A 55,100-nucleotide genomic window follows, 5' to 3' on the forward strand; every position below is an offset into this window, starting at 1 on the left:
TCTAACACCGTTTTAGTTGCGCCAAGCTCCTGAGCATAGGCGATAATATGTAGTTCTTTTTCGCTGGCAAATTCAGACTTTGCAATACGTTGAACAAATCCGGTGTGAGCAACCTCTAGCTGCAAAATTTGCTCATTTAGGGTTTCAATCTTATGCCTTAAAAAAGCGATAGATTGAAGCATAAGCCAATCGGTTTCATCCTCATTTTCAGGTCGGTTGTAGAGTAGCTCCCATGCACATAGTTCGTCGATCAGCGCACTATACTTATGCTGATATAGGTTTAACCAAAACCTTTCAGTTTCGGCAAAAAATAGGGCTTCTAATTGACTCTTTAAGGCTTTAGCGCTCATGTAAATCTTGCTCTAATAAATGACTTAGCTGTAACGACTCGAAAATGATTTCGTCATGCGCATAGGGGGCAAAAGCAGTTTGCTGTAAATTACCTAAACGTACTTGGAGTCCGATTTGATGTGTATTGTTAAACCAGTCTTGAGTCCAAGTTACGCTCAACCAACCAGCGGTGTCATGACTAAAGTCAAAACCCGTTTGCCAACCTAATTGAGTTAAGTATTGCCATGTTGGGTTGGGGCGGTTCTGATCAGCAAATACATAGCTTGATGTTAATCCTGCGCTGAAAATATGGCCTTGATAAAATTGACTCCAATCAAATGAAAACAGTGCATTATCGAGCGTTTGCCAATCCTGATTAGACGTCAGAGTAACGCTTGAGCTGAAGTAGCTATCAACCCAAGGTTGATAGCGCAGCCCAGCATGCGCTTGCCAGCCATGTTTATGGTTATTACGGTAAAAGGTGTACATATCAGGACCAATTTGCTCGTCTGCAATAAACTCTTCCTTGCTGATACTGGTGTAAGTGTAAAAAGGCTGCCACCACCAAATGCTTCTAAAACCAGTATTATAGCGGTGAATTTGGCCAAGCTTTGCCGAAATACTTGAGCTTAAATGGGTTTCACTGATGGCCGTTGCATCTTGCCAGCGATTACGTATTCTCGCTTCTGCAAACCAACTCGACTGTTGTGAAAGCCAATCATATTGTCCGTTAATGGAGAAGGTGTCTTGATGATGATTGTCCATCGTGTAGAAAGTATCGATACGATACCAGTTATTCTCATCTTTCATTCTTAATGACAAGCCTAAATCGAGTGTGGTTCTGCTAGGACTAGGCTCTGTTGTTTGTACAATGTCATCGCTATCAATATTCAAAAAGCCTTCGACGCCAGTGCGACTTTCATCGGTTTCAATACGAGCGTGCTGAAATACTGGCTCAGCACTTGTTGGAGCCAACGGTTGTTTGGCTTTTAAAAACAGTGGTACTTCAGGCACTAGGTTAACGCGATGCAACGTTGGGCTTAACGTCCAGATAGACATGCGTGCTAACGTTTGCTGTTGTTGAGCGGTAAGTGAAACTTGTCCCGCTGGGTGAAAATAGGTGGCCTCACTTCTATTACCGTCTGCAAGAGTTTCAATTTTAATCAGGCTATCTCGAGTTAATTTTGCCGTGATAGGAGTGCTTTTGTCAGAGCGATAAAAAATTTGTCTAGTATCCAATGGAATATCATGCCATTGACCTTGATCGAAGTATTGCGGGCGTACGCTCACACTTTGTCCAGATAGAGGGTTGAGCCAGCGCAATTGCAGTAACCCTTGGCGTGTTTCGATTTGTTTAATGCCGTAATAGAGCGGTTGTGTAGGTTGCAATGAGATGACATCACCTTGATTTGGCCCTACTAGCTCTACATTAGCAGGCGGTGCTACAACGTGCTTAGCGGAAGAGTAAGCAAACTTTAGTCGTACTTGGACGTGTTGGTACTCAGAAAAATCAATAGTCAGTATTTCATTTGCTCTGAGCGACAGACCAGACAGCTGATTTTCTGTGAGGTGTGCAGTTATCTGATCACCAAAGCTTCGTGCTGTAAGCGTATCGACCTCGACCTTTTGTGTACCCACATAGCTTGTATATTGCTCGGCGGCTTGCCATTGACCATAGCGCATTAGGCGAGCATATAAATCGGTTAAGATGGCATCACCCGATAGGCTTGGGTGAAGACGTTGAAGGACTCTATTGTAGTCTTCATTTGTTAGTGCTTGTTGACTCAGTTGATATAAAGTATTTACGGCAATTTCTCTAGCGCTGAGCTCATTAGCTAGAAGTAAATCAGCGCTACTAACCAGGTGTGCAGACCGCTCTGCATTTGCGAGAATGTTCGAAGCTTCTGGTTGCACCTTGATATCCACAAACAAATCGTTTTCGCTGAAAAGGGTGAGGCTTTCATTCGCTGCTAACTGGATATATTGCTGTGATGCAATAGATAACCGAGTGGCTTGTGGCTGCAATTGTAAGTTTGCGGCGATATCGCTAAATATAGGTAATAGCTTAGTTTCGCCGTTGTGTTCGTACAGCAGCCATTGAGTATTTTTATATTGTTGCCCTTGGTAAGCCGCTCGTGCGCTCAGTTTTACTGTCAATGGCTTTTTTGCGACAAGTTTGATGGGGTTACCAAGGCTTAGTGAGTGTAGCTCGGTTTGATCATCCATCGACTCCACGGTCTGTACACCATAGTGATCAAGGCTGTATTGAGGCTGGGTAAATTCATTTGCTTGAATCATAGCCACTTGCTCGGCTTGTTCAGGTGTTAGCATCATTTGCTGACTTGTCCAAAGCGCCTCTTGCACAATTCCTGAGTCAAGCAGGTATGTCAACAGAATGTCATCGCATTGATATTGTGTAATATCCGCTCCGTAGGCGGCGCACAAAAGGCTAGCTTGAACATATTCACTCAGTACTAAGTATCTCGAGAGCAGCTCATTGGCAGCGTATTCTCTTAAAGATTGAGCGCTACTTTTAAGTAGTGATTTTAGTAGTACCTCGGCGTTTCCACTGCGCTCTAGTTGCGTCAAAATAGCAATATTAAGTTGCCAAGCCATTAGCATAACTTGCTCGCTATGGCCGTTCAAATAAGGCTTCAGTTTTGCAAGTGCAATGAGTGGCTTAGTCTTTGCTACGATTTGCAATTCTGCAAGTACTTTGATGGCAATAAACTGGCTATGGCTGTCTGTCTTGACACTTAACTCTGGTGCGCTCAGCCCGCTGAGAGATAAATTATAAGTATCTGCTCTATTTTGTTTGCTTCTTGTCAGCAGTTCTTGGATAAGTGACCCTTTGGATAATGCTTCCTGCGTCATAGGTAAGAAGTCGGGAAATGGTTGTAAGCGATTCACTGCTGCAGCGATATCAAGCGCTTGCTTAGCACCTTTTATCGTTATATTTGTCGATGCTGGGTTTACCTTTAGGGTAAGCCTTTGAAAGTGACCGCTAGGTGTAACCAGCAGCGAGTGTTGATCATGCTCGCTGGTGATGGTTAAGCGCTCTTTCGTTCTTGCTCGAATATATAGAGTAATCTCGTTATCAATCCTTGATATGTTCTCAAGGTTATAATTAAGTGGCTGAGATGACGTTATGTAATTCACTCGCTGGGCGCTTGAGGTGAGCAGTACATGACCTGAGACTGTGCGACTGCCAAGTGTCACTCCGCTTAGGGCAACATGATGAGTGAGCGATTGAGAAGAGCTTGGCGTTAAAAAATAAACCGTAGAGGCAATATCATTAAGCATTTGCTTACGCTTAAAAGCTATTGCTGTGTCTTCAACGTTAAAAGCGAGTGATGAAGTATCACCATCTATGTAGAGGGTGCTGAGCTGTTCGTTTAGCTGTTTGCTCCAGTATGGGTTAAACAACCGCTCTTGCTGCTTTATTCCTGCATTGTCATCGTATATACCACGATGCATTTGTAGTAAGTTGACATAGGTAGGCACGGTAGCTGTGATGGTGAGGTAGCTACCTTTTGGGACGGCAATGTAATCTTGATTAGACAAGCCTACTTTAGGCTCAAGGTACTCGTCCGCTTGGATATCTGATATCGCAATGGTGCTGATAACCTCACCATTGACTTTAATCGTGACGGTGCCATTTTGCGCAATCGCATGCAGATCTTTTCGAACCTCTAGTTTGAGCTTTTTGGCGTGTTCAAAGAACACGCTTGTCACTTGAGTAGGCTGTAGATGGAACCAGCGCTCTGTATCTTGCGCTAATTGTAGTGTTTGGTCGTCAAGCCCCGGCAGTCTAAGGGCTCTTCGATAAGGATCTCTGTGGCTGTGCATGCTGCCCTGCCAAAGTGCGAGAGTTTGATCACTATCACCTTGGTATGCAACCTGAATTAATCGATTTTGTTCCGTTGCGCTCAATTGGCAGCGGGATTGAGCACATAACCAGTCGGACGTTGGAATAGCACGCTGTAGCTCTGGCGTTTCACCTGCAAAAAACTCAAATGTCTCAAGGGAATTTGGTGTTGTGACTAACCAAGCACGGCTTGGCAAAAACAACCACGCTTTTTGCTGCGGTGCGAAATACTTGTTGGCACTAGCTTGAGTAAGTTGCATACGTGGCAAATCAACCCATTGGGCAGCCGTTTGTATCCCTACCTCATTGGCTCGGGATATCGTTGCAAACAGCAATAGTGTCATTATAAAAGTGATTGCACGCATTGAGTAAACTGCTCTAGTTGTTGATTGTTATTAATTAATTGCTTTCTTATTTGATAGCTTAGTTCAATATGGATAAAACTATATTCTGGGAGCGTAAGTTGATGTAGGACATTTTTCGTCCCGCCTAATTCTCGCACCTCTTGCGGATAAATCAGCGTCCGATAACCTTGTTTAACAAGACAAGATTTCAACTTCCATAGTGTGTCATTATTACTTTTGCCTTGGCTTAATATTATCTCACTTAGTTTACCTGCGTCGGACTTTCGCTTTTTCTGACTAAACCCATGTATTTGGAACACTTTTGCTTTTGGATGTAAAGATGTAAAACCTACAACCGCTGAAGCGTGAATATTGTGTGTTTGCTTGGCGTAATCATAGGTTTTTGCTGTGTCATTGCTCTTGTATCTGTGCTTTGTGTTGCTCACGAGTACTTGGCAACTGTGTTGGAAAATATGCTCACCAATGGTCAGTGTATGCTTATCATGAAAACGATGTGGAACAGATACCACGCAAGGTCGATGCTTTGGCGCATAAATGACTTCGCCATGCGCATCACTTTGAGGCTTTGGCGTCAATGTAAATTGCTCTGCTTGATGCGTTAATTGCCAGCCGTCGAGCGTCACAGGTTGGTTAAACCAGTGCGCCATTGTGCTGCTGCTGGGAACCGCAGCATTAACATTTAATGGCAGGCTGAATATAATGTAAAGCGCGTAGCTACTAAGGCGTCTCATTTTGCCACCAGTTTAATGTTGCATCAGGCTGTTCATGTTCCTCCAGTACACTTATCCAAACATCATGTGAAAAGCGAAGCGTTATGGTGTTAGGTGATGTTAAGTCTTGAAACAGTGGCAAAGTAATACTTGGGTACTCGTACAGCTCAGTGTGACTAGGGTTAAAAAACATCCTCATTTGTGCTGTGTTTGGATGTAGGACAAAGTGTTTAGCTAAAATGGTGTACTCATCGCTTGGGGTGAGTACCTTAGTGCTATCCAGAGTGGTTGCAACGGTGATTTTATCTTGATAGTCGGTACTAAATACTTTGACGACCAAAGCGTTAGGTTGCAGGTTATTATCACTAACAGCAACAGTGATTGGTGTCGCTTTAGCCACTTTGTACAGGCGGATCTTCCTCACGGTTCTGGGTAACCCTTGATTGATAAAAAGTGCTTGGGTGTTAGCTAACGCCTCTACTTGCAAGCTGTTCAGGGGAACTTCAAATAGCATTGGTTTACGCTTTTGCTTCACAATCACACTGCTTGGGTAGTTTGTTGCTTCACCGAGCTTAAAGAGTTCAGATTTAGCTATCTGACGATACTCAAATTCCATTTTCGGTACTGAATTGTCAAAGTAAACTTGCTCAATGGGTACCAGTGCGATATCTGAGACAGGTAAAAGTTGATTCAAGTCTTTGGAGCGATATTGAGGTAGAAACTCAGGTACTTCGGGTGGCGCTTCAAATAGACGCACGGACACTATCTGTTTTTGTGTATGGAAAAGGTAGTGGTTGTCGGCCTTTTGACTAAACCATGCATCGATACCTTGATAGGTTGGGTTTTCAGGGTTGCATATAGATTCGCAGCGGTGGCTCAGGTAATTAAATGTTGGGCTGCGGGCTTGCAATTTCACCATCGCGTCTTCGGCTTCAATTTTGATTTGGTTAACGCTATTTGGAATTGCCAAGTAGCGCTTTTGGGCTGTTGGTAAGGTTTGACGCTCCGTGGTTTCAGTTATCAGTCTATCGTACAGAGCTTGTTCTGCTGTTGCGGTAAAAGCATAGTGCTTGATTAGTTTATTATTGCTATAGAGACCTACCGAAATAGTGCTGCCAATGGGCGCGCGCCATTCTAGAGCGATATCGCTTTCAGGTGACACTTGATAGTAAACCGGCGTTTGTGCGTTTAACATGTAATAATAGCTATGCAGCGGGACTATTGGATCAACACCATTGCCAAATACTCGAATGCTGGTTGGAGAATTTGAGCTAATGGTTACAAGGCCGGCTGGTAAGTTGCTCAGTTTTGATTGCGTATTGGATAGCATCTCAGGCGTTAGTTGCTTTGGCGCGTCGAGCTGGCGTAAATCGTGCCAAACAAAAATAAGATCTGCATTTTCGGGGTGGCTTAGTGAATATTCCGTGTGTTCATAGACACGAAAACTGGCGCTAAGCTGCTCAGAAATAAACAAACTGTCTAAATCTAGCTGGGTCGAGAAATCATGGTTAAGCACATTGTAGGGGAGTGACTCGTATAACAAGTCAGCACGAAAGTCGATGTTTGGCACGCCCTGTGGTGCTAGTTTTTGCCAATCCAGCATGACCGAATTGTATTTTTCTTCGTTGGTTAAGGCGTTTTCACCTATAGTGTGATAATTCGTCATGCGTTCGCGCCACTCTGTTGGCCTTTTAAGCCACGCTTTGGCGGGGTCGGTAATACTGTTACTGGTTTGGGCATGGACACGTACCACAACGCCTTTAAGCTGAGCATTTTCTGGTATCAACTTTAAAGTGATAGTTGTAGCCTGTTGTAATTCTTCACGATTTAAATAGAAGGATTGCCCCGACGCCACGGCCAACGCTTCACGGTTTTCAATAATCTGTTTTACCTGTTGCTGAAAGTCGTTTGAGGCAGCTTTAGCCGCATGGTGATAAGTACCTTTATAAATAACCGTTCCCTTTGTATCAAGCAATTGATATTCAATAGCGTAGTTAACAGGCTGATCATCCAACGGCTGAGATTCGAATATCCCATTGGACAACACCCGAACAGACATAGTCCGAGAGGGAGAAAATGAAAATTTCAGTATACCGTCGGTTTTTAGCCAATGAACATTGGAGCGAATATTAAATAGAGTCGAAGTATTTGAGGGTTCCGCCGATTTTACCCACACAAAGAAAGTAACGGCAACCCAAACGAAAAGTAGTAGAAAAACCGCAACAATAGTAAATCGTAATATCTGCTTAATCCAAAACATAACGCCCCTCATGAACCGCTTTCGCATAAGTGGCTAAATCAATAACGCGATTTCTTCTTGGTAAGTATAACGCTAGCAGTCTGTTGTCACGCGTAAACATTAATCCCAGTTCACCATTTCTCTGTGTGCTGAAAACGCTTATGTCACATTTTCTTTCGAATTGGCAGAGTGCATGGAGCACCGGTAAATGTTGGGTGGTGGCATAACGCCTTGTGGCCACGTTAAGTGCGTCAATAAATTGCGGAGTGGCCTCGTGCCAATCATTTGGAGAAAGGGTAAGTAAGTCGATTACTTTGAGCTTAGGTGTGTGTGCAATAGCCAAAAGGCGCTGCAATAAGGCATCATTGGCAATAGCAAAGTGCGATTTAAAATCTGATGCCAACCACAGTGCCGCTAACTCACTTTTTGGCGCGAACAGCTGATATCCAGACTGTGGGGTGGTCCCGAGCTCTAAGCCTCTTGTCGCTTCTTGTCCTAATACGGTTTGAGTATTAACACCCAGATCTGCCAGCACCCTTTGTAGTTTAGCAATAGTGTCATTATGAATAGGGTTAGGCGTAGTGAATTGGTAAGCAAGCGCTGAAGGTCTGACACTTGCGGGCGCGCTATGACTGCGGATCTGTAAATTAAGTAAAGGGTTATCATAAAAGTAGCGCTGTGCACTTTGATACACCACATTAAACAATGAGCGCACGTTATCGGCTGCCATTACGTTTGCGTCGATGCTGGTGTATGGATGAGCACCAGCGATTGCCAGCAACTTTGCATGGGTTGCCGTAAACAGTTGGCCTGAAAATTCCAAAGTGTTGCTCTCAAAAAGCGGTCTTGGTACGGCTATTGTGAGAGATGGCTTAGCCAACAAGGCAATAAAATAAATCCCTTGACCCAAATCATAGGCAGACTTGGTATCTAAAGGAGAAATCGCAACGAATTGCCCTTGGTTATTTTCAACTAAAGTTAATTGATACTGTAATAGGTTTGCTACGCGATTTATTTGACTCAGCCTTACCTTAAGCGTTTCTGGCGCCGTGACTATCTCAAGGTTTTGAGTGATGGCAAATAGCGGCCTTAATACCTCATACTCCCACAATGCAGCACTGGAATCACTCAGTGCACTAAATGCGCCGCTGCCTTTGGCACTAATGTGACTTGAAAAAGCTTCAATCAGAGCCAGTATGCTCTCATCGCTTGTGCTTATCTTACCTATGTCTTTATTGATACGTTGTAGGCCATATGCGCTGAGTAACGAGGAATAGCTATCCGAGCTTAAGTACGCCTCTATCATCTGGCCATGGAACTGGATGTAAGGTAAATGTGCATTTTCTGCGAGACCAAAGTGTGCATCGCTGATGTTGAGCAAGGTAGCAAGTTCAGATTGTTGCACTGAGTTGGGCACACTGTTAAATATCCACATTTGCGCTTTTTCTTTCAAACTGTGTTGGTGCAACACCTGACTTACTTGACGATTAACCTCTCTGAGCTGGACGACCTCTGGGATATCCATTGCCATGAAAAAGTCACGATAGAACTCACTTTGTTTGCCATTCTTATCGCCACTTTGGTTAGGCCGTGCATTACCAAATGCGATAGCTTGACTTTGCCAGTAGGAAAACAAAATGCCACCAGCCTCACTGGCTAGTCGTTCAGCGGTGGGATAAGGCACACTGATTATATGTGCTTTTTGCGTTGCTAAGTTAATAATAAACAAGCCTCGTTTACTATCTTGTTGATTATCTTTAATCACTAAAAACTGTGTCGAGCGCTGTAAAGAAAAACCAGCTTGACGCAGTAAAGTGGCAGCCTCAGCATAGTTTGAATCAGTGTCTTGTTTAATCAGTCTGATAGCTTGTTTAAAGTAACTGCGTTGCTGTTCGGTTACATATTGGCTGACATTCACGTTGGTTGTACTTTGAGTATATAATTGGCTTTTGTAGTCACTTATCACTTGGCTGAGTGTTAAATCACTGGTTGTTTCGTCTATCGCTATTGTATTACTTTTCTCGAATAGGCTCGGAATAACCATAATCGCAAAGCCGATACAAATGGCGATAAAGCCACCGACAATTGAAGTTTGAAAGGTTGCTCGGATCACAAGACCAAGCGCATTTTTTTGATAAATTTTAAGGGCTAGTAAGGTCGATAGCATGTAGCCAAAAGCAAAGGTATCAGTCACTTTTAAGGCAGGGAAGTAACCGACGACGACGTAATTCAAAATAAGCTTGTAGACAAAGCCAATGTTAAAAAACAGTAACATGAGGCGCGCGCCTTCGATATTGGCGTGTTTTAAACGAGTAAAGTTTAAAACTAAATATCCAAAGACTAAAATAATCGCGGTTTCTACGAATGAGGTGAGCAGCTTTGTGGGCTGCATCAGTTGCAGTGCCAGCAGCGCTGGCAGCATAATACCATTAAATTCCCAGCCGTATTTTAAATTAGCTCTTGATGCAATAAAAGCGGTGATCACTAAGATAATGTAAGCTTTAGGGGCTGCAATGATGGAGGCTGCAACCGCTTCATACATGACGGCAAGATTAGCAATGCTAAAATTGGTGAATGTCATCAACCCGAAACGAATGATGACATAGGTCACAATTAACTGAATAGCAGTGACTTTTACGCCGTATTTAAAGCCGCCATTCCACATTACATTGGCTGTCAAGGCGATGATAATAAGCCCGAGACTATAAAGCTGTGCTGCGTAATCAAACGTGATGTCCCATTGTGTGAGGTGCGCAGCGACTACTGGCCAAAACAACACATCCATGGTAACTCGAACAATAATACTTAACAAAACGATGGCAAAAAAGCGGTCACGACCGAACATTTCAGCATAACCCAGTCGCTCAACAAGTGTTTTGGCAAAGAACCGCATCAAGCCGTAAACGACAATAGCCTCAACAATGATCACCCAGGCGGATGTTGGACTTACAATGAACAATGGAACTAGATAACCTGGGACCACCAAACCGGTTAGCGGGAAGCCAAACCTAAGATTGAAGAATGCAACAACCGCGATGCCTATCCAAACACAAGTAATAACGGACTGCCCAAGTCCGCCTGCGCTCGGAAATAGCATCAATGTCCAGTCCATCTATTTGACATCCCACTCTTCAGGCAAAATCTGCTCATTAACTGCAAGCTGCTCTGACAAGTGTGTTAAAAAGGCTTCTTTATCATCTAGTTGAGATAATTGCTCTCCAAGGTCGATGAACTCAAACAACACCCCGCTGGTTTCAAAAGGTGTGCTGGTATTAAGGCTCGTTGATTGTTTAAGTAAGGCGCGAATGCTTAGTAAATAAGTGCGATTGTCCAAATAGACGGGCAACACGATTTTACCACGTTTGAGTGTTAAATAGCGTAGCTTTCCTTTGGCTTGTTCACTATCCATCTCGGTACAGCGGCAAAGCAAGTCTAAAGCAGACATGTCAAAAATAGACAGACTATGCTCCCTAGCAAAGCGCTCAAGCGATTCATTTACCTGCACAATTTGGCCAAACAAGTTATATAAGATGCTGGCACTATGGAGCTGATTAAAAACATGCTCCAGTGAGGTGAGTTTTTGATCCATTTCATTAATTGCATTTTTGACTTTATGGCTTAATGGCTCTTTCAGAGAAAAGGTTAGTGCTCGAGTTAGTGTGCTCTTGAGGTTTTTCTGCTCAGCAGAAAACACTTTATAGTGAAATAACAACTCACCAATTTGGTGCGCAAAGAGATTCACATTTTTGATAAACGCTTGCTCGTCAAAGTTATCTTGTGGAGTGACAGTTAGCGCCCAAAAGCCTCGAACATCTCCCGCATACATTAAAGGCGCGATATACTGCTGCTCATCTTCCGCTAGATGTTGGAAGAAAGGGCGGGTAATTTTGATGGCGCCAAACGCTTTGATTGCATCTGAATAAGGTACTCGCTCGTAGTCTCGTCGCATCTCTAAGATATCACTGAGCTGACAGTGTATTGCACGTATTTCAGTTACTCTGTGGTCACCCTCTAAGCGGGTGAGAAAGATACTTCTTTTCAAGTTGAGCTGTTGATTAACCAGTTGGATTATCGCATCCCAAGGCTCGTTTTGCTCTAGGAAGTGACGCGGAAGATATCGACCTAACATACGTTGCTGGATTAGTGCTATCAGTGATTTTAGATTTTCTTCTTCTGACCATTTCAATGAGATAAATACCCAAAGTAGCGTCAGCCATATCAAAGACAACAACTCCCCAAGCGGCAATAACACTGAATACCAATGATGCGCAGCGAGGCCACAAACTACAAGTAAAATACTGGCCAAGGAAGCGATGACCAAGTTTGTCTTAGTTGCATTCCTTTGGTACCACACCAAGAACAATATTGATGCAAGTAACATAAGTGCAGTTATCATCGCTTTATGCAAAGGTTGGATAAAGCTGTCTGATGCAAAGCTGTTGGCGATAAATGCTTGTAGGTAAACTGGCGGAAGTTCTTGCGCACCGAAATAAGCGCCGCTATCCAAGGATGAAAATTTTGAATGCTGGGCAACTAAGATCACTTTTTCACTGAGTTGTGCTGTGAATAGATCCTCATCCAGTACTCTCTGTGCACTGAATTTTGGTAATGAATAATAAGGTAGTGAATAGTCTATTATTTTGTTGAGGTATTCACCATGCTGAGGAAAGATCTTATCCCATAGTATTTCACACGAGCTCGCCGGTGGTGTGAGACTGATTGCGCTGCCATACCAGTTTTCTGTGTCCAACAGACAGACTGATGACGTATTAAAAGGATAATATACAGGAACACGGCTTTGTTGCGGTGAAAGCGCTGTATTAGAAAAGAACACAACGGCTTTTGGCTTATAGCTAGAAAGTGCTTTTACCAATTGTTGATGTTGCTGTTGTAAGTTCTCTGCTTCAACCACAACGACCTCAGTTGCTTGAGTGGCATTGAGCTTAGAAAACCATTGCAAGCCAATTAGGTTAACCTGCTTATACAAACCAGATACTGAAACGAGCAATAAAATAGCGAATAAGCTCATAAATAGCCAAAACTCACGTTGGCGCTTTATAAAGTTTAATTGACTAAAAACCGACATGCTTTATTTATTCTCTTATTGTTGGCTAAAAGTGAGAGTCAGCTCAGTCGTCTTCGCTACTTTTATTTTAATAAATTCTAGGCCATGAATTTGTGCGCTTTGCCACTGACCATTTTGAAGCTCTAGTGGGCGCTGCCACGAGATCATCGCAATATCATCTAAGAATAAGGCACTTTCACCGCTACTTGGTGGTGCCATGGATAGGCCAAACTGCACTCCACGAGCAGGCAGTCCTTCATCGCCAAGCACAATGGAATCGTCAGGTAAGGTAATATCTTGTCTAAACGTTTGCCAGTCATAGCTGCCAGCTGTTTTTAACAGTGGCGTTGACTCGGAAAAGATAAGGCTATCTTCTGAAGTTAAGATGCGGATATCGGCCTTGAATTCACCTGCATTGTCTCCTTTAGCATAACCAAAAAGTGACAGCTCATGGTAAGCCTTTGCCGTGCTCGGCGCTGGTGTTATTGGCATGGTGCGAATAGTATGCTTGAATGGCACACGCGTTGGCGTTTCATTAAATTGTGTTCGCTGTAAGCAGAGCCCTTGTGAACCTCGATATTTGCCGACTAAACAGGGCGCGATATCGTCAGCCTCAATCAACCAACGAGAGACTTCTCCTTTTTCGTCATCGCTGTCCCAGTCCTCAAAATCGCCAAAGAACAATAAGTCGCGACCAAGCACAAGCTCTGCTTGAGCATTACTAGAAGTGAGTTTGCTAAGAAACTCAGCACTGTTTGAATATTGGCGTAAATCAACAATGTGCTCACCGGCTTCCAAGGTAATGACTTTTTGCTCGATTTCTTTTGCTTGAATAGGTTTATCAAAGGTGACTTCTGCAAATCCAGAGCGCAATGAGATACCAATTTCGGGTGAAGAAAATTCAGCGATGCGTTTTAGTAGGGCATTGGCAAGATCGCCACTTACAAACTTAGGAACATAGTCTTCTAGATAAACGGGATAGGCTTTTAATGCACTGATTTTAGGAGTGCCTGCGGTTTCTAATTCGACAACAGTGATCAGTCCTAAAAAGGTCTCAAGACGATTTTGCTCAAACACAAAGTTGCCCAGCCCAAGTATGGTTGGTACGCCATTGTATAGTCCAAACCCTTGTGCAACGTGAGGATGATGCGCGATCATTAAGCTAGCGCCATTGTTGGAGAGTAAATCAAAGCGGTTTGAAATATACGCTGTTGGCGCGTAAGCATACTCATCACCACCATGTAGTTGAGCTACAACAAAGCGGCCGTTGTTACTGGCCTGAACCACCGTTTCTCTAATGCCGCTGGTGTCAGTCAGATCGGCAGCGCCCCCTTTAGCGTCTGATGCCACGTATGTAACAGTATGTTGGTCGCCAGTTATAGAAGTCGCCGAGACAAAATCTATGGTTGCTTCACCAAGGCTTAAACTATAAGGCTTGAATGCCTCGGTCGCATTTATGCCAGCGCCACTGTGTTTAAACCCTGCTTGTTCAACATACTTCAAGGTATCGTTAAGTCCTGGAGCTCGATAGTCATAGACATGGTTATTGCCAAGAGCTACGTAGTCAATACCCAAATCGTTGAGGGCAATTAATGATTCCGGCAAACTAAAAAATGCGAACTCTTTACTTGGGTGGACCGTGGTTGGGTTTTTTAAGATTGGAGATTCCAAGTTAACCGAAGCAAAATCAACATTTTTAAATAAAGGATGCATAAACTTTACTAGCGCTTGGGCATCAGGACCTGCGCTTTGAGGTTGGATCAGTCCGTCAGGTGTGCTTGGCAATGAATTTCCCATCGTAATTAAATTTGGGTTGAAATAACGACGCCCAAACATGGTATCACCAGCAAAAAGTATGGTTTTTAGGGTGCTCGATTTGGCTTTTAGTTCAAGCGAGAGTTGGTGTTCGTTATTATTTTGATTCGCTAACGTAAATACCAAAGGCAAGTAATCTGGGTGAGATACTTCTGCAACATAAGTACCATAAGCTAAAGTCGATAAGTCAAACATGCCATCGCTATTTGAGGTAAACGATTGACCATTTATAGTGAGATTAGCGCCGGCGATGGGCGCTGTGTTTGCATTTTTCAACAATACACTTAAATTGGGTGTCTCTTTATCTCTATCTTGCTGGCTTTTATCTTCATCTTTATCAGTTTGAGAAGGCCCTGTTTCATTTGGATCTTCTACAGAACAGGCTGTGAGTGCAATTAGTAGTACCAAGCTTAGTATTTTTTTCATAGTGGCCAACCTGCTTTCAAAAAAGATACATTATTTAATTCTTTAGTATTATATCTATAAGTGTTTATGCGTTGCAATCTTTTGAAATAGAATATGATTTTCTAAATCAAAAACTTAATAAGCGCTGAAAGGTGTTTTAATAAGCAACTTTTTTCTGTTCACTATTAGTATAGGGTAAGAATTTACGAAAGTAGACAAAATCCTGTTCAATATTCTTTACGTTTTTCTAGTCGGCCAGCTATTCTTAGAGTATGATCTCATCAATTGTTAAAACCCGCTTTGAGGAACAAATGCGTCTAGAGATACATTGCGCTGACCGTATTGGTATTGCCCAAGAAATTCTCAATATCTTGGTGAGTTACCGTGTCGACTTAAAAGGTATAGAAGTTGATTCAGTAAATTGTCGAATGTACGTGAGCTTTCCACCCATCGAATTTGAACAGTTCCAGAAAATTATGCCTGAGATCCGTTTAATTGATGGCGTTGAAGATGTTCGTACTACCGCGTTTTTACCATCAGAACGTGAGCATAATGAGTTGAATACTTTGCTCAGCGCTTTGCCTGATGGCGTAATTTCTATTGATGCTAAAGGTTGGGTTCGTCACTGCAATGACGCAGCTTGTCGTGACCTAAACATGGTTGAGAAGGAAGTGATCGGTGCTAATATTAACAACCTTTTGAAAGGATTTAATTTTACCCGCTGGTTAGAAGGTAAAGAGGTATTAGGCCAAACGACTCGAGTAGAAGTGGGTGGGGAAGATTTTATTGCTGATATTTTGCCAATTTCGGTACCTCAGGGGATCGAAGGTGACGTATTAGCAGGGGCGGTAATTAACATCAAGTCGCAGTCGCGATTAGGCCAACAAGTCAGTGCATTTCGTCGTTATGGTCAAGAAAGCTTTGCAACCATTCACAATCACAGCACAGCGATGCGCAGAGTCGTACGTGAAGCCAGAAAAATGGCACAGCTAGAAGCGCCAATTCTGATCACAGGTGAAACTGGTACGGGTAAGGAGCTGCTGGCTAGAGCATGCCATTATGCTTCCAATCGTTCGCTAAAACCCTTTATCGCACTTTCTTGCGCCTCATTACCTGATGACGTTGCTGAATCCGAGCTTTTTGGTTACGCAGGATATGAAGAAAATGCAGCGCCAAAACGCGGTGTATTAGAACAGGCTGATGGTGGCACGGTATTTCTCGACGAAGTGGGTGAAATGTCGACACAGTTACAGACTAAGTTACTGCGTTTCTTACAAGATGGTACTTTCCGTAAAGTCGGTGACGAAAATGAAGTTAAGGTCAATGTTCGCATCATAGCTGCAACGCAAAAAGATTTGCCTGCAATGGTGCAAGAAGGTGCATTCAGAGAAGACCTTTACTATCGTATTAACGTACTAACACTTGAAATTGCGCCGCTCAGAGATAGGAAAGCAGATATCGGGCCTCTGGCTGAGCATTTTGTACAAAAATATGCCCAGCAAAATGGCCATCCAGCGCCAACTCTTGCTAGAGAATGTATTGAGTTTTTAGAGAATTATCCGTGGCCTGGTAATGTGAGGCAGCTAGAAAACGCTATTTATCGTGCAGTTTCGTTGCTTGACGATAAAGAACTTCGTACCGAGCATCTAAACCTACCGACCTTTACGCATGACTTAGGTTATTTGGAGTCTGACTTTGAAGGGACGTTAGACCAAGCCGTGAAGCGGTTTGAAGCAACTTTGTTGCGCAAACTTTACCCTGCTTATCCAAGTTCACGACAGCTGGCGAAACGTTTGGGATTGAGTCACACAGCCGTTGCCAACAAGCTGCGTGAGTATGGGATAAACAGAAAAACAGTCAAGGTATGATCTGAAGGCCATGCGGTGTGTGTGGCCCTTATGATTTGGTTCCCATGTCTTTTGTCACGCCATCGACCTTAATATTCTTAATGCCATCTTCTTCAAAAGAGAGTGTGATACTAACGTTATCTCGCGCAAAGAAATAATCTATCCCATTTACTGTCAAGACGTAATTACCCTTCACAGAGTCACTAAACTCTTTTTTCACAAGAGAGATGTGATGATCTGCAATTTGCCACTTAAACTCAGAAATAAAACCTTGATTGAACTCTTGGATCCAAACGCGGGTATCGTCTTTACTTAGCGTGATGGCGACAGAGTATGACTCTGGTAATTCAGACATGTCATAGAGATTCGCACCTATGCGAAATTGTTCAGTCTGTTTGTTCCAAGCAAAACCAAACTCAAACGCTTTTTCTACACCAGTTGGGTAAGTTAATGTGCCTTCTCCTTTAAAGTCAAAGTCTGCGTAGCACACGCTGGAAAAGGCAAGTAACAAGGTAAAATAAGTAAAAAGGGAAAATTTTTTCATCGACTTCACTTTAGCTATTATTAATTATAGACTTGGCCATGCCCAAGCCTAATTCGTTGTTTCTAAACTTATTTTGCAGGCTTCTCTCGCCATGATAGTAAGGCGCTCATTCTTCGAAGCTCAGGATATTAATCTAGTTTACCAAGAGCATTACCGCAACTAAGGGTCAAAGCAATGTATCGGTTATAGAAGTAAGCGTAGCAAAATAATCACTTTAGAATATGAATTGCTATGCTAGAATCGAAAAATTATTAACTGGTAAGACCATTGTTATGAATTTATATTTCCGTTTACTGCTGTTGTTTTGGAGAATAAGACAGAATAAACAAATAGCAGATTCCATTTTATCGCCGATAGATATTGAGTATCGTGCCCTACCAAGTGACTGTGATATTAATATGCACTTGACCAATTCTCGATATCTTGCGTTCATGGACTTGGCACGTACTTGGATGACAGAGCGAGTTGGATTATTTGCAGCTGTGATGAAACGCCGCTGGTTTCCAATTGTGAACGCAACGGCGATTACTTATATTCGTGATATCAAACCACTGCAAAAGTTTACCATTACCACTAAGGTGGTGGGGTGGGATCATAAATATTTTTACATTGAGCAGCGATTTCATTCGAAGCGTGGACTACATGCGATTGCGTATGTTCGTGGAGTATTCAAGCGCAAAGGTGGGGTAGTTACAGTTGAGGAAATGTTGGAAGTGGCAGGGTTTAACGGTGAAGCACCTATTTTATCTCCTGAGATTATGCATTGGAAAGCCATGTTAGAGGCAAAGAAAAACAGTAATATATAAATTATAAAGGCCACATCAGTGGCCTTGGGGATTGAGAAAGTAACAGTAAATCTGTGATTTAAACTACTTAGGTGTTAGAACTTATACTTCACACCGAACATAGCCACAACAGGGTCTATCTCAACGTCTGAAGTCAATGCTTTTACGCCGTTTGCGTACACTGTTGCGTCGGTATTGATGTCCATTTTGGAGATCATACCGTGTAGACCCCATTTTTCATTTAAGTCGTAGTTAAAACCAATTTGTAATGCGATACCAAAAGAGCTATCTAAATCAACTTCCACATCGTTAGTCTTTAGCGTTGCCTTAAGTGCTGCACTTGGCTCTTCATCGAAGAATACTGTGTAGTTTAGGCCTGCACCGATAAATGGACGGAACTTGGCACTCGAATCAAAGAAGTGGTACTGCGCAAGTAGCGTTGGTGGCAAGTGTTTGATGTCTGCAATTTCAGCTCCAGCCAAGCCACCAGCACCGTCTACGGTATGGGAAAATGGTGTTGCCGCAACTAGTTCAAACACGATGTTATCGCTGTAGTGGTAATCAAGAGTGATACCAAGCTGAGTATTTGAATCAGCGACTAAGCCTAGCGAGTTATCTTGATCAATGGCAGAAGCCGTGTTGTCAGGGTTTACATTAATAGCACCAACATTAACACTGAAATTTGCGTGTGCGAAGGGAGCAGCAACTAGCAGAGTAGATAAAAGTGCAGCGCTTAAAGTTTTCATTTTCTTCTCCTAACCCTATGTGAGGACATTTTTAAACTGTGAAACAGTGTGTGTTTTCAATGAAGCCATCTTAAAAGGGTTCAAAAAATGAAAAACTGTTCTAGATCAATTTTTAAATTGTAAGCTTTCAGAAATTTTTGAAAGTTTGATTTAGATTAAGTTTTCTCGATGTCATTAATTTGCATTAAAACTGCAATGCTGTGGTCAAAGTTTCATCTTTAAATAATTGCTAGATTTCATCTACAAATCATTCTTAGTTATGTCACTAGCAACACAATATCAAGATCTTAGCTCATCTTACGTCACAGAGATATTAACGCACTTGATCCAAGCGCCCTCAGTTACGCCGTGTGATGCAGGTACTATCACTTTTATGTCAGAGCAACTCGCCGCGCTGGGCTTTACTATTGAGCAGTTTGAGGTGCAAGGAGTAAAGAATTTAATTGCGAGTTATCATTTCTCTGAAGGACCCACCTTTGCTTTTTCTGGTCATGTGGACGTTGTGCCTGCAAATAATAAAGGCTGGATTGTGCCGCCATTTAGTGCGCAGATTGTTGATGGCGTGATATATGGACGTGGAGCTGCAGATATGAAAGGTGGTGTTGCGGCAATGCTTGCTGCAACCAAAGAATTACTTCAGCACCGCGAAAAATTACAAGGAAGCTTTTACTGGTTGCTCACGTCTGACGAAGAAGGTGAAGCGGAGTTTGGTTCCAAATTGATCGCAGAGCGGTTAGTGGAAAATGACATTGAGCTAGATGCTTGTTTGGTTGGGGAGCCGACTTCACACCAAGTGGTGGGAGATACGGTAAAAAATGGTCGTCGCGGGGCCATTTCAGGACGTATTCACGTTAAAGGAAAGGCTGGGCATGTGGCGTATCCAGAACACACCGTTAATGCGGCTCACGTCGCCGGCCAGTTAGTTAGTCAACTCGCGCTTTTACCTTGGTGGAAAGATGAAGTGGGATCGCAAACCACGCTGCAAGTCACCGGGATCACAGTTCCAAATATCGTGGATAATTTAGTACCAGCAGAGTGTGAAATCACTTTTAATATTCGTTACAGCCATGCTTACAAAAGCCAAGAAGTAGTGCAGTACATTCAGGAGTCTCTGGCTAAATCCGGTACTGAGTTGGAGATCTGTTGGGAGCGGCCTTGTGAATCATTTTACACCGGCGCGAAGCAAGAAAACTGCTTTTTAACTCTGGTAGAGCAAGCAATCCAAGAAACAACGGGGCAATATCCGAGTTTAAGTACTGCAGGCGGCACCTCTGATGGACGCTTCTTCGCGACCGGAAAAACGCAAGTGATCGAATGCGGGGTAAAGAATGATTCAATTCATCAAGTGAATGAACATCTATCCCTCAGCGACCTACATGTGATAGAAAAAATATACTTGTCTGTTTTAAAAAGATTTTTTATAAAAGTTGAAAATTTTTAAAAGAATTTCCTTGAAAATAAATTTGCTGGCCATAAATAGCTTTATGAGGACGCCGATAGGGCCTCATAAATTAAATAACCATTTGTTTTTAAAGTGCTTATTTGTTCTTTTTGAAGAGTGAGCACCTATGTATAGCTTTAAGAGGATACAAAATTATGCGTACAGTAGATTTATCACCATTATATCGTTCATTTATCGGTTTTGATCATTTAGCTTCTATGATGGATGCTGCCGCAAGAACAGATAAACAACCTAGCTATCCACCATACAACATTGAAGCGCTAGGTAAAGACAAGTACCAAATTACCATGGCTGTTGCAGGATTTACCGAGCAAGAGCTAACGCTGGAGTCAGAAAACAATACGTTGACTGTGAAAGGTCAAAAGCAAGCGGCTGACGAAGCTAAAGAGCGTAAATTTATTCACCAAGGTATTGCCGAGCGCGGTTTCGAGCGCAAATTCCAACTTGGTGATCACGTCAAAGTATTAAGTGCAGACCTAACGCACGGCTTACTGGTTATTGATCTCGAGCGTGAGATACCGGAAGCACTGAAGCCAAGAAAAATAGAAATTGGCTCGGGCAACTTACTTGAGAGCAAGTAATATTAAGCTAATCTATTGATTTCCAACCAGCCGTCGCAAGGCGGCTTTTTTTGTCTAATTTCTGATTTTACTCTGTATGGTTTGTATTTCATCCACTTGCTCAAAGAAGGCTAAGTTGGGTTATTGGCTGTGAATTTAGTGCTGTTTAGGTTATCTGTGTAGTGTTTTTAGCGGGTTACTTGTATGGTAGAAGAAAAATATTGCGTTGAGATGAAGAATGGAACTAAAAGATAAGCTGATATTGTTGTTGAAATCAGGTGGGTTATCGTTACTCATTGCGGGGGGATTTTATACCCTGTTGTTTCGGATGTCTGCACAATTTCATCACCAGGTGCCATTTTCTCCCTTTTCGCAAGATGCTGGTGTAAACGCCATGCTAATTCATAGTTTTTTGGTTTTTCTATTCAGCGCCATTTTTAGCTATTTCTTTTTGAAAATGCATGCTGCCCGTCATGATATGCATGTCGATGGCTTAGTTCTGAGCATCAAATATACACACTTAGCGCTTTGGGGAGGTGTTGTCAGCATTGCGATCTATATCTTATTACACATGAATCAACATGTTGTAGTGTTAAAACAAGCCAAAGACAGTCACACTTCAGCTCAGCAACTCGAAGCGTTGGTTTCTTATCTCCCTGAAAGTGGCGATGTGATAGATATAGCTGTTGCACAAAACCCCGCGACGGCACCAAACACGCTAACTTATTTGAGTCTAAAACGAGACTTTGCTACCCACCTTGCACTTGCGATGAATCCAAGTACTCCCAAAAAAGTGCTGGAAGAAATTATTAGCTATTATCACGGAGGTCAACAAGATGTAGTCCTCAATGCGGTGATGAAAAACCCTAATGTGGCTAGCGGCAAGGTTCAGCTGCAGGTACGTTAATTGTTTTCGCTTTTGGCAGGGGGTTAGGCGAGTGGAGCTACTGCCTAACTTTATTTGTTATCACGTTCACTTAGTTCAATACGTAATTCACTTTGCATGTCTTTAAGTGCATTGATTTTATCTCTTGCCTCTTGTAACTGTTGTTGTGGTAATCCCTCTTTAATCCCACGCGCTAGCAGTGTTTCTATTTGCTCTACTTTGACATCGACGGCCGCAATATACTGTTGTTTTAACTTGGCGTCTTTTTGATCCAAATACGCTTGGTAGGCATTAGTATCCGACAAGTCGCCCTGAAAATTATCCTTCTGCTTTTCGACTCGGCTTATTGGCGGCACATATTCAGGATCCGTGATCGACTTAACAGCTTTGCGTGAGGTCTTGGCATTTGAGTTGAGTGGAGCATAAGTATTGATTGGTGCGCTTAATGCTTCAGCTCTTTTCTCCGGCTCGGGCTCAGCCTCTGCCTGTGATAGGGCGTTATATGTGGCGTTTTGCCAACTGATGTTGGCAAAACGCAGTGTGAATGCAGCGATCACTGCCCCAAGGAATATAACGATCAATGCTTGCCAATACTTCATATTACCGCTCCGCTGTTTGCTGCTTTCCAAGCCATATAATTTTGCTCGAATTTGTGCTGAGCAAACTCTTGGGTTAGTGCTCGCAGTGCTTGGTAGCGTACTGTTTCACTTTTCACATCGTAGTAATCATATATCGGTGATTGGCTATACAATACCAGCCATTCGCCACTTGGCGTGCGAATACTAGGCGTTATCTTGCCCTGTTGGTTACTAAACGCCAGCTGTGTTTCCCATTTTGGCGTGCTTTGGCGCGTCAGCGGAATGAGTTTGGCTTGCCATATTAAATTGGGAGTATATTTAGCGACGGCTTGTTGCCATGAGTGTGCATTTGCATATTCGTTAAATTGCTGTGCGGCTTTTTGTTCGGGGAACTTTGCTGCGCTTGCACTGACTTGTTTGATGTATTTAAATCTCTTCTTATGACGCTCATAATACTTCGCGATAGCACTTTCTGGAATTTCACTTCTTAGGGCATCAACATACTGGCTCGTTGCACCGTGCATCTCTTCCTTAACACCAAGAAATGCCAGCATGCTCGGCCTCAATAGTTCTGCGGTTACCACTTGTCGTAACTGTTCTATTGTCAGACCTTGCTTTGCCACGTAAGGTTTTGCGGCGGTAAATAGCGCCTGTTGATTGAGATGTTGATTGACAATAGCTTGCAGTAACGCGAGCTCTCCTTGGTGAAGTTTAAAGCGATTTTGCATTGATTGGCTGTGTAATACTTGAGCAAGTGTCAGTGGCGCTGATTTTGTTAGCTGCTGCTGTTGCCATTTGAGTAATTGCTCTGCAGTATATTGCCCGTCAGCGGGGTACTGACCCAGTAAGGAGAGCATTTGATTTTTATCAAATACCAAGGGGTAGTGTTTTTTTTCAAGCTGAGAAAGTGCTGGGAACCAGTGCAAGAGTGAGCTTGCGAGAAACTTATCGACGTGATATTCGGTGCTGAAACCAACGTTAGATTGGCGTTCCAAAATACTTGGGTTAAGTTGCCTCGCTTGGAATAATAAAAATTGGTTTTCAAGCAATTGCGCCGCAGTTTGCTTTTTAGATAGCTTTCGACCTTGCTCAAGATAGAGTTGGTGAACCAAAGGCGTCAGGGCTTTAGGTATACTTGGTGAGGCAAAGCTTGGTAAGCAATAGCTGCTTACCAAGAGAAGTAAAAAAAATCGCATTATCTCACGTCCATCGCGTGATTGAGTAAGTGAACAACCATAGCTATCGCATGTGGGATCACTTGTTTTCCTGTATTCACACGGTCGTAATGATCCTCAGAATTCAATACGATGCCACCTTGCGAATAGGAGAAAGCGCCGCCTTGGGTTAGTAATGGGCGGATGTCTGTTGAGTTAGTATCAACCGCACTAAAACTATTCATTGCTTGCTTGACCAAAGTAAAATCATTTAATGATTCTTGATCATAATAGTCTTTTACCCAAGACTCCCAGCCAGCATGATTCAGAGCTGATGTTGTCCAAGTATGGTGTGGTTGCAGTAAATCCGTGGTGTGAAATACAAAGCCGAGTACCTGTGGGTTTCCGCTTTGCACATAACTTTGGTACCAATACTGACCTAAGTTATCAATCGGTTGAAAAGGCATTTCTTCAAAATCATCGTACATACTGTATGTTGAATGACTATCAATGCGATAGTGCTTTTCTGTGACCCCATAACTATCGTATTTAGTGTCATCAGCACTGAACCAACCCGTTTCTCCGCCATGACCATCGTCTAAATAGTCACCTTTTAACCAAGTAGCCGCCATTGTATCAACAGAGCCCCACACGGTTAGCTTTTGATAATTATAACCACCGAAGTCATTACCGTGAGTATCAGCTCCTTGAGTATGGTTTTGGAAGTGCCAGTAGCTAGTATATTTCACTATGCTTTCAGCTGCCCCCCAAAGAGGTGCCTGTACACAATCACCCGTAATAGCGCCACAAAAAAACGTATCTTCAAAGTCATCGACATCATAAGCTGCCTGACCTAGTACATTGGCGAGCTGCGATACAGACATGCCGTTAGCTTGAGCATAGGCTTGTAGTTTCGCATACTGTGTCGTTGTTGGATTTTGTGCCATGTAGTCCACCGCATCGATTACGATACGCTTATGTGTTTCTTGACTAAATGCGTGGCTTTGACCTGCTGCAACTAGTAGCGCTATAGGGAGTACATATTTTTTCATGAGTTGCCTCTATTCATTTTAATTTATGTGAACGCAAATTTTTCTGCTAAAAGCAAATTGCGCTATTTAAAATAATTTATGTGAACTTTTAATTAAAATAAAGTTAATTTATGCTTATGGTTAAAAAATAGAGAAGAAGCTTGTTGGTCATAAATGGGTCAGGTATGATCTCGGGTAGAATTTAGGCACATCTGCGCTAGATAAATGGAACCATGAATAAACTACTTATAATAATCAGTTTATTATTACCGTTTTACGGAATATGCGAAGAACGGGATGATGAGCTCGACGGCGAGTTTGCTTGGCAGCTGAGTGTTGGTGCTTTCTATGTTGATATGACTATGCCGGCTTTGGTTGGTACGGATTCTTCATTTAAACACGGTACCTTCCTTGTTGATGCAAAAATAGAATATAAAAACTTTTACCTCAATACTCATTCAGGGGATTTCTTTGGCGGATCGGATATTGGTTACCAAATTATCAATAATGGTGAGTGGGGAATAGATGCCATTTATGGCAGCTATATGTTGCCTTTTTCGGAGCGCGGTTACTATGAGAGTGACGATGTTGTGCCTGAGCTGCGAGGGATCAGAGAGCGTAAACAAGACAATTCACTAGGTTTTTCCTATTATCGCCATGTTGGAAAGTTTCTTGCTGTTGCTGAAGTTGTTTATGATGTCTTTGGAGATACCAATGGTTGGGTGTTTCACCTTGAAGCAACACGTAACTTTGAATTAAGAAACTGGGATTTGTGGCTAAATTTCGGCGCTAATTATTATTCTAGTAATTTTCATAGCTACTTTTACGGTGTTTCTGAGGCTGAAGTTAATGAGTATCTTTCTCCCTATAAACCCGGTGCCTCAGCCTCTGCATTTGCACAAATGCAGCTTAATTATCCCATTGCAGAAGATTGGGTGTTCAGCGCTGGTGCATCTTGGTTGGTTGGATCGCAAGATACGCTAGATAGCCCCTTAGTTCGCTCTCGTCACGCTAGAGTGTTTTTTACTGGGGTGAAGTATGTTTTCTAAATTAATCACATGGATAGTGTTGTTTCTAGGTTTGCTATTTAGTGAATTGCTACATGCCGAAGAAACTGTCTCAGTGGGAATACTCCATGCCGTACCAAGCAAGTGTGTTGCCCTGAACCAGGGGAGGACCTGCTATGCGGACGTCAAAGTAACCGTAAATGCACCAACTGAAGGTGACTACTGTATTCGAGAAAGTTTGTCGAAAAAAATCCTACAATGCTGGGCTAAAACAGACACTTTTAAATATGAGTTAGACTTTAGTTCTGATGAGAGTTTAAGTTATGAACTTATTTCAAAGCAGTCTCGAGATGTACTTGCCGTCACTACCATTGAGGTTAACTGGGTTCATAAAGTAAAAATTAAAAAAAGGCGTTGGCGTCTCTTTTGATATTAGGTTGCGAGCAAGCGCAGCCTAAAGCTGCTCAATGTTATCTAGACACCACTGTGCTCTTGTAAGTATTTCTTGCTGTGTTTTCTCATCTTGTTTTTGCCAATTTCGATAGATCATGCCAATACGATGGTTATTGGCAAATTTGTCTTCATGGCGGTGCATAAAATGCCAATAAAGGCTGTTAAGCGGGCAAGCATCGTCCGCCGATTTTTGTTTGACGTCGTAGTGGCAATGCTGACAATAATCACTCATTTTTTGCATGTAGTTACCACTTGCAGCATAAGGTTTGGTTGCTACTATGCCGTGATCAGCAAATTGTGTCATACCTCTTGTGTTCGGCATTTCCACCCATTCAATGGCGTCGATGTATATACCTAAATACCACTCATCCACTTGATCTGGGTGAATTCCGGTTAACAGGCAAAAGTTTCCTGTGACCATTAATCTTTGAATATGATGGGCGTAGGCATAATCTAGGCTTTGAGTGATGGCTTCACTTAGGCAACGCATCTTCGTTTTTCCGTGCCAAAAGTAACTTGGCAAGTTGCGCTGAGCGAGCAAGTAATTTTTATGGCGGTAGTCAGGCATATTGAGCCAGTAAACGGCTCGAATATATTCTCGCCAGCCCAATATTTGCCGAACAAACCCCTCAATCTGGGCGATATCAATTTGTGAGTTGTTTTCGTAAGCTGCGATCGCGCTATCAATAACATGTTTAGGGTGGAGCATCTTTGTGTTGAGCGCAAAAGAGAGCCGTGAGTGATACAGCGACCATTTATCGTCGCTTTTGCAGGTCATTGAATCTTGAAATTGACCGAATGAAGGCAGCAGGTGCTCACAAAAATAGCATAAAAGTTCTTGGGCTTGAGCGCGTGTAGTCGGCCAAAGCAGTTCATTTTTAGTGTTACCAATAGTCTTCACTTTATGGTGTTCAATCCGCTTTAAAATGTCACTAACATCGTTGGCAAAACAAAGTGGTTGTGGAATAGCGTCGATATCTTTTGGTTTGAGCTTGTTACGGTTTTGGCTGTCGAAGTTCCATTGTTTGCCAACGGGTTCTCCATCTTCCGTCAATATATTAAAACGTCGCCTCAGCTTGCGATAGAAAAACTCCATTGTGGTGTGTTTTCCTGGGGTTAAATAGTCATCCAGCTCTTCATATGGAACTAGAAAATGCTCAGTGTCAAAGCAGCGAACTTGTAAATGGTCTAATCTCAACTCCGTCATTTGCTTGAGTAAGCGATACTCGTCAGGTCGCTGATAGTCGAAGTTTGATACTTGATACTTATCACATAAATCAGTAATTAAAGCGGGAAGATCTGAATAGTCCTGAGTCTCATCAAGTGTAAGGTGAAGCACATTGAATCCTGCTGTATCCAGAGCAATAGCGAAATTTTTCATGGCTTTGAAGAATGCGCATACCTTTTGTATGTGATGTTTGGTGTAGTTAGCTTCTTGCTTGAGCTCTGCTATCAAATATAGATACTCGGCTTTATCGTCAGAAAACCAACTGTGTTTGGCGTTGAGTTGATCGCCAAGAATCAATCTGATGGCTTTGTACTGATGCTTTTGCTGTGTCATTCATTATTCTCCAAAGGCCAGCCAACGTAATCATAGCTATCTAGTTGTGAGGAGGCGTCTCCTTGCCATAGTTTTATATATTTGCTGTCTGGGTCAAATAGCTCTTGCTGTTTTTTGATATTAAAATGGCGACCGCCTCGAGGGTCAGCCCCAACGCCCGCGATATACTGCCAATTTCCCCAGTTTGCCGCGACGTCATAATCGATAAGATGTTGCTCAAAAAAAGCAGCACCACAGCGCCAATCTAGTTGTAGCTCGTTTACAAAGTAGCTCGCAGCTATTTGTCTCGCTCTGTTGGAAATCCAGCCAGTTTTAGTTAATTCGTGCATAATAGCATTGACTAGTGCGCTGGGCGTTTGACCTTGGCACCACTTTAAAAAGCGCTCTGGATAGAAACTGGTTTTTGGTGTTTTGGCTTTGACGCCTGAAAAGTAAAATAGCTTCTGTTGATGTTTGAATGCATACCAATGAAAGTACTCACGCCACAGAAGCTCAAACCAAATCCAGTAGGTTGACTCATTTGCGCCTCTTTGCTGCTCAAATTGAGTAAGTGCTTGCTTGATCTGTTTAGGGCTGATAGCGCCAAAGGCGAGTATCGGGCTAAAGCGAGTGGAAAAATGCTCACCGAACAAGGCGTTTCTGGTTTCTTTGTATGTAAGCGCTGCATCCGTTTGAAAATATTGTTGTAGCTGCTGTTGTGCTTGTGCTTCACCCGCTGGCACTTTGACACTGTATGGAACATTTGCTTTGAATTCGGTTAAATCAGCAACCTGGTTTGGCCTTGGTGGAAGTATAGCGGTTGCAATAGGTGGATTAGGTTCAATTTCCTCAACTGCTTTTCTAAATGGCGTAAAACTAGGTGGCAGCTCACTGATTTTGAGTGGTAATATCTCTGGTTCAAATAGCGTACTAGAATAAGCGCTAATATATTGAATATGCGGAAACTTGTCTTGTAACTTTAACCAAAGTTTTTGTTCATCGAATCCTGGATGAGCTGCGCGGCCAATATGAGTTATCTGCTGTGTATGAATAATCTCGGTCAGTGCTTTGAGGTGAGTTGTGTCACGTAGTATATACAGCTTCTGTTGTTGTGACGTTAGTGATTGATGCAAGGCGTTGAGCGTCTGATTGCGATAACATTCGACAGCAAAAGAAGTTGAACACTGTGCTTTGCGAGCCGTCCATAGGTTTACACTGGGTAGATAAATGCAGATAAGTGTGTCGACTAGAGACGCCAGCTTTGTAAGTGCGGGATTATCACTAAGGCGACAGTCGTTTTCAAATAAATAGAGTCCTACTTTCACGTTTATTCTTAACAGTCATGAACGAATAAGACTCTATACGTAACAATCAGCTAAATTGCTCAGTTAGTTTGGCAAGATTCGATAAGTGTCCGCAAGTGAGCACCAACGTCTTGTGTTTTGGTTTGGCCTTGTTCAAGTAAGTTGCTCGCTTGCTGTTTTAGCTCAGCCAAATCGTACTGCTCGAGCAGGGTTCTTAAATATCTAACGGTATCAGCACCTTGCTGAAGTAAATCAGGAAATTGTTCGATGGAAATTTCCTGCTGACTGAGGCGAGAAATAGAGTTGAGTAGGTCGCTTAGATTTGCACTGTCTTGCAATGCCCCTTCAACGGTAATAAGTGCCCCCATCGGGTCGGCGTCAAGATTGTTTGCTACACAAGCTGCAACACTACCTGCCTTTGCTGATGCTTGTACTGACTCAATTCCTTTATCACGGATCTGTTCAACCACTTGCTGTAGCTCTTGATGTTCAGACAAGTATTGCGCCTCGATTTGGGCTTTAGAATCTTCCAGCATATCGCATGCGGTGAGTGAGACAACAATAGTAGACGCAAAGGCAATCGCTCTTAGCATTTTATCACTTCCTATATAAAAATTTTATGAAAGTCTAATAAGCTAAGAGCCAGAAGTCACGCAGAGTTTGGACTTGCAAGCTCAGCAAGACTTTGGCTTTTAGTGTTTGCAGTTGTCTAATTATGACTAGAAGCTCAGTTAGTTCACTTGCTGTTGTGCTTTTTTAAATTCCTGCAGGCCAATAACATTTGTCTTTTTGAATAACTCAAAACGAAGCATATTCTCTATAAGTAGCAACGCTTTATTCCAAGCATTCTTTGCGGCACTGGTAAAGTGCCTGCCCAGGTGGCTCTTCAATGTTGCGGTAAATGTGAATAGTAAGACACTGATATCTCTTTCTGTCGTACCCATAAATAAAAGTGTTTCTCGTTGCTTTTGCAGATAAAGCAATAAGTTGGATTGTTGCGGAATCCGCATTACGCAATTTTGTACAAAATCGAATATCTGATGTTCCCAGATTATAATTTGTCCAACGCTTGTTGGTATTTGCATACGTAAATCGTAATGTTGGATCTGGTTATACCAAGAGGTGCAAAAGCCGTGGAAATTCGGGCGAATACTCGCTAGCGTTTGAGTTAAAAGTTGATATTGATAGGGAGTTATGCTCATAGACGCCTCTTCAAACTGGTGAAGAGCGGATCCTTTGCTCAAGAAAACAAATTGCCTAAGCTTGAGTATAGCTGTTTTTTTTAAATGCGAGACTTTTTAATATTTTTTTGTGAGAGTTTTCTTACATTGCAATAATTAATTGAATTTCAATATGCTGAAGCCAGCTATAGTAGGCCGATATTGAGCAACGGCCCACGTTCATTTAAAAATATTAGTGCGTAATTGGAGAAAGTAACCGTGGATCTGTCACAAGTTTGCGAATGCCATGCGCATGGTCCTCTTCAAAAGCATTGTCATTACACCAACGTGCGAGACTATTTATATCAACCTTGGCACAGCTTGGGCGTACGCTCCAGCTTACCTGTAAAGGTGAACACTGTTGGTTGTTATAGCTAGGTCCTGTGGTTGAACCTAGAAACTCAACCGGCGTGCCTGTATTACTTGGTAGAGCACCTGCTTGATGGTAGCCGCCAACTTGCCCTTGATAATCAAGCGCAGTGAAGTCTTGCGCATTTTTATCATTAACCACCAAAAATACCTGAGTTTCAACGCGTAGATCGGGGTTGGCACAGCTGTCGTTCAAGCAAGCGCCAAGTGTCGGCCCAGGTTTTACATCACAAGAGCTATGAACCCAGTGTACTTCAATTGTATCGCCGGGCTTTACGTTGTTACATACTTTATCTTCTACAGGAGCAAGCTCCGCAGGTGTGAGGCTTGCAGTTGCATTACATTGGAATCCACCATACTTCGGGTCATTGGAAACGACAGAGAAGTCTTTGGCTTTATGTTCCGCATTTTTATGAAAGTGAATGTTACATAGGTTGAGTTTTTCTTTTGGTGGAGCCATAGCAAAAACCCGTTTGTTGTGACCCTGCAAACTATCAATATCTCTCGGTGTTTGTGGTCCTGCCGATTCACATTGAGTCGCAAATGCTTCAAAGCTAAATAAAGATAATGCTGGTAATAAGCTTGATTTTATAGCTGCTTTCATTTGGTTTTCCTTTCTTTCATCATTTTGTTCCTACTTCAGCTTCAATTAATAGCTTGTTCGACTTGAAGGAGCAAACCTATCATTTATTACGTTAAAAATTGTTTTTAAGATAATTAAATAGTAAAGCTCTTGCCTTACTATCGATAAGGCTCCCTTGCTTAAATCTTAGTTTAATCAATGAGGAAGTTAATTTTATTGCATTCAATTATGGATCAGGAGTTTATTTTTTGTTACATAAAGCAGTGTCAAAATCAAACTGGACCGATGAGTTGGGTGCGATGGTGTGATAAATGAAAAGTAAAATGCCGGATTGCACCTCAACAATGAACTGAAACACCAGAAGATAGTTCTAAATCAAGGTTGCTATCTAGGCATACTGTCTTTATAATACGCAGCATATTTAGGCAATAGGCCTGAGACTTTTGTTTTTCAGTATAATTGTCTTTAAGCATGAGCGATGCATTGCTCAGTAAAATGGTATTTTTAAGATACCACTTCTTTGAAAAGTAGAAGTAAAACAATTTTATGTTTCGGTGTGGAATGGAGTTGCTTGATAGATGGTCGGGCGCTTAATTTTGTAAAGAGCCGAAGGTCGTCGGTCCAAATCTGATTGCCACTTCTTTGAAAAGTAGAAGTAAAACAATTTTATGTGTTGGCGCGGGATGGAGCAGCCTGGTAGCTCGTCGGGCTCATAACCCGAAGGTCGTCGGTTCAAATCCGGCTCCCGCAACCAAGTTAAAGATTGAGTTCTTTGATTTCGCGCATTCCTTGTAATGCGCGTTTTGCGTTTAAGCATCAGCTTTTTTGTTTAAGTTGATGATTAATTTGGCTGAGATAGCTCGCAAACCAAGCACGGCCTTTGGCCACACAGTTTGTTATTCGTGTGACGCCCCGCTTGGTTCGGGGCGTTGTTGTATCTGGCGCAAGGTGTATTCTGAGCCCAAGATCAAGCAGCTATGATTTGGGGCTTTAGGCCCTTTTTTTGTTTGTATGGAGGAGTTCTGTGTCAAAACTCGAGCAAGATTTGACTGAAATGTTGGAGCCTGCAGTTGCTGCGTGTGGCTTTGAATTACTCGGTCTTGAGTTTGTGCAAGCTGGTCGTCATTCTACACTTCGTGTATATATCGATCATGAAAACGGCATTAATGTAGATGACTGTGCGGAAGTGAGTCGTCAAGTTAGTGCAATTTTAGATGTCGAAGACCCGATTACGAACGAATATAGTTTGGAAGTATCTTCTCCTGGTGTTGACAGACCATTATTCAAACAAGCTCACTATGAAGCAGCAGTGGGAGAGGAAGTACGTTTGCGTACTAAACTTCCGCAAGAAGGTCGCCGTAATTTTAAAGGCGACTTAGTAGCAGTTAATGGCGATATGATCACGTTGAAAGTTGACAGTCAGGATTTTATCTTGATGTTGAGTAACATTGAACGTGCCAATATCATCGCAAAATTCTAACTTTGAGTGCGAAGGACAAGGGCAAGCGAGGCATTACCTATGGCAAAAGAAATATTATTGGTGGCAGAAGCTGTTTCCAATGAAAAAGCGGTCCCAAGAGAAAAGATTTTTGAAGCATTAGAGTTCGCACTAGCGACAGCAACAAAAAAGAAGCACGACGGTGAAATCGAAGTACGCGTTACTATCGACCGTAAAACGGGCGAGTACGATACTTTTCGTCGTTGGAAAGCGGTTGAGCCACAAGAAGATGGTTCACTAGAAAATCCGTATGCGGAAATTACGTTTGAAGCGGCGCAAGTTGATGAGCCGGATATTCAATTAGGTGATTACGTCGAAGAACAGATCGAATCAATTAAATTTGACCGTATCACGACACAAATGGCGAAGCAGGTAATTGTACAAAAAGTACGAGAAGCTGAGCGCGCATTAGTTGTTGATGCATATAAAGATCAAAAAGGCGAGCTAGTGACAGGTGTTGTTAAAAAGGCAACGCGTGACGCTATCGTTATCGACCTTGGTAACAATGCTGAAGCGGTAATTTACCGTGAAGACATGCTACCACGCGAAAGCTTCCGTCCAGGTGACCGTGTACGAGGTCTGCTGTATGAAGTGAAGCCTGAAGCACGTGGTGCACAGCTATTTGTTACGCGTTCTAAGCCAGAAATGTTGATGGAACTGTTCCGTATTGAAGTTCCTGAAATCGGCGAAGAAATGATTGAACTAAGAGGCGCTGCACGTGACCCTGGTTCTCGTGCTAAAATCGCTGTAAAATCAAACGACAAGCGAATCGATCCTGTAGGTGCGTGTGTTGGTATGCGTGGCGCACGTGTACAAGCAGTCTCTTCAGAGCTTGGCGGTGAACGTGTTGACATCGTACTTTACGATGATAACCCAGCACAGTTCGTAATCAACGCAATGGCACCGGCTGAAGTAGCTTCAATCGTAATGGATGAAGATACGCGTACGATGGAAATTGCAGTTGAAGCTGACAATCTAGCGCAAGCGATTGGTCGTAATGGTCAAAACGTACGCTTAGCTAGCCAACTTACTGGTTGGGAACTAAATGTAATGACAGTGGAAGAGATGGAGCGTAAGAGCGCGGAAGAATCAGATAAACTGGTTAATCTATTCACTGAAAATCTAGACATCGACGATGATTTTGCAACGTTACTGATCAACGAAGGTTTCTCTTCACTTGAAGAGGTTGCTTATGTACCAGTAGCTGAATTTTTAGAAATTGACGGTCTAGACGAAGAAACAGTTGAAGAGCTACGTAATCGTGCAAAAGATGCATTGACTACGAAAGCGCTTCGCGATGAAGAAAGTCTTGAAAATGCAGAGCCTGCAGAAGACCTACTAGCACTGGAAGGACTTGAGCGTCACACTGCTTTTGTTTTTGCTAGCAAAGGTATCGTTACACTTGAAGATCTTGCTGAGCAAGGTATTGATGACTTAGTCGAAATTTCTGAGTTATCTGAAGAGCAAGCTGGTGAGTTGATCATGGCTGCACGTAACATTTGCTGGTTCAGCGAAGAGTAATTTATTAACGGAGGTAACATCACGTATGGCAGAAGTGAGCATTAACAAACTAGCCGAGAGTATTGGTACAACTGTTGATAAATTACTACAACAGTTAAAAGATGCAGGGATCACCAAAGCCGAGGGCGACCAAGTTACTGAATCCGAAAAGGCGACGTTGCTTGATCACTTGAGCAAGCAACACGGTGGCACTGGTTCAACCGGTCCTGAGCGTATGACTCTACAGCGTAAGAGTAAAAGCACATTGAGTGTTAACTCGTCTGGTAAAGCAAAGTCTGTATCTGTAGAAGTCCGTAAGAAGCGCACTTACGTTAAAAAGAGCGCAATCGAGCAGCAGAAAGAGCAAGAACGCTTAGCTGCAGAGGAAGCTGCGCGCAAAGAAGCAGAGTTAATGGCTCAGCAACAAGCAGAGCAACAGGCCAAAGAAGAAGCTGAGCGCAATGCGCGCGAAGAAGCGGAACGCAAGGCCAACGAGGAAGCCGAGCGCAAAGCTAAAGAAGAGGCGAAGCGACAAGCGGATGCTGAACGTCAAGCCAAAGATAAGCAGAGTAAAGAAGTGGATAGCGCGCAACAAATTAAAGAACGTCAAGAAGCTGAGCGTCTGCGTCAAGAAGCAGAAGCGGCAGCCCTGAAAAAGGCAGAAGAAGAAGCAAAACGTCAAGCGGAAGAAGCTCGTCGTCTAGCTGAAGAAAACGAAGCACGTTGGAAGGCGGAAGAGGAAGAGCGTCTTCGTCGTGAAGAAAATGCCGATCATCACCTGACAACTTCAACTTACGCACGTGAAGCTGAAGATGAATCTGACGCACGTGAAGAGAAAAGCGCACGTCGTAAGAAGAAGAAAAAGTCAGCAAAAGATGAAGCAGCAGAAGCGAATGCGAGGAAGCTGAAAGGTAAAAAAGGTCGCTTAAAAGCGCCAACTTCGTTACAGCACGGTTTCCAAAAACCTGCAGCCGAAGTGAAACAAGAAGTACGTATCAGTGAAACTATCACTGTTGCAGAACTTGCTTCTCGTATGGCAGTGAAAGGTGCGGAAGTTGTTAAGACCATGATGAAGATGGGTGACATGGTTACGATTAACCAAGTTATCGATCAAGAAACTGCGCAGCTAGTCGCTGAAGAAATGGGTCATAAAGTTGTTCTAGTAAAAGAAAATGAACTGGAAGAAAAAGTGCTAAGTGACCGCAGTGAAGAGGGGTCTCTTGAACCACGTGCGCCAGTAGTGACAGTAATGGGTCACGTTGACCACGGTAAAACCTCAACACTTGACTACATTCGTAAAGCGAAAGTTGCTGACGGCGAGGCCGGTGGTATTACTCAGCATATCGGTGCATACCATGTTGAGACAGACAGTGGCATGGTCACTTTCCTAGATACTCCTGGACACGCGGCGTTTACGTCAATGCGTGCTCGTGGTGCGAAAGCAACCGATATCGTTGTACTAGTTGTTGCTGCAGATGATGGTGTAATGCCTCAGACGAAAGAAGCGGTACAGCACGCCAAAGCGGCCGAAGTACCACTTATCGTTGCCGTGAACAAGATGGATAAAGAGGGTATTGACCCTGACCGCGTTAAGAATGAGCTTGCTCAACTAGACGTAATCCCAGAAGACTGGGGTGGTGAAACGCAGTTTGTTCACATCTCAGCTAAGACTGGTCTTGGTATTGACGAGCTACTAGAAGCTATCCTAATGCAATCTGAGCTATTAGAATTACAAGCTTCTAAAGAAGGTATGGCGTCTGGTGTGGTAATCGAGTCTCGTCTTGATAAAGGTCGTGGTCCTATCGCTTCTGTACTTGTTCAATCAGGTACCCTAAACCAAGGTGATATCGTACTTTGCGGTCTTGAATATGGTCGTGTTCGCGCGATGAAAGACGAAAACGGTAAAGACATCAAATCAGCGGGTCCTTCAATTCCTGTAGAGATCTTAGGTCTTTCTGGCGTACCAGCTGCTGGTGACGAAGCGACAGTAGTTCGTGATGAGCGTAAAGCACGTGAAGTGGCACTATATCGTCAAGGTAAGTTCCGCGAAGTGAAGCTCGCTCGCCAGCAGAAAGCGAAGCTTGAGAACATGTTCTCTAACATGACTGAAGGCGACGTATCTGAAGTGAACATCGTACTGAAAGCAGACGTTCAAGGTTCTATCGAAGCAATCGCTGATTCATTGACTAAACTGTCTACAGATGAAGTGAAAGTGAAGATCGTCGGTTCTGGTGTTGGTGGTATCACTGAAACAGATGCAACCCTTGCAGCGGCTTCTAACGCTATTATGGTTGGCTTTAACGTACGTGCGGACGCTTCTGCTCGTAAAGTTATTGATACTGAGAACCTAGACTTACGTTACTACAGCGTTATCTACAACCTAATCGAAGAAGTAAAACAAGCAATGACAGGTATGCTTGCACCAGAATTTAAGCAAGAGATCATTGGTCTTGCTGAAGTTCGTGACGTGTTCAAGTCACCTAAGATCGGCGCTGTTGCAGGTTGTATGGTAACTGAAGGTGTGGTTAAACGTAGCGCGCCAATCCGCGTACTTCGTGATAACGTGGTTATCTACGAAGGTGAGCTTGAATCACTACGTCGCTTTAAAGATGACGTTGCTGAAGTTCGTAGCGGTATGGAATGTGGTATCGGCGTTAAGAACTACAACGACGTTAAAGTCGGTGACCAAATCGAAGTATTTGAAACTGTACAGGTTGAGCGTACGCTTTAATTGTAAGTTGTTAAAATACTTGAGATGGGGGCACTAGCCCCCATTTGTGATCTCATAGATTTTGAAATTTTAAGTGGTGAAAATGAGAGAATTTTCTCGTACAGATCGTGTAGCACAGCAAATTCAAAAAGAAATTGCGGTGATCCTACAGCGCGAAATTAAAGATCCTAGATTGGGTATGGTAACAGTGTCAGCTGTTGAGGTATCACGTGATCTTTCCTATGCAAAAGTATTCATTACTGTGTTGAATACCAATGATGAAGACAAAACTAAGCAAAGTGCGGCTATTCTGAATGAAGCAACCGGTTATATTCGCTCGCTTCTTGGCAAGCGTATTCGTGCGCGTATCATGCCTGAGCTTAAATTTGTTATTGATAACTCCCTAATGGAAGGTATGCGTATTTCTAACTTGGTTGACTCTGTGATCAGAGAAGACAACGCAAAGCGCGGTCCTGAGTCTGGAGATAAAGACCAAGAGGAAGAGTAATGGCGCGTCGCACCAAAGGCCGTGCGATCGACGGCATTCTGTTATTAAATAAACCGCAAGGTATTTCTTCTAACAAAGCACTGCAGCAAGCAAAGGGCATTTATTTCGCTCAAAAAGCGGGCCACACTGGTGCTTTGGATCCGCTGGCAACAGGTATGTTGCCAATTTGCTTTGGTGAAGCGACTAAGTTTACCCAGTTTTTGCTTGATACCGATAAAACCTACGTGGTGAGAGCACAGCTGGGTGAGCGCACGACGACATCAGATTCTGATGGTGAAATAGTTGAAACGCGACCAGTAAATGTAACACTTGAGCAGCTAGAACGAGAAATTGCCAGTTTCTTGGGGGAGTCTGATCAGTACCCTTCGATGTATTCGGCGCTCAAATATCAGGGCCAACCGCTATACAAGTATGCCCGAGAAGGTATCGAAGTACCGCGAAAATGCCGCAAGATTAATGTCTATCGTATTACGTTAGATGAATACGACGAGCAAACTCAACAAATTCAAATGACAGTACATGTCTCTAAAGGCACTTATATTCGTACGATAGTCGATGATTTGGGGGAAAAACTTGGCTGTGGTGCGCATGTTATTATGTTACACCGTAGTGAGGTTGGTCATTATCCTAGCGACAAAATGATTACCTTAGTCGAGCTAGAAGCGTTACTTGAGAAAGCAAAAGCGGAAGAAGTTGCGCCTTCGACTTATCTTGATGAATTATTGTTGCCGATGGATACCGCTTTGGTCGACTTGAGCGTTGTTGATATTAGCGCTGAGCAAGGTGTTGCTTTTGGTCACGGGCAAACCGTTGCCGTCGAAAATTTACCAGACGGTATTGTTAAAGTGGTTGCTGATGGCAAGTTTGTTGGGATTGGCGAGCGTAATCCACAAGGGTTATTGAAAGCTAAACGCGCGCTATCTTCCGCTCAGCCAGAATCACAATAAAATCTTCCTATGCAAGGGGAGTTTATGCTGGTATAATCCGCCAGCTTCCGCTTTGGCTGAATTAGTGATCGGCTGAAGCATTACTAAACTTATTTTGGAGTTATTATGTCACTAAGCAATCAAGAAAAAGCAGAAATCGTAGCAAAGTTCGCACGTGCAGAAGGTGATACAGGTTCACCAGAAGTACAAGTTGCACTTCTAACTGCTGACATCAACAAGCTACAAGGTCACTTCGCTAACCACAAGCAAGATTTCCACTCTCGTCGTGGTCTTCTACGTAAAGTTAGCCAACGTCGTAACCTTCTTGACTACCTAAAAGGCAAGAGCGTTGACCGTTATGCTGCACTAATCAAAGAGCTTGGCCTACGTCGCTAATATTTTTGATTTCTTGTTGGAAATTTATCCAACAGTAAAAAAGGGGCTAATTAGCCCCTTTTTTTGTGGCTGTTCTATCAGTATACTTACAGCCGTTTAAAAATACTTTTAAACGAGCGTCAATTGGATTTCCAATTGTAGTGCTTAAGTAAATTATGATGAGTTTATTTAAGACTGTGATTGGTCCCCGTTGGCGTTGAAAACAATTTAGTAAGGAAAATATTGTGCAAGCAATTATTAAAGAATTTCAACTAGGTCAACACACGGTGACTCTAGAGACAGGTGCTATAGCACGTCAAGCTGACGGCGCAGTACTTGCAAGCATTGGTGATACTTCGGTACTTGTGACTGTTGTAGGAAGAAGAGAAGCGGCTCCTGGCCAAGACTTTTTCCCACTAACGGTTAACTACCAAGAAAAAATGTACGCTGCGGGTCGTATCCCTGGTGGTTTCTTGAAGCGTGAAGGTCGTCCTTCAGACGGTGAGACATTAACAGCTCGTCTTATCGACCGTCCAATTCGTCCTCTATTCCCAGACGGCTTCGTAAACGAAGTTCAGGTTATCGCGACAGTGGTTTCTGTAAATCCAGAGATCCAACCTGATATCGTTGCTTTGATTGGTACTTCAGCTGCACTAGCTATCTCAGGTATTCCATTCAATGGCCCTCTAGGTGCAGCGCGCGTTGGTTTCATCGACGGTCAATATGTACTAAACCCAACTCTTAAAGAGCTAGAGACAAGTAAGCTTGACTTGGTTGTTGCAGGTACTGAAAACGCAGTACTAATGGTTGAATCAGAAGCTGAAGTGTTAACTGAAGAAGAAATGCTTGGCGCTGTTGTATACGGTCATGAGCAATCACAAGCTATCATCAAAGCAATCGAAGAATTCCGCGCTGAAGCTGGTAAAGCAGCATGGGATTGGACTGCACCTGAAAAAGATTTAACCCTAGCTGAAAAAGTAGCTGCAATTGCAGAGCAAAAAGTAGGTGATGCTTACCGTATTACTGACAAAGTTGCACGTAAAGAAGCACTTTCTGAAGCAAAAGCAGAAGTCATTGAAAAATTAGGCGCTGAAGTTGCCGAAGGCGAGTCACTAGATGAGCAAGTGGTAGGTAAAGAATTCAGCTCACTTGAGAAGAAAATTGTACGTAGCCGCATCATTGCTGGCGAAAAACGTATCGACGGTCGTGAACCAGATATGGTTCGTGCGCTAGACGTGATGACGGGTGTACTGCCACGTACTCACGGTTCTGCAATCTTTACTCGTGGTGAAACTCAGGCACTTGTAACAGCAACCCTTGGTACTGAGCGTGACGCGCAGATGCTAGACGACCTAACTGGTACTCACAAGCATCACTTTATGCTTCACTATAACTTCCCTCCATTCTGTGTAGGTGAAACGGGTTTTGTAGGGTCTCCTAAGCGTCGTGAAATCGGCCACGGTAACCTAGCTAAGCGTGGTATTGCGGCAGTAATGCCAACACTGGCTGAATTCCCATATTCAGTACGTGTAGTATCTGAGATCACTGAATCAAACGGTTCATCTTCAATGGCATCAGTATGTGGTACTTCACTTGCGCTAATGAACGCTGGTGTTCCAGTTAAAGCGTCAGTTGCTGGTATCGCGATGGGTCTAGTGAAAGAAGGCGAAGATTTCGTCGTACTTTCTGACATCCTTGGTGACGAAGATCACTTAGGTGATATGGACTTCAAAGTAGCGGGTACAGCAAACGGTGTAACTGCACTACAAATGGATATCAAGATTGAAGGTATCACCAAAGAAATCATGCAGATCGCGCTTCGCCAAGCGAAAGCTGCGCGTCTACACATCCTAAGTGTGATGGACCAAGCGATTTCTGCGCCTTCTGAAGAGCTATCTGAGTTCGCTCCACGTATCTACACGATGAAGATCCCTGCGAAGAAGATTGCTGAAGTTATCGGTAAAGGTGGTGCAACAATTCGTCAGCTTACTGAAGAAACAGATACAACGATTGAAATTGAAGATGACGGTACTATCAAGATCGCTGCAACGAATGGTAATAGTGCACAAGCTGCTATTTCACGTATCGAAGCGCTTACAGCAGAGCTTGAAGTTGGTACGCTTTACACTGGTAAAGTTATCCGTATCGTAGACTTCGGTGCGTTTGTAAACGTACTACCTGGTAAAGATGGCCTAGTGCACATCTCACAAATCAGTGAAGAGCGTGTAAATAACGTTTCAGATCACCTATCTGTTGGTCAAGAAGTTAAAGTTAAAGTACTTGAAGTTGACCGCCAAGGCCGTGTTCGCTTAAGTATCAAAGAAGCTTTAGAGAAAAAAGCTGAGCAGCCTAAAGAAGAGGGTGCTGAGTAATCTCTGCAAGGCTTTGCATAGAATAGAAGTGTAAAGGGGCTGAATAGCCCCTTTTTTTATGCTTTAATGCTGTTTGACTCAAAATGATGAAACAAAACTGAGTTTATCTGGTCAATAGAGAACTAGGCAAAGTTTTAGTAAATAATCAGATTGTTGGTATACCTGTGCAAAGACTCTAAACGGGCAAATGCCATTGAATGAGGAAGGAAATGAAGTTAGCGAAAATAGTTGTGCCATTAGTGCTAATGGGGTTGGTAGGATGTAAAAGCACGCAGCCAGAGGCCACTAAAAACATTGTAAATGTTCCGCTTGCAGTACCACTTCAAGCCAATTTCCGTAATGAGATTGCCATTGCTCGATTTAACGAGTTACTCTTGCAACCAGATATGGCAAATGAACAACGCGCACAACTGCTATACAATCGTGGCATGTTGTACGATAGCATTGGCTTACAAACTCTTGCTCGCATTGATTTCAATCGTGCCGTAAAAATTAAACCAGATCTCGCGGAAGTTTATAACTTTCTTGGTATTCATCAAACGTTAGAGCAAAACTATGGCCGGGCATATGAAATGTTTGATGCCGTTCTAGAGCTTGACGAGCAACATGAATATGCCTATTTAAATCGTGGCATCGCATTGTATTACGGCGAGCGAGCTGATTTAGCTGTAAAAGATTTTGAAGCCTTTTTGGCGCGCGCTCCAAAAGATGCGTACCGCGCCATGTGGCTGTATATTGCTCAGCAGCAAGTAGACGGTGTACTTGCTAAACAAACACTAGCGGCAAATAGTCAAGCTTTAGATCCTGAAGAGTGGTCCTCTCAACTAGTTGCACTGTATTTGGGCACACTATCCGAAGAAGAGTTTCTAGCACAGATCTCTGAGGGGGTGAGCACCCAAGAAGAATACGCGCAGCGTCTTTGTGAAGCCTATTTTTATCTGGCTAAGCGGTATCAGGTTCAAGGCGATTTAGCTTCTGCTATTAGCTATTTTAAGCTCGCGCTGGCAACTAATGTATATGAGTTTGTAGAACATAAATACGCGCGTCTTGAGCTTGATTTACTTGCCCAGTTGAATGACGAACAAGACGCGAGCTAAACACCTGTTTATTTTTATGCTTATAGGGCTGCTGATTTCAAGCAGCCCTAATTATGCACATCTCTCTATCGCGCAAAAATCAGCACTTGTCGTCGCTAATCCAAATAGCTATTTTGCCATTGCACCAGAGCTTGAGGTGTTACCCTCACAAGCAAGTGCACAATTAGTAAAAGCCATTGCAGGCTTACAGCAACCAAAATGGGAGTTTGAACGCTTACAGCGTAGTTTGAGTGCTCAAGAGGAAAGTAGCACTAAGCTGCTTTTACTTGATGCTTGGCCCCGTTTAAATCGTCAACAGCGCCAGCAAGTGTCCGAGCAGTTAATATCACTTGGCCAATATCATTTGCTTTATGCACTTTCAAAGCGTTACGCGTTAAACTCAGAACTCACTTCACTGCTCGCGGTGTGGCAAGGAAAGGCTGTAACGACATTTTTGAATAATCCTTACTTAGGACAGTTTTATACTCTCTCAGAGCGTCAGCATTCAAGCGTATCCTGTCAGTTTAATCTTGCACTAATTGCCAGTGATTTAGATGGTTTGCAGCATTTGCAAGCGCTTAAGAATGCCTATGAGCGACAGCCAGAACCGGGCAAAGGCACATATTGCTTATCTACGCCGATATATGCGGCGAATAAACTCAGTTGTAAGACGCAAAGAGGTTTTGCTGTATGCGACTTACAACACGAGCAGAGCTTGTCGAAATATGATCACCTCGTATTCATGGCAGCAGAAGGGCTTGCTAATGTCAGTGGCAGGCACATGACTTTGAGCGCCTCCAGCACTTACAATACGCTGATACATGAGCTTATGCATTTTAGTGGCTTTGAAGATGAGTACCCAATACCAGCTAAAAAAGCAAAGTGGCTTTGCGCGACTTCAGGGCAAAAGGCACCAAATCTTTACGTTGGTGACCAAGCGCCGAACAATTGGGCGCCGAGTCGTACCTGTGAGTTAGGTAAACTTCCCTCATATAAACCCTCAAACAGTCACTCTTTGCTGGAATATCAATCAATTAAGTTAGATGAAAATTACCGTAAAAGGTGGTTAACTGTACTGAATTCAAGACGTTTAGAAGATAAAATAGCGGTTAATTCGGCTGAATAGTTTTGAACTTATTCTGAATAGTTTGTTAAGGTTGGCTAAAATAGCATCAGCTAGAAAGTGAAACTCTAGACAACTCAAACACTAATCAAGTATAACAGGGTTCATGTACGTGTGGTTAATGTGTACCGATCGCTCCAACTGGAAGGGGGATTGTCGCATTAATCTAAACGAGCCATAACGACGCAAATAAAAGGTTTCATCTATGACTTTATTTTGGATACCCTTGCTATCCTTAATTGGCAGTTTTATCTCTGCATTTACGGGAAAGCTTTCCCGTAATCAGTCGACTGCTATAACCTTAGTAGCGCCAGCAGTGGCAATTTTACTTGCTGTTGATCTCGCCCCTGCCGTTTTTGCAGGAGAGACTATTCGGTACACATTTGAATGGGTTCCGCTTCTAGATATTAACATCGCGTTTAGACTGGATGGTCTTGCGTTGCTGTTCGTTTTCATGATCTTGGGCATTGGTATGTTGGTTATCTTCTATGCCAGATACTACCTTAGTCCCAATGATTCCATGCCTAAACTTTATGCCTACTTAATGCTCTTTATGACCGCTATGCTTGGTATCGTTATGTCTAATAACGTATTACAGCTGTGGCTATTCTGGGAGCTTACCAGTATTAGTTCATTTTTGCTTATTAGCTATTGGTGGCATAAGTCAGAAGCCCGCAAAGGGGCGAAAATGGCACTTGCTATCACAGGCGGTGGCGGCTTAGCGCTGCTCGCTGGCTTGATGTTGATAGGAGATATTGTTGGCAGTTATAACCTCGATGTGATTTTATCGAGTCGTGAGCTTATTCAATCTCATGCATTGTATGAAGTGGCGTTAATCCTTGTGCTACTGGGCGCATTTACTAAGTCTGCGCAATTCCCATTCCATTTCTGGTTACCGCACGCGATGGCTGCACCAACGCCTGTAAGTGCGTACTTGCATTCTGCGACTATGGTGAAAGCTGGGATATTCTTACTGGCACGCTTTTATCCTGCGCTAGCGGGTACAGAGCTGTGGTTTATCCTCGTAGGTTTAACTGGCTTAGCAACGCTGCTCGTTGGTGCCTATATTGCGCTATTTAAACATGATCTAAAAGGCCTTCTGGCGTTTTCAACGATCAGTCATTTAGGCCTGATTACTTTATTACTTGGTCTGGACACTGAACTTGCGACTGTTGCGGCGGTTTTCCATATTATTAACCACGCAACGTTTAAGGCCTCTTTATTTATGGCGACGGGGATCATCGACCATGAAACGGGCACTCGTGATATGCGTAAGCTCAACGGTATGTGGCGTTTTATGCCCTATACCGCAACGCTTGCGATGGTTGCCGCTTCTGCGATGGCAGGGGTGCCGCTACTTAATGGTTTCTTGTCTAAAGAAATGTTCTTTGCCGAGACGCTACACCAGCAACTTCTGGGCTCTATGTCATGGCTAATTCCAATTTTGGCGACAATCGCCGGTGCATTCTCTGTAGCGTATTCGGCGCGATTTATTCATGACGTATTCTTCAACGGAGATCCAATTGACTTGCCTAAGGAGCCACACGAAGCACCACGCTATATGCGTTTTCCAATCGAAATCTTGGTCGCTTTATGTTTGATAGTGGGCATGTTCCCTAACTTTATCGTTGATGGCATGTTAAAAACAGCATCAAGTGCGGTATTAGGGGAGGCTGCGCCAACCTTTGAGGTTGCTATTTGGCATGGCTTTAACTTACCACTGCTTATGAGTGGCCTTGCGGTATGTGGTGGTTTATTAATTTATACTCAGCGCAAATATCTATTCCAATTCCAAGCTTCATTACCGCCAATGAACGCAAAGAAAACCTTTGAACGCACTATGTACAACATAGTGTCTTGGAGTCGCGCGCGTGTAAACGCAATAGAAAATGGTTCGTTACAGCGTTATCTAATGCTGATGTTTATTGTTGTGTTGGTGAGTGCTGGTTGGCCACTGTTTGAAATGTCACAGTTAGTGGGTAATTTAGAGCCGACGCCAATTGATGTGCATAACGGTATCGGGGCTGGCTTATTAATGATTGGGGCAATTGGTACGGTTATTTGGCATCGTACTCGTATGGTTGCACTGCTGATGATTTCGGTTGTTGGTCTCATGGTGTCGGTTGCTTTCACACGCTTTTCAGCACCGGATCTGGCGCTTACTCAGTTAACGGTAGAAGTTGTAACCATTATCCTGTTAATGCTTGCGTTATTCTTCTTACCGCAAAGAACGCCGAAGGAATCAAGTTCTATTCGCGTACTACGTGATATTGGTATTGCTTCAGCAATTGGTGTGATCATCGGAAGTATTAGTTACGCCTTAATCACAAGACCACTAGACAGTATTTCTGAGTTCTTTATTGCAAATGCCAAGGTTGGCGGTGGCGGGACGAATGTTGTTAACGTTATCTTAGTAGATTTCCGTGGTTTTGATACGCTAGGTGAAATTACCGTTTTGGGTATTGCGGCGCTTGGAATTTATAAGTTGCTCATTAACTTACCACTATTTATGCCTGGTAGTGATAGTGAAGGAAGACCTTGGGCGAAAGAGAGATATCCACTACTGCTAGCAAGTATTTCGCAAAGCTTATTGCCTTTGGCGTTGTTGGTTTCGGTTTATATTTTCTTGCGTGGCCACAATCTTCCAGGTGGTGGATTTATCGCAGGTCTAATCACGGCAATAGCCTTTATTTTACAATACATTGCTCATGGTTCGAATTGGATTGCAGAGCGCTTTGATGTCAATTACCGCAAGATTATCGCAACGGGTATCGCTATTTCTCTGGCAACTGGTGTAGGTAGTTGGTTCTTCGGCAAACCATTCTTAACCTCATGGTTTGATTATTTTGATATCCCATTGGTAGGTAAAACTGAGTTGGCAAGTGCCATTGCATTCGACCTTGGTGTTTATATCACCGTGGTAGGTGCAACGCTGATGATTTTGGCGAGCCTAGGTAAAGTAACGGCAAATGCGCCCAAAGAAGAGGTGAATATTTAATGGAATTGCTTTATGCATCGTGCGTAGGCTTACTAGTAGCCTGTGGCGTATTTTTGATTCTACGAGCAAGAACATTCCCTGTTGTTCTTGGTTTAACTATGTTGTCTTATGCGGTTAACTTGTTTTTGTTCGCATCGGGTAGATTGACCTTAAACAAAGCTGCCGTGCTCGGTTATAGCAGTGAGTATGCAGATCCACTGCCGCAAGCTTTGGTATTGACGGCTATTGTTATCGGATTCGCGATGACGGCATTTGTTGTGATATTAGCTATCCGCGGTCGTTCAGATTTGGGTAACGACCATGTAAATGGTATTGTTCCTGACAAAAAGGGTAAAGCATGATCCAACATTTGACTTCTTTGCCTATTTTATTACCTATGTTGGCAGGGGTGATCCTGCTGATGCCACCGTGCGGGAAAAACCTAGCGATTAGGCGTAAAGTCTCTGTACTTATGTCGCTGATTACGTTTGCAGCTTGTGCCTCACTTTTACTACATGTTCAGCAGTCTGGCATTCAAGTTTATGCGATTGGTAACTGGCAAGCACCGTTTGGCATTGTGCTAGTTGCTGATCAACTTTCTACTTTGTTAGTCAGCTTAACCGCTTTGTTGTGTTTTGTGTGCTCGCTGTATAGCTGTGCTGGAGATGACGAAAGAGGAAGCTTCTTCCATCCGCTACTGCACTTTTTGGTGATGGGGGTAAACGGTGCCTTTTTAACTGGTGACGCGTTCAACCTATTTGTATTCTTTGAGATTTTGTTGATAGCATCTTATGCGCTGTTAATGCATGGTGGTGATAAGCATAATACCCGTGCGTCACTGCAATATGTGATCCTAAACCTAGTGGGTTCGTCGGTATTTTTGATTGCATTGGGTATCTTGTACGGTGTGCTTGGTACTCTAAACATGGCGGATATGGCGTATAAGATCACGTTCTTACAAGGAGACGATGTTTATCTTGCTAAGATTGGTGGCTTGTTATTATTGGTTGTATTTGCACTAAAAGGTGCCTTGCTACCGCTTCACCTTTGGCTACCAAACACCTATGCAACCGCGTTACCTGTTGTTGCTGCTTTATTTGCAATCATGACTAAAGTGGGTGTGTATTCGATGATGCGCGTTTATACGCTGATTTTTGGCGACCAAGCTGGTGAATTAAGTCATATGGCACAAGAGTGGCTATGGTGGCTTGCACTGGCGACTATCGTCATGGGTGGAATTGGTGTGCTTGCTAGTCAAGATTTGCGCAAGCTGTCTGCAAATTTAGTGGTGGTGTCGGTTGGTACCTTAGTGGCATTAGTCGCCGTCCAAACGGTAAATAGCAGTGCTGCAGCCATTTACTATTTAGTGCACTCGACATTAGTGTCAGCTGCATTGTTCTTACTCGCTGATTTAGTGGGGAAACAAAGGGGCAAAGTTGCTGACAGGATCACTGCGGGTCGTCCAGTGGTTCAACCTATGTTACTTGGGATCATGTTTGCAATTGCCGCAATTACTGTGATTGGTATGCCACCGTTATCTGGTTTTATTGGCAAGGTATGGATCTTAAAGTCGACTATTGAGTCGAGTCATACATACTGGTTTTGGGCGGTATATTTGTTGGTAAGCTTAGCGGTACTGGTTAGCGTTTCAAAAGCCGGAAGTACCGTGTTTTGGCATCATACCGGTAAGGTCGATACACAATCGGCAGAAAAAGCGCATCCAGCCCAAATTATCGCAATCCTGACCTTGATAATTTGTGCGCCGTTAATGGTGATTTTCGCCGGCCCATTGACTGATTACGCATTGTCGGCAGCCGACTCTTTGCACGACTTTTCTAGCATGACTAATGCAGTGTTAAAAGGAGCGAAATAGATGCGTTTAGAAGCAAAGTTTAAATGGCTACCAACGCCATTTCGCAGCTTATTATTATTTACTGTGTGGTTGTTGCTGAATAATAGCGTGTCAGCTGGGCATCTTATTCTCGCGACCATTCTAGCTATTGTGATCCCGCTTATTACCTATCGGTTTAGGACTAAGCAACCACTGATCATTAAGCCATGGCGTGCGCTTACTCATTTGTTGTTGGTGCTTTACGATATTATTACCGCCAACGTTGAGGTGGCGATAAAGATCTTAGGACCTACGAAAAAATTACGCCCCGGTTTTGTGTTGGTGCCGCTCGATATAGATCAAGCTATGCCAATTACTATTTTAGCCAGCACGGTATCGTTAACTCCTGGTACCGTAAGTGCCGAGGTATACCCTTGGCCCGAGTCGGTAAAAAGTGGCGAAAAACCAGAACGTAAATACTTACTGATCCATGTGTTAGATCTTACGGATGAGAAAGCATTGATTGAGACTATTAAATCTCGTTATGAAGCGCCATTGAAGGAGATTTTTGAATGCTAGAAACTGTAATTCTTATTGTCTTTGCGATGATAGGTGTATCACTTTTGTTAAACCTGTGGCGTTTAGTTGTCGGGCCTTCAATTCCAGATAGAATTTTAGCGCTGGATACCATGTACATAAATACCATTGCCCTTATTATTCTATACGGAATGAGTATGGGGACAGCATTGTACTTTGAAGCTGCATTATTAATAGCGATGCTTGGCTTTGTAAGTACGGTTGCGGTATGTAAGTATTTGCTACGCGGCGACATCATAGAGTAGGAGAGCGATATGTCAGAATGGATAATTTCGATTTTATTACTGTTAGGTGGTGCGTTTGTATTGATAGGCTCTATTGGCCTTGTGAAAATGCCTGACTTTTTTATGCGCCTCCACGGTCCTACAAAAGCGACAACGCTTGGAATGGCCTGCTTATTGACCTCGGCAATGGTGTATTTCAGTACCACAACTGACGGCGTAAGTGTGAAGGAAATATTGATTTCGATATTTTTGCTGCTCACTGCCCCCATTTCTGGGTATATGCTGATTAAGTCAGCAATACATCACCGTTTGCCAAGTAATGAAAAGACGACTGGCAAAGATAAGATAAAAAAATAGTGCTTCGGCGCTATTTTCTTTATCTATCGCTTTATAATTTATTTCTCAAAATTTTCCTCCTAAGCACCATAAATTTCAGTACGTTATTAATTTTTTTGCTACAGTTAAAAAAGGCTTCATAGTTGCCGATAAAAATAGGGGTCACTCGTTTTATCAAGTTGATGATGAACGTGTAGTGCAATTTGTTTGCATACTAAGTCTAAATACTGGGAATGTTATGAAACAAGCTTCGATTAAAAACAAACTCTTACTCTTTGTAACAGCATTAGTAACGAGTTTGGTTGTTATATTAGTGACAACAATGTGGTTTCACCTTGCAGCAGAAAATACCAAGCAAAGTGAAGGGGTCCAACAAGCGATTTATGATGAAATATCCCAAGGCCTTATTGCTAAAGGTAATCAATATGGGCAACGCGTGGCTGGCTTTATTAATGAAGCCTATCGTGTTCCTTACACTTTGGCTGGTGTGCTATCTCATACCACCAAGCAGGATCCTCTGAGCCGTGAACAAGTGCAAGAGATTGTTTATGGTGCGCTAAAGCAAAATCGCTTTGTATCTTCTATGTATGCACAGTTTGAACCGAATGGTTACGATGGCAATGATGCCAGCAATCAAGATGGTTCGAGTCACTCCGTGCCGGGCGCCGGTACCTTAGAGCTCTACTTTACTCAAGAAGCCGATGGTCCGATGCAACAAAAAGTTGAGTCGGCAGAAGAAAAGTATGCCGATGTAATCAATGAATTTGGCCTACGAGAAGCCGAGTGGTATTTGTGCGCAAAAGATAAAGTTGCACCTTGTATCATGGAACCCTATTTATATGAAATTTCTCCGGGCAACCAAATGTTGATGACTTCATTGACCACTCCAGTCGTGGTCAATCGTCAATTTAGAGGTTTGGTGGGCGTGGATGTAAATTTGCCTATTTTCCAGACCATGGTTGACGAGCTCTCAAACTCACTTTACTCAGGAGCCGCTAAAGTAACCTTATTAAGTGAGCTTGGTCTTGTTGTGGGTTCCAGCCACTACAAGAACCTAGCACGTCCACTTGCTGAGTCGACAAAGTCTGATAGGGCTGAGGTGTTAAAATCACTGCACACAGGCTCTGGGATTAAAGAGTTTGGTGAGGATTTAGTCGTAGCTGTACCGATTAAAATTGCGTTACCAAACACCACTTGGTCTCTTGTAATTGAGCTTCCTAAGGCAATTGCACTTAGCTCTGCAACCACCCTGCAAAGTCAGCTTGAGGAGTCGACAGATTCTGTTGGTCGTTGGATGCTTACCATTGGAGTTGTTATTGCGGTTATAGGCATTGCCATTGCGGTAGTATTAGTGAACACAATTATTGGCCCGCTTACGCATATTCAGGAACGAGTCGAGAACTTAGCGTCTAGCGAAGGTGATTTAACGCATGAGCTAGAAGTGAGTCATCATGCAGAGTTAATTGCCTTGGCACATGGTTTTAATCGCTTTACTGATAAACTGCGCAAGATGATTGATGACCTCAAAGGCCTTGCTGAATCTTCCTACGAGCAGTCACATCGAACAACTGAAGCCGCAATTAACATCAAAAACAAAGTTGCCAATCAGCATCTAGAGATAGACAGCGTAGTAACCGCAATTAACGAGCTCAGTGCGACGGCCTCCGAGGTGGCTCGGGCGTCTGAAAAAGCGGCGGCAAGTACGAATCAAGCCGCTGATCAAGTTCAGCAAAGTGAACAAAGCATCATTAAAACGACCGAAACGGTGCAATCAATGGCGGATCAAGTCATTGATGCAAAACAAGCAGTGGTGAAGGTATCAGAACGCAGTGATGATATTTCCAAAATACTGGAGGTGATCAGAGCCATAGCAGAACAAACTAACTTACTGGCCTTAAACGCGGCAATTGAAGCTGCAAGGGCAGGGGAGCAAGGACGTGGTTTTGCGGTTGTTGCAGATGAAGTTCGAGCTTTGGCGTCAAAAACACAAGCATCGACGGACGACATTAGTAAACTAATAGATAACCTACAGAGTGAAGTCGCGAACTCAGGCCGGATCATTGAGAGCTCTGTACAGCTAGGCGAAGATGCAGTGAGTTATTGCCAAGAATCAGCTAGGTTAATGAGCACGCTAGTAGCTGAGTTGACAAGCATTTCTAATGAAGTAACACAAATTGCTACGGCGGCGGAAGAGCAAAGTATGGTGACCGAAGAAATTAATACAAATACGACGGGCATTTCAGATGCTGCTGCTGAGCTTTCGAAGTTCGCAGATGAGGTTGAGCAAGCGGCCAGTTCTATGACGCAGATAGTCGAACAAAAGCATAAGCAACTTAATTTATTAAGAACGTAAGTTTGCTGGTTTGCAAAGAGACTGGAGACAGTCTCTTTGCAGCTATGGCGTTTTTCGTCAAAATTCACTATGATAACTGTATCTATATACAGTTAAGCTAATCATGAAACTCTATATCGCAGAAAAACCCTCTTTAGGTCGAGCAATCGCCGATGTCTTACCAAAACCACATAAAAAACAAGATGGTTATATAGAAGTTGCGAATGGCGATGTGGTTTCTTGGTGTATAGGTCACCTGTTGGAACAAGCTGAACCTGAAGACTACGATGCCAAATACAAAAAATGGCAGTTTCAAGATTTACCAATCATGCCTACTCAGTGGCAGTTCAAAGCTAAGCCAAAAACAAAAAAGCAGCTTAGCACTCTAAAAAAGTTACTCACAAAAGCTGATGAAATCTACCATGCTGGAGATCCTGATAGAGAAGGACAATTGCTCGTGGACGAAGTATTTCAATTCGTAAACTTGCCAGACCGAAAAAGAGCAACGATCCGACGCTTGTTGATCAGTGATTTGAACCCGCAAGCTGTGAAAAAGGCATTGGCTTCGACACGGCCTAATCAAGAGTTTGTTCCTTTAAGTGTATCTGCGCTTGCAAGAGCTAGAGCGGATTGGCTTTTTGGTATGAATTTAACCAGAGCATTTACGTTGGCAGGGCAAAAAGCGGGAGTGAATACTGTTTTGTCGGTTGGTAGAGTGCAAACTCCCGTACTTGGCTTGGTTGTTAGAAGGGATTTAGAAATAGAGAACTTTGTATCTAAACCATTTTATGAGGTGATTGCACACATCAATAAACCACATTGGGGAGTTTTTGAAGCTAAGTGGGTACCAAGTGAAGCGTGTAAGCCCTATATGGACGAAGATGGGCGTGTTCTGGTTAAGGCCTTAGCCGAAAACGTTGCGGATCGGATCAGTCAAAAGCAAGCAACAATAACTAAGGTTGAAACGAAACCAAAAAAGATAAATCCGCCGCTACCCTATAACCTCTCTTCTTTGCAGATTGACGCAAATAAGCGCTACGGTTTATCGGCTCAGCAAGTGTTGGATATTTGTCAGGCACTCTATGAGAAACATAAACTGATCACTTACCCTAGATCAGATAACCGTTATCTACCACAAGAACATTTTGTTGAAAGAGAGCAAGTCATTGCGGCTGCTAAGCACAATCAGGGAATAGAAAGTAAGTTTATTAAGTTAGCTGACATGAATTTAAAAGGAGCGTGTTGGAATGATAAAAAGGTAGAAGCGCATCACGCTATCATTCCAACCACTAAAAAGCTTCGCAGTGCTCAGCTTGGGCATAGAGAGTTGCAGGTCTATCAACTCATCTCTGTACAGTACCTCGCGCAATTCTTCCACCCCTATCGCTACAATGAAACCAAAGTCGAGTTGGAGATAAGTGGTGGCCAATTCAAAGCACAAGCGAAGCAAATAACAGATCAAGGATTCAAGGTACTGTTTAAAGGCCAAGAGGTAGAAAAAGAAAGCCTATTGCCGGAATTAGAGGTGGGAGAGCAACTTTTGTGCGAGAAAGGTGAAGTTAAAGAAAAACAAACTCAGCCGCCAAAGCATTATACTGAAGCCACCTTATTAGGTGCGATGACAGGTATTGCACGGTTTGTTTCCGATCAATCTATCAAAAAGGTATTGAAAGACACTGACGGGCTTGGCACTGAGGCGACGCGGGCCGGAATTATTGAGCTTTTGTTTAGGCGGCAGTTTCTTAGAAGAGAAGGCAAGACAATATATTCTACTGGGCTGGGAAAGGCATTTATTCAAACCCTACCTGAGTCACTTTCATTACCAGACAGAACTGCGCTCTGGGAGTCATTGCTCGGAAAGATCGCCAATAAGGAAACGTCGTATAATCAATTTATGCAACCGCTTTGTGATGAGTTAGGTGGATTTATTGACAGCGCTCAGTCTATCAATACGAATGCACTGAAAGGTGTTCCTGTACCTGCATTTAAAAAACGCGGGGCAAGAAAGGGGAAGTTTACTCGAAAGAGAAAGCCAAGCTCTGCATAATTGTTTTCTTGGCTTGGTTGTAAATCCAGATAGTGTCACTATATCAACCATATTAATTACTCAGACAGAAAATAGAATATGAGCAATAAAATCCAACTAACTCCTGAAAACATTCAGCAAGTAATAACCGATCCAAATCCAGAGAAAGTGTTATTACTAACCTTTTATAGCAATCAAAACCCTGAATGTGTTCAGCAAGACCAAATATTGGAAGGGATCGCGGCCGCTTATAGTGAGCACATAACCATAGGTGTTATCGACTGTGATGTCCAACAAGCTCTGGCATCTCAACTCGCTCAGCAAATTGGTTTACAAGCTTTGCCAACGATTGTGATTTTAAAAGGTGGTGCGCCGGTAGATATGCTGGCAGGGGCAAAAACAGAAGAAGAAATTAAAGAAGCTCTGTCTGAGCATTTACCATCACCTGAAGTTATTTTACTTGATCAAGCGAAGCAATTCCTCGCAAGCGGCGACCTAAATAATGCCTTTGGTTATGCGAAGAAGGCATACGACATCGACAGTAGTAATACTCGGGTTAAGTTGGTGTTTGCGGATATCTGTATGCAAATTCAAAAATTTGATGAAGCTCAAGCGTTATTAGATTCTGTAAATGAAGAACAGCGAGACCCGTATTACCACAATTTAGTCGCTAAATTGGCGCAAGCTGCGGCTGCACAAGATTCACCAGAGGTAAAGCGTCTAGAGCAAGCGGTCGAAGCTGAGCCTGATTCATTAGACTTACGTTGTCAGCTAGCCCAAGCTCAGTTAGATGTGGGTAAAAAAGAAGAGGCATTGGCAAGCCTACTTATGGTGCTTAAGAAAGACATGAACTACGGTGAAGCCAAAAAGGGATTTTTAGATATTATCGCTTCGCTGCCTGATGGCGATAGTGTTGCTTCAGCATATCGACGAAAGCTATATAGTCTTCTTTACTAAAAGAATAGATAGTTGAATATCAAGATACAGGTGAAAATTTCTTCAACTGTATCTTGCATCCTCCCAAATTTGATCAATACTTATGATCCCTTCGCGAAAACTGGTGACAGTTTTATGAAGAAAATATTGCATTAATGTGGTTTTTAAGCGGTTTTGTGTGTTTTCTGTTCGAACAAACCTTTTTTATAAGTTTTAATGAAAAAAGGGTTGCACTAAAATCGGATCTCCCTATAATGCGCATCCACCGACACGGGGAGCAGCGCTGAAAAGCAATGAGCCAACGAGTTGGTAGTCGAGTAAAACTTAGCTTTGAAAACTTCTCAAGAAATTCAAAATTAAGTGTTGACAAAAAATCGGGAATGCTTAGAATGCACATCCCTCGAAACAACGAAATGTTTCGAAATGTTCTTTAAAAATATGAAGCAATCATCTGTGTGGGCACTCGTACAGATTGAGTTCTAACAGCAGATTCTAGTTCGCTAGATGACGCAAACAAATTTAGAGTCTCAATTGAACTGAGTGACCAACAGAATAAACATAGTTTATTCAGCACAGTCAATTCGATACCGAAAGGTATCAAAATCAGAATTCAATGAGCATGAAACTTAGGTTTCAAAAAACTTTTAATTGAAGAGTTTGATCATGGCTCAGATTGAACGCTGGCGGCAGGCCTAACACATGCAAGTCGAGCGGTAACATTTCTAGCTTGCTAGAAGATGACGAGCGGCGGACGGGTGAGTAATGCTTGGGAACATGCCTTGAGGTGGGGGACAACCATTGGAAACGATGGCTAATACCGCATAATGTCTACGGACCAAAGGGGGCTTCGGCTCTCGCCTTTAGATTGGCCCAAGTGGGATTAGCTA

At 43.0% G+C, this 55,100-nt stretch carries 42 protein-coding genes, 1 tRNA gene and 1 rRNA gene (2 of these 44 running past the window's edge); 27 read left to right on the forward strand and 17 right to left on the reverse strand.

Annotated features, from left to right (window positions below; all coding sequences use genetic code 11):
* The 7 genes in view from CWC29_RS03515 to CWC29_RS03545 are tightly spaced (at most 15 nt apart) and all read right to left on the reverse strand, a layout consistent with a single transcriptional unit that may run on beyond the window.
* Window positions 1–350: the 5' end (the start) of a poly-gamma-glutamate synthase PgsB gene (locus CWC29_RS03515; protein ID WP_138522403.1), read on the reverse strand. 3,715 nt of this gene lie to the left of the window's left edge; 350 of the gene's 4,065 nt are visible here — the first part of the coding sequence; it begins with the start codon at window positions 348–350; the stop codon falls past the left edge of the window.
* Window positions 340–4,563: a hypothetical protein gene (locus CWC29_RS03520; RefSeq protein ID WP_138522405.1), complete on the reverse strand. Its 4,224-nt coding sequence runs from the start codon at window positions 4,561–4,563 to the stop codon at window positions 340–342. Before CWC29_RS03520 ends, CWC29_RS03515 begins: the two co-directional genes overlap by 11 nt.
* The gene (locus CWC29_RS03525) at window positions 4,542–5,294 is read right to left on the reverse strand and encodes a hypothetical protein (protein WP_138522407.1); all 753 of its coding nucleotides are present in this window, start codon (window positions 5,292–5,294) and stop codon (window positions 4,542–4,544) included. Before CWC29_RS03525 ends, CWC29_RS03520 begins: the two co-directional genes overlap by 22 nt.
* Entirely contained in the window at window positions 5,281–7,533 is a 2,253-nt protein-coding gene (locus CWC29_RS03530; RefSeq protein WP_138522409.1) for a hypothetical protein, read from the reverse strand. Before CWC29_RS03530 ends, CWC29_RS03525 begins: the two co-directional genes overlap by 14 nt.
* Window positions 7,520–10,624: a poly-gamma-glutamate biosynthesis protein PgsC/CapC gene (locus CWC29_RS03535; RefSeq protein WP_138522411.1), complete on the reverse strand. Its 3,105-nt coding sequence runs from the start codon at window positions 10,622–10,624 to the stop codon at window positions 7,520–7,522. Before CWC29_RS03535 ends, CWC29_RS03530 begins: the two co-directional genes overlap by 14 nt.
* Window positions 10,625–12,598: a hypothetical protein gene (locus CWC29_RS03540; RefSeq protein ID WP_128725507.1), complete on the reverse strand. Its 1,974-nt coding sequence runs from the start codon at window positions 12,596–12,598 to the stop codon at window positions 10,625–10,627. It abuts the gene before it with no gap.
* A gap of 15 nt (window positions 12,599–12,613) precedes the next feature.
* Window positions 12,614–14,818: a CapA family protein gene (locus CWC29_RS03545; RefSeq protein WP_209319016.1), complete on the reverse strand. Its 2,205-nt coding sequence runs from the start codon at window positions 14,816–14,818 to the stop codon at window positions 12,614–12,616.
* Window positions 14,819–15,108: 290 nt separating this feature from the next.
* Between CWC29_RS03545 and tyrR the strand changes: the two genes are divergently transcribed.
* Window positions 15,109–16,665 carry a transcriptional regulator TyrR gene (tyrR, locus tag CWC29_RS03550; protein WP_128725508.1) on the forward strand — a complete coding sequence of 519 codons (1,557 nt, stop codon included), beginning with the start codon at window positions 15,109–15,111 and terminating at the stop codon, window positions 16,663–16,665.
* Between the two features lie 28 nt (window positions 16,666–16,693).
* Here the strand turns inward: tyrR and CWC29_RS03555 are convergent, their stop codons facing one another.
* A complete protein-coding gene (locus tag CWC29_RS03555; RefSeq protein WP_167815410.1) occupies window positions 16,694–17,188 on the reverse strand; it encodes a hypothetical protein in 495 nt (164 codons plus the stop codon).
* Between the two features lie 272 nt (window positions 17,189–17,460).
* On the opposite strand from CWC29_RS03555, the gene CWC29_RS03560 reads away from it, so the two are divergent.
* Entirely contained in the window at window positions 17,461–17,994 is a 534-nt protein-coding gene (locus tag CWC29_RS03560; protein ID WP_128725509.1) for an acyl-CoA thioesterase, read from the forward strand.
* A gap of 74 nt (window positions 17,995–18,068) precedes the next feature.
* Here the strand turns inward: CWC29_RS03560 and CWC29_RS03565 are convergent, their stop codons facing one another.
* Entirely contained in the window at window positions 18,069–18,719 is a 651-nt protein-coding gene (locus CWC29_RS03565) for an OmpW/AlkL family protein (protein WP_128725510.1), read from the reverse strand.
* A gap of 259 nt (window positions 18,720–18,978) precedes the next feature.
* On the opposite strand from CWC29_RS03565, the gene dapE reads away from it, so the two are divergent.
* The 3 genes from dapE (at window position 18,979) to CWC29_RS03580 (ending at window position 21,648) form a co-directional block, all read left to right on the forward strand.
* The gene (dapE, locus tag CWC29_RS03570; protein WP_138522413.1) at window positions 18,979–20,160 is read left to right on the forward strand and encodes a succinyl-diaminopimelate desuccinylase; all 1,182 of its coding nucleotides are present in this window, start codon (window positions 18,979–18,981) and stop codon (window positions 20,158–20,160) included.
* Window positions 20,161–20,315: 155 nt separating this feature from the next.
* Complete coding sequence (locus CWC29_RS03575; protein WP_138522415.1) at window positions 20,316–20,762, forward strand: Hsp20 family protein; 447 nt, start codon at window positions 20,316–20,318, stop codon at window positions 20,760–20,762.
* 217 nt (window positions 20,763–20,979) lie between these two features.
* Window positions 20,980–21,648, forward strand: a complete 669-nt coding sequence (locus CWC29_RS03580) for a hypothetical protein (protein WP_128725513.1) — start codon at window positions 20,980–20,982, stop codon at window positions 21,646–21,648.
* Window positions 21,649–21,698: 50 nt separating this feature from the next.
* Here the strand turns inward: CWC29_RS03580 and CWC29_RS03585 are convergent, their stop codons facing one another.
* Genes CWC29_RS03585 through CWC29_RS03595 form a run of 3 tightly spaced genes read right to left on the reverse strand, consistent with a single transcriptional unit; the run spans window position 21,699 to window position 24,411 of the window.
* The gene (locus tag CWC29_RS03585; protein WP_138522417.1) at window positions 21,699–22,226 is read right to left on the reverse strand and encodes a hypothetical protein; all 528 of its coding nucleotides are present in this window, start codon (window positions 22,224–22,226) and stop codon (window positions 21,699–21,701) included.
* Complete coding sequence (locus tag CWC29_RS03590) at window positions 22,223–23,401, reverse strand: peptidyl-prolyl cis-trans isomerase (protein ID WP_138522420.1); 1,179 nt, start codon at window positions 23,399–23,401, stop codon at window positions 22,223–22,225. The genes CWC29_RS03585 and CWC29_RS03590 overlap by 4 nt, the downstream gene beginning before the upstream one ends.
* Entirely contained in the window at window positions 23,401–24,411 is a 1,011-nt protein-coding gene (locus CWC29_RS03595; protein WP_138522422.1) for a phospholipase C/P1 nuclease family protein, read from the reverse strand. The genes CWC29_RS03590 and CWC29_RS03595 overlap by 1 nt, the downstream gene beginning before the upstream one ends.
* Before the next feature lie 212 nt (window positions 24,412–24,623).
* Between CWC29_RS03595 and CWC29_RS03600 the strand changes: the two genes are divergently transcribed.
* Together CWC29_RS03600 and CWC29_RS03605 are read left to right on the forward strand one after the other, a co-directional pair.
* Window positions 24,624–25,439 (forward strand): MipA/OmpV family protein, encoded by an 816-nt coding sequence (locus CWC29_RS03600; RefSeq protein WP_138522424.1) that lies wholly within the window; start codon window positions 24,624–24,626, stop codon window positions 25,437–25,439.
* Window positions 25,429–25,827 (forward strand): DUF3019 domain-containing protein, encoded by a 399-nt coding sequence (locus CWC29_RS03605; protein WP_128725518.1) that lies wholly within the window; start codon window positions 25,429–25,431, stop codon window positions 25,825–25,827. The genes CWC29_RS03600 and CWC29_RS03605 overlap by 11 nt, the downstream gene beginning before the upstream one ends.
* Window positions 25,828–25,851: 24 nt before the next feature.
* Here the strand turns inward: CWC29_RS03605 and CWC29_RS03610 are convergent, their stop codons facing one another.
* From CWC29_RS03610 to CWC29_RS03630, 5 genes are all read right to left on the reverse strand, one after another.
* Window positions 25,852–27,411 carry a cryptochrome/photolyase family protein gene (locus CWC29_RS03610; protein ID WP_138522426.1) on the reverse strand — a complete coding sequence of 520 codons (1,560 nt, stop codon included), beginning with the start codon at window positions 27,409–27,411 and terminating at the stop codon, window positions 25,852–25,854.
* Window positions 27,408–28,715, reverse strand: a complete 1,308-nt coding sequence (locus tag CWC29_RS03615) for a DASH family cryptochrome (protein ID WP_138522428.1) — start codon at window positions 28,713–28,715, stop codon at window positions 27,408–27,410. Before CWC29_RS03615 ends, CWC29_RS03610 begins: the two co-directional genes overlap by 4 nt.
* Before the next feature lie 59 nt (window positions 28,716–28,774).
* Window positions 28,775–29,287, reverse strand: coding sequence for a hypothetical protein (locus CWC29_RS03620; RefSeq protein WP_128725521.1), 513 nt, complete (start codon window positions 29,285–29,287; stop codon window positions 28,775–28,777).
* A gap of 138 nt (window positions 29,288–29,425) precedes the next feature.
* Window positions 29,426–29,896, reverse strand: a complete 471-nt coding sequence (locus CWC29_RS03625) for a globin family protein (RefSeq protein ID WP_128725522.1) — start codon at window positions 29,894–29,896, stop codon at window positions 29,426–29,428.
* 211 nt (window positions 29,897–30,107) lie between these two features.
* Window positions 30,108–30,887, reverse strand: a complete 780-nt coding sequence (locus tag CWC29_RS03630; RefSeq protein ID WP_138522430.1) for a delta-class carbonic anhydrase — start codon at window positions 30,885–30,887, stop codon at window positions 30,108–30,110.
* A 656-nt stretch (window positions 30,888–31,543) separates the two neighbouring features.
* Here CWC29_RS03630 and CWC29_RS03635 point away from each other — a divergent pair.
* From CWC29_RS03635 to CWC29_RS03730, 20 genes are all read left to right on the forward strand, one after another.
* A tRNA-Met gene (locus tag CWC29_RS03635) sits at window positions 31,544–31,620 on the forward strand.
* Window positions 31,621–31,890: 270 nt separating this feature from the next.
* Window positions 31,891–32,346: a ribosome maturation factor RimP gene (rimP, locus tag CWC29_RS03640; protein ID WP_088531273.1), complete on the forward strand. Its 456-nt coding sequence runs from the start codon at window positions 31,891–31,893 to the stop codon at window positions 32,344–32,346.
* A gap of 39 nt (window positions 32,347–32,385) precedes the next feature.
* Window positions 32,386–33,885 carry a transcription termination factor NusA gene (nusA, locus tag CWC29_RS03645; RefSeq protein ID WP_128725524.1) on the forward strand — a complete coding sequence of 500 codons (1,500 nt, stop codon included), beginning with the start codon at window positions 32,386–32,388 and terminating at the stop codon, window positions 33,883–33,885.
* A 25-nt stretch (window positions 33,886–33,910) separates the two neighbouring features.
* Window positions 33,911–36,595: a translation initiation factor IF-2 gene (infB, locus tag CWC29_RS03650; protein ID WP_128725525.1), complete on the forward strand. Its 2,685-nt coding sequence runs from the start codon at window positions 33,911–33,913 to the stop codon at window positions 36,593–36,595.
* 82 nt (window positions 36,596–36,677) lie between these two features.
* Window positions 36,678–37,082: a 30S ribosome-binding factor RbfA gene (gene rbfA, locus CWC29_RS03655; RefSeq protein ID WP_128725526.1), complete on the forward strand. Its 405-nt coding sequence runs from the start codon at window positions 36,678–36,680 to the stop codon at window positions 37,080–37,082.
* On the forward strand, window positions 37,082–38,029 hold the full coding sequence (gene truB / locus CWC29_RS03660) for a tRNA pseudouridine(55) synthase TruB (protein ID WP_138524686.1): 948 nt from the start codon (window positions 37,082–37,084) through the stop codon (window positions 38,027–38,029). The genes rbfA and truB overlap by 1 nt, the downstream gene beginning before the upstream one ends.
* Before the next feature lie 105 nt (window positions 38,030–38,134).
* Window positions 38,135–38,404, forward strand: a complete 270-nt coding sequence (gene rpsO / locus CWC29_RS03665) for a 30S ribosomal protein S15 (RefSeq protein ID WP_010370825.1) — start codon at window positions 38,135–38,137, stop codon at window positions 38,402–38,404.
* A gap of 224 nt (window positions 38,405–38,628) precedes the next feature.
* A complete protein-coding gene (gene pnp, locus CWC29_RS03670) occupies window positions 38,629–40,755 on the forward strand; it encodes a polyribonucleotide nucleotidyltransferase (RefSeq protein ID WP_128725528.1) in 2,127 nt (708 codons plus the stop codon).
* A gap of 209 nt (window positions 40,756–40,964) precedes the next feature.
* Window positions 40,965–41,852 (forward strand): lipoprotein NlpI, encoded by an 888-nt coding sequence (nlpI, locus tag CWC29_RS03675; RefSeq protein WP_128725529.1) that lies wholly within the window; start codon window positions 40,965–40,967, stop codon window positions 41,850–41,852.
* On the forward strand, window positions 41,830–42,957 hold the full coding sequence (locus CWC29_RS03680; protein WP_138524688.1) for a hypothetical protein: 1,128 nt from the start codon (window positions 41,830–41,832) through the stop codon (window positions 42,955–42,957). The genes nlpI and CWC29_RS03680 overlap by 23 nt, the downstream gene beginning before the upstream one ends.
* Before the next feature lie 202 nt (window positions 42,958–43,159).
* Window positions 43,160–45,952: a monovalent cation/H+ antiporter subunit A gene (locus CWC29_RS03685; protein ID WP_138524690.1), complete on the forward strand. Its 2,793-nt coding sequence runs from the start codon at window positions 43,160–43,162 to the stop codon at window positions 45,950–45,952.
* Entirely contained in the window at window positions 45,952–46,293 is a 342-nt protein-coding gene (locus tag CWC29_RS03690; RefSeq protein ID WP_010370832.1) for a Na+/H+ antiporter subunit C, read from the forward strand. The genes CWC29_RS03685 and CWC29_RS03690 overlap by 1 nt, the downstream gene beginning before the upstream one ends.
* Window positions 46,290–47,804 (forward strand): monovalent cation/H+ antiporter subunit D, encoded by a 1,515-nt coding sequence (locus tag CWC29_RS03695; protein WP_138524692.1) that lies wholly within the window; start codon window positions 46,290–46,292, stop codon window positions 47,802–47,804. The genes CWC29_RS03690 and CWC29_RS03695 overlap by 4 nt, the downstream gene beginning before the upstream one ends.
* Complete coding sequence (locus CWC29_RS03700; protein ID WP_128725532.1) at window positions 47,805–48,341, forward strand: Na+/H+ antiporter subunit E; 537 nt, start codon at window positions 47,805–47,807, stop codon at window positions 48,339–48,341.
* The gene (locus CWC29_RS03705) at window positions 48,335–48,604 is read left to right on the forward strand and encodes a K+/H+ antiporter subunit F (RefSeq protein ID WP_010370838.1); all 270 of its coding nucleotides are present in this window, start codon (window positions 48,335–48,337) and stop codon (window positions 48,602–48,604) included. Before CWC29_RS03700 ends, CWC29_RS03705 begins: the two co-directional genes overlap by 7 nt.
* 9 nt (window positions 48,605–48,613) lie before the next feature.
* Window positions 48,614–48,940, forward strand: coding sequence for a Na+/H+ antiporter subunit G (locus CWC29_RS03710; protein ID WP_010370840.1), 327 nt, complete (start codon window positions 48,614–48,616; stop codon window positions 48,938–48,940).
* A gap of 217 nt (window positions 48,941–49,157) precedes the next feature.
* Window positions 49,158–51,272, forward strand: coding sequence for a methyl-accepting chemotaxis protein (locus tag CWC29_RS03715; protein ID WP_128725533.1), 2,115 nt, complete (start codon window positions 49,158–49,160; stop codon window positions 51,270–51,272).
* Window positions 51,273–51,375: 103 nt separating this feature from the next.
* A complete protein-coding gene (locus CWC29_RS03720) occupies window positions 51,376–53,298 on the forward strand; it encodes a DNA topoisomerase III (RefSeq protein ID WP_138524694.1) in 1,923 nt (640 codons plus the stop codon).
* A 78-nt stretch (window positions 53,299–53,376) separates the two neighbouring features.
* Window positions 53,377–54,234 carry a tetratricopeptide repeat protein gene (locus tag CWC29_RS03725; RefSeq protein WP_138524696.1) on the forward strand — a complete coding sequence of 286 codons (858 nt, stop codon included), beginning with the start codon at window positions 53,377–53,379 and terminating at the stop codon, window positions 54,232–54,234.
* A gap of 624 nt (window positions 54,235–54,858) precedes the next feature.
* Window positions 54,859–55,100 (forward strand): 16S ribosomal RNA (locus tag CWC29_RS03730) (it continues 1,291 nt past the right edge of the window).

This window comes from Pseudoalteromonas galatheae, assembly GCF_005886105.2.
Taxonomy (GTDB): Bacteria; Pseudomonadota; Gammaproteobacteria; order Enterobacterales; family Alteromonadaceae; genus Pseudoalteromonas; species Pseudoalteromonas galatheae.

Coding starts and splice junctions, on each gene's coding strand:
- nlpI (WP_128725529.1), top strand. CDS start 40,965: ATGAAGTTAGCGAAAATAGTTGTGCCATTAGTGCTAATGGGGTTGGTA.
- CWC29_RS03625 (WP_128725522.1), bottom strand. CDS start 29,896: ATGAGCATAACTCCCTATCAATATCAACTTTTAACTCAAACGCTAGCG.
- infB (WP_128725525.1), top strand. CDS start 33,911: ATGGCAGAAGTGAGCATTAACAAACTAGCCGAGAGTATTGGTACAACT.
- CWC29_RS03545 (WP_209319016.1), bottom strand. CDS start 14,818: ATGAAAAAAATACTAAGCTTGGTACTACTAATTGCACTCACAGCCTGT.
- CWC29_RS03710 (WP_010370840.1), top strand. CDS start 48,614: ATGTCAGAATGGATAATTTCGATTTTATTACTGTTAGGTGGTGCGTTT.
- nusA (WP_128725524.1), top strand. CDS start 32,386: ATGGCAAAAGAAATATTATTGGTGGCAGAAGCTGTTTCCAATGAAAAA.
- tyrR (WP_128725508.1), top strand. CDS start 15,109: ATGCGTCTAGAGATACATTGCGCTGACCGTATTGGTATTGCCCAAGAA.
- CWC29_RS03585 (WP_138522417.1), bottom strand. CDS start 22,226: ATGAAGTATTGGCAAGCATTGATCGTTATATTCCTTGGGGCAGTGATC.
- truB (WP_138524686.1), top strand. CDS start 37,082: ATGGCGCGTCGCACCAAAGGCCGTGCGATCGACGGCATTCTGTTATTA.
- CWC29_RS03580 (WP_128725513.1), top strand. CDS start 20,980: ATGGAACTAAAAGATAAGCTGATATTGTTGTTGAAATCAGGTGGGTTA.
- CWC29_RS03630 (WP_138522430.1), bottom strand. CDS start 30,887: ATGAAAGCAGCTATAAAATCAAGCTTATTACCAGCATTATCTTTATTT.
- CWC29_RS03705 (WP_010370838.1), top strand. CDS start 48,335: ATGCTAGAAACTGTAATTCTTATTGTCTTTGCGATGATAGGTGTATCA.
- CWC29_RS03560 (WP_128725509.1), top strand. CDS start 17,461: ATGAATTTATATTTCCGTTTACTGCTGTTGTTTTGGAGAATAAGACAG.
- CWC29_RS03590 (WP_138522420.1), bottom strand. CDS start 23,401: ATGCGATTTTTTTTACTTCTCTTGGTAAGCAGCTATTGCTTACCAAGC.
- dapE (WP_138522413.1), top strand. CDS start 18,979: ATGTCACTAGCAACACAATATCAAGATCTTAGCTCATCTTACGTCACA.
- rbfA (WP_128725526.1), top strand. CDS start 36,678: ATGAGAGAATTTTCTCGTACAGATCGTGTAGCACAGCAAATTCAAAAA.
- CWC29_RS03715 (WP_128725533.1), top strand. CDS start 49,158: ATGAAACAAGCTTCGATTAAAAACAAACTCTTACTCTTTGTAACAGCA.
- CWC29_RS03595 (WP_138522422.1), bottom strand. CDS start 24,411: ATGAAAAAATATGTACTCCCTATAGCGCTACTAGTTGCAGCAGGTCAA.
- CWC29_RS03680 (WP_138524688.1), top strand. CDS start 41,830: ATGACGAACAAGACGCGAGCTAAACACCTGTTTATTTTTATGCTTATA.
- CWC29_RS03565 (WP_128725510.1), bottom strand. CDS start 18,719: ATGAAAACTTTAAGCGCTGCACTTTTATCTACTCTGCTAGTTGCTGCT.
- CWC29_RS03610 (WP_138522426.1), bottom strand. CDS start 27,411: ATGACACAGCAAAAGCATCAGTACAAAGCCATCAGATTGATTCTTGGC.
- CWC29_RS03685 (WP_138524690.1), top strand. CDS start 43,160: ATGACTTTATTTTGGATACCCTTGCTATCCTTAATTGGCAGTTTTATC.
- CWC29_RS03690 (WP_010370832.1), top strand. CDS start 45,952: ATGGAATTGCTTTATGCATCGTGCGTAGGCTTACTAGTAGCCTGTGGC.
- CWC29_RS03720 (WP_138524694.1), top strand. CDS start 51,376: ATGAAACTCTATATCGCAGAAAAACCCTCTTTAGGTCGAGCAATCGCC.
- CWC29_RS03605 (WP_128725518.1), top strand. CDS start 25,429: ATGTTTTCTAAATTAATCACATGGATAGTGTTGTTTCTAGGTTTGCTA.
- CWC29_RS03620 (WP_128725521.1), bottom strand. CDS start 29,287: ATGCTAAGAGCGATTGCCTTTGCGTCTACTATTGTTGTCTCACTCACC.
- CWC29_RS03535 (WP_138522411.1), bottom strand. CDS start 10,624: ATGGACTGGACATTGATGCTATTTCCGAGCGCAGGCGGACTTGGGCAG.
- CWC29_RS03520 (WP_138522405.1), bottom strand. CDS start 4,563: ATGCGTGCAATCACTTTTATAATGACACTATTGCTGTTTGCAACGATA.
- CWC29_RS03530 (WP_138522409.1), bottom strand. CDS start 7,533: ATGTTTTGGATTAAGCAGATATTACGATTTACTATTGTTGCGGTTTTT.
- CWC29_RS03540 (WP_128725507.1), bottom strand. CDS start 12,598: ATGTCGGTTTTTAGTCAATTAAACTTTATAAAGCGCCAACGTGAGTTT.
- rpsO (WP_010370825.1), top strand. CDS start 38,135: ATGTCACTAAGCAATCAAGAAAAAGCAGAAATCGTAGCAAAGTTCGCA.
- CWC29_RS03575 (WP_138522415.1), top strand. CDS start 20,316: ATGCGTACAGTAGATTTATCACCATTATATCGTTCATTTATCGGTTTT.
- CWC29_RS03725 (WP_138524696.1), top strand. CDS start 53,377: ATGAGCAATAAAATCCAACTAACTCCTGAAAACATTCAGCAAGTAATA.
- CWC29_RS03600 (WP_138522424.1), top strand. CDS start 24,624: ATGAATAAACTACTTATAATAATCAGTTTATTATTACCGTTTTACGGA.
- CWC29_RS03555 (WP_167815410.1), bottom strand. CDS start 17,188: ATGAAAAAATTTTCCCTTTTTACTTATTTTACCTTGTTACTTGCCTTT.
- CWC29_RS03695 (WP_138524692.1), top strand. CDS start 46,290: ATGATCCAACATTTGACTTCTTTGCCTATTTTATTACCTATGTTGGCA.
- CWC29_RS03700 (WP_128725532.1), top strand. CDS start 47,805: ATGCGTTTAGAAGCAAAGTTTAAATGGCTACCAACGCCATTTCGCAGC.
- CWC29_RS03525 (WP_138522407.1), bottom strand. CDS start 5,294: ATGAGACGCCTTAGTAGCTACGCGCTTTACATTATATTCAGCCTGCCA.